Below are 56,691 nucleotides of genomic sequence, written 5' to 3'. Positions count from 1 at the left end.
CAGATCGTGACGCCGCGCTCCTTGAGCCAGTTGTTGTCGCTCGAGCCGGTCAGGAACCAGAGCAGTTCCTGGATGATGGAGCGCAGGTGCACCTTCTTGGTGGTGACCAGCGGGAAGCCCTCGTTGAGGTCGAAGCGCATCTGGTAGCCGAACACGCTCTTGGTGCCGGTGCCGGTGCGGTCGCCCTTTTGTACGCCGGTGCTGTCGACGTGGCGCATGAAGTCTTCGTATTGGGAGCGGATGGGGTGGGGGGTCATGTCGTCAATAGCCTGCGAACAATGCGTCGAGCGCGTCCTGAATATCGAGCTGCTGGTCGGAAAGATTGGCAACAGGTCGGCGCAGCTCCGTCGCGGGAACGGCGCCGATCGAGGCGGTGTCCATGACGACCTCCTTTCCGGCGACCCGAAGTTCCGCATTCAGCGTGCGCACCCTGGTCTTGAAGCGCGCGGTGGCGAAGAGCGGGATGACCACGCGCGTGTCCAGACCTTCGAGATAGTCGCTCTGGACGTCGAGCATGAAAGGAATGGCCGCGCGATCGGCCGCATCCGGATTCGAATAGACGTCGAAGCGCGCCATGTCAACCTTTCTTGCCGTCGCCAAGGCTGCGCGCAAAAGTGCGGTACTTGGCCAGCGGCAATCCTTCCTTCGCGATCCTGGTGTTGTAGGCGGCGATGCCGTCCTTGTTTTCTTCCGCCCATTTCGCCCAGTAGCGGCGCTTGACCTCTTCTGCGAGCAGCTCGTCCACTGTCTGGGACAGGTTCATGCCGAGCTCGCGCGCCACCTCCAGCACCTTGCTGTTCAGCGACAGGTTGGTCGCCTTCTTCGGGGCTTTGTCGAAGCGAAGCATGTGGCATTCTCCGGGCATGAACTATGCGCATAGTTTACGCGCATCCGAACCTCAGGCCAGTCGGATCACCCGCCCCGGATTCAGGATGTTCTGCGGGTCCAGCCCGCGCTTGATCGCGCGCATCATCTCGAGCGCCACCGGCGATTTGTGCTTCTCGAGCTTGTCGACCTTGAGCGAGCCGACGCCGTGCTCGGCCGAGAACGAGCCGTCGAACTTCTCGACCGCGTCGTAGACCAGGGTGTTGATCCGATCCTCGTGGTCGCGCAGAAAGGCCTTGCTGTCGCCGCCCTCGGGCGCCTGCACGTTGTAGTGCAGGTTGCCGTCGCCGAGGTGGCCGAAATTCACCAGTCGCACGCCCGGGATCTCGCGAGCGAGCAGCGCATCGGTCTCGGCCACGAAGGCCGGGATGCGCGACACCGCGATCGAGATGTCGTGCTTGATGTTGAGGCCTTCCTCGGCCTGCGCCAGCGGGATGCTTTCGCGGATGTGCCAGAGCTGGTGCGCCTGCGTGAGGCTCTCGGCGACCACCGCGTCGGTCACGCAGCCGACTTCGAAGGCGGTTTCGAGCAAGGATTCGAAGCGGCTGCGGGCATGGTCTTCCGATTCGCTGTCGGAGTTCTCGAGCAGCACGCACCAGGGAACGGACGCGTCGTCGATGAAAGGCACGCGCAGGGCCGGGAAGTGCTTGTCGACCAGGCTCAGCGCGAACTTGCCCATCACCTCGAAACCGGTCAGGCCGGCCCCCAGGCGCTGGTGCGCCAGGCCGAGCAGGGTGACCGCGTGGTCGAGCGACGGCACTGCCGCCCATGCCGTGAGCTGGGCCGCCGGCAGCGGGTAGAGCTTCATGGTGGCGGCCGTGATGACGCCGAGCGTGCCTTCGCTGCCGATCATCAGGTCGCGCAGGTCATAGCCCGTGTTGTCCTTGCGCAGGCCGCTGGTGCCTTCCCAGACCCCGCCCTGCGGCGTCACGACCTCGAGCCCGAGGCACAGGTCGCGCGTATTGCCGTAGCGCACCACCTGCGTGCCGCCGGCGTTGGTCGCCAGGTTGCCGCCGATGGTGCAGCTGCCTTCGGCCGCCAGGCTCAGCGGGAACAGGAAGCCGGCGTTGCGCGCCGCCTCCTGCAGGGTCTGCAGCACGCAGCCGGCCTCGACCGTCATCGTGAGATTGGCGGCGTCGATGCCCCGGATCGCGTTCAGCCGCTGCATGCTCAGCAGCACCTGGGTGCCGCTCTCGTCGGGCGTCGAGCCGACCGCCAGCCCGGTGTTGCCGCCTTGCGGCACGATCGAGGTGCCGGCTTCGGCGCAGGCCCGGACCACCTCGGCGACCTGGCGCGTGTCGCCCGGCCGCACGACCGCCAGCGCCTTGCCGCGCGAGCGCTTGCGCCAGTCCTGCTCCCAGGCGCCGAGGTCGCCTTCGGTGAGCACGTTCGCCGCGCCGACGATCGCGCGCAGCTTCTCCAACAGAACGCTCATGGCGTCGCCCTTTCGACTTCGAGTTTGCGGGCCTGGGCCGCGTTGCGCAGCCGCAGCCGCACATGCCAGGCACAGGCCGTGAAAAGCGCCAGGCACAGCACGACCTGGACCAGCGCCAGCACCTGGCCGACGCCGTTGGTGTCGCTCCAGGCGCGCACCACGCCTTCGGTGAAATAGAGCCAGACCATCAGGCTGACCCAGCGATAGGTGTACATGCGGTTCTTCAGCAGGCCGGCCAGCGGCACCACCAGCGGCAGCACCTTGAGCGCCAGCCACGAACCGCCCGGCCGCAAGGGGGCCAGCCACAGCTCCCAGGCGAGCCCGAGCACGATCAGCCCGACCAGGCTGCCGACGGCAAGCCATCGGGTGGCGGAAACGGAGGCGGGGGGCAAGGTGGAATTGATCACGAGAAAAAAGAGGTGTCGCAGTGCGCGAAGCCTCGGGGGTGAGCCCATGCGGCATGATACCGGGCATGAATCGCTGGCAGTTCTGGAGGGATCTTTCGCACTTTCCCTGGGGGAACACGGCGGCGGTGCTGGGCGAGCGTTTCCGCGAGGACCGGCTCGGCCTGACCGCGAGCAGCCTGACCTTCACCACCACCATCGCGATGGTGCCGTTCTTCACCGTGGCGGCGGCCCTGTTCACCGTCTTCCCGATGTTCAGCACGATGCAGGGGCGGGTCCAGCGCTGGCTGATCGACAGCCTGATCCCGGACAACATCGCGCGCCAGGTGCTGGGCTACCTGAACCAGTTCGCCAGCAAGGCCAGCGGGCTCGGCGTAGCTGGCCTGGTGGTGCTGCTGGTGACCGCGGTGGCGCTGATCCTCACCATGGACAAGACGCTCAACAACATCTGGCGGGTGCGCAAGCCCCGGCCGCTGGCGCAGCGGGTGCTGATCTACTGGGCCGCGATCACGCTCGGCCCGCTGGTGCTGGCACTGAGCCTCAGCACCACGGCGTCCTTCTTCTCGGCCTCGCGCGAGGTGGTGGGCGGCGCGATCGTCAAGCTGCTGTTCGACACCTTCGAATTCGTGCTGCTGGCCGGCGGCATGACGGCCCTCTACCGCTACGTGCCGAACACCCACGTGAAGTGGTCGCACGCCTGGGCGGGCGGCCTTTTCGTCGCCACGTCGATCGAGCTCGCCAAGCGCGTGCTGGGCTACTACATGAGCCTGGTCCCGACCTACTCGGTGCTCTATGGCGCCTTCGCGACCGTGCCGATCCTGCTGGTCTGGATCTACGTGGCCTGGGTGATCGTCCTGCTGGGCGCCGTGATCGCGGCCTACCTGCCCAGCCTGCTGGCCGGGGTGGCGCGGCGCGGCGGCGCGGCCGGCTGGCCGCTGCAGCTGGCGGTCGAGGTGCTCCAGGACCTGCATGCCGCCAGGTCGACACCGGCCAGCGGCCTGGGCGCGGCCGAGCTGGTGGGACGCATGAGAGTCGACGCGCTGCAGCTCGCACCGGTGCTCGAAACGCTGGTCGCGCTCGACTGGATCGCGCCGCTGGCCGAGGAGCGCGACAACGACGATCCCCGCTTCGTGCTGCTGGCCGGCCCCGCGACGCCGCTGGAGCCGCTGCTGCGGGAGCTGCTGATGCCGCACACACCGCCGTTGCGCAGCCTCTGGTGCCAAGGCCCTCTGGAGAGCCTGCGGCTGCAGGATTTGCTGGCGAATCGATAATGGCGCCGAACTCCTCTCCAGCCCTTCGTTCCTTCGACACTGCCTTGACCGATTTCTCAACCACCGCCGCCGACGATCGCCTCTGGGTCGTCTGCCTGTGCGCCGAATGGTGTGGCGCCTGTCGCGAGTACCGGCCCCTGTTCGAGTCGGTGGCGCGCGACCATCCGCAGTTCCGTTTCGCGTGGGTCGACATCGAAGACCACGCGGACATCGCGGACGACTTCGACGTCGAGACCTTTCCGACGCTCCTGATCGGCAGCGAGGCCGGTACCCGCTTCCTCGGTCCGCTGCTGCCCCATGCCGAAACGCTGGCGCGGCTGCTGGGCGCGCTCCAGCCGGCCCAGGCCCTGGCGCCCGAGGTGTCGACGCTGCTCGGCGCGCTCCAGCGCGAGCCTGGGGCGTTTTCGGTCGGCGGCCGATGAAGATTCTCCTCTTCGGCGCCACCGGCATGGTGGGGCAGGGCGTGCTGCGCGAATGCCTGCACGATGCCGACGTGACCGCGGTGCTCTGCGTCGGCCGCCGGCCGAGCGGCGAGACGCATCCGAAGCTGCGCGACCTGGTCGTGCCCGACCCGGGACAGCTCGCGGCGGTCGAGGCCGAGCTCGCCGGCTTCGACGCCTGCTTCTTCTGCCTCGGCGTCTCCTCGGTCGGCATGAGCGAGGAGGAATACAAGCGCGTGACCTTCGACCTCACGCTGGGGGTGGCGCGCACGCTGGTGCGGCTCAACCCGCAGATGACCTTCGTCTACGTGACGGGCGCCGGCACCGACAGCACCGAGCGCGGCCCCCGCATGTGGGCGCGCGTCAAGGGTGCGACCGAGAACGCGCTGATGCGGCTGCCCTTCAAGGCCGCCTACATGTTCCGCCCCGGCATGATCCAGCCGATGCATGGCGTGCGCTCGAAGACGGCGCTGTACCGGTGGGCCTACGTGGTCGCGAACCCGGTCTTCGGGCTGGTGCGCCGCTGGCGGCCCGACGCGGTCACGACCAGCGAGCAGGTCGGGCGCGCCATGCTGGTCGTCGCCAAGCGCGGCGCGCCGAATCCGCTGGTCGAGATGGCGGACATCAACGCGTTGCGTTGAGGCCGCTCATTCCAGGAAGTCGCGCAGCGCGAACAGCACCGCGTCGGGTGCCTCGCTCATGAGCGCGTGGCCGGCCTTGACGGTGACGACCTTGGCGCCCGGCGCCTTCTGCGCCAGCGAGCGGGCGGCCCGCGGCGGCGTCATCTGGTCGGCCTCGCCGAGCAGGAACAGCACCGGGCATCGCACCTTGGCCAACGCCTGTTCGCCGTTGGCGTAGTCGTTGCAGGCCTTGAAGCCGATGTGGAAGACGTTGGCGTCGGTGTTGCTCGCGAGCACGCGGCGCATCAGCGCCCGCGAACTGCCGGCGAGCCAGACCCCCGGACCGAGCGGCGGCGCCAGCATCGAATGCGAGAAGGTGCTGACCATCGCGATCGTGCGCTGCGGGTCGTCGAGCGCGCCATCGAGCAGCGCCGGCGACACGGTCATCGGGTAGGCCGTGCCGACCAGCGCCAGGTGCGTGACCCGCTCCGGCGCGCGTGAGGCGGTCTCCAGTGCGATCAGCGAGCCGAAGCTGTGGCCGACCAGCGCGGCCTTGGCGACACCCGCGGCATCGAGCAGCGCGACGATGAAGGCGGCGGCGTCTTCGACGCTGGCGGGCGGCGGGCCCGCGCTCCTGCAGTGTCCCGGCAGGTCGACCGCGAGCACGTTCCAGCCGTGGTTGGCGAACCAGCGGCTCTGCAGGATCCAGACGCTGTGGTCGTTGAGCACGCCATGGATGAAGACCACCGTCGGCTTGGCGGGGTCGAGCGGCTTGCCGCCGGTGTAGCAGTAGGTGGCGTGGCCGTTGACGATCAGCTCCATCACGCACCCGCCTTTTCCGCCGCCTTCAGGGCGCGCTTGAGGTCGTCGATCAGGTCGGCCGGGTCTTCCAGCCCGATCGACAGGCGAATCGTGCCCTGCGAGATCCCGGCGCCGGCCAGTGCCTCGTCGGTCATGCGGAAGTGCGTGGTGCTCGCCGGATGGATCACCAGGCTGCGGCAGTCGCCCACGTTCGCCAGGTGGCTGAAGAGCTTGAGCGCCTCGATGAACTTCTTGCCCTGCTCGCGGTTGCCCTTGAGGTCGAAGCTGAACACCGCGCCCGCGCCCTTGGCGCCGTGGCGCAGCAGCTTGTTGGCCAGCGCGTGGCTGGGATGCGATTCGAGCAGCGGATGGCCCACCCGCGCCACGAACGGATGCGCGGCCAGGAACTCGACCACCTTCTGCGTGTTGTCGATGTGGCGCGCCATGCGCAGCGGCAGGGTCTCGATCCCCTGCAGGATCAGCCAGGCGGTGTGCGGGCTCATCGAGGCGCCGAAGTCGCGCAGGCCTTCGCGGCGGGCCCGCAGCAGGAAGGCGCCGACCGTGCTCTCCTCGCTGAAGACCATGTTGTGGAAGCCGTCGTAGGCTTGCGTGAGCTCGGCGAACTTGCCCGATCGCTCCCAGTCGAAGCTGCCGCCGTCGACCACCACGCCGCCGATCACGGTGCCGTGACCGGACAGGAACTTGGTGGCCGAGTGGTAGACCAGGTCGGCGCCCCAGTCGAAGGGCTTGATCAGGTAGGGCGAGGTCAGGGTGGAGTCGACCAGCAGCGGCACGCGGGCGGCGTGCGCGATCTCGCTGACGGCCGGGATGTCGAGCACGTCGAGGCCCGGGTTGCCCACGGTCTCGCCGAACAGCAGCTTGGTCTCGGGCCGGATCGCGGCGCGCCAGCCGTCGAGGTCGCCGGGCTTGACGAAGGTGGTCTCGATGCCGAAGCGGCGCATCGTGTAGTGCAGCAGGTTCTGCGAGCCGCCGTACAGCGCGGTGCTGGCGACGATGTGCGAGCCGGCGCCCATGAGGGTCGCGATCGACAGGTGCAGCGCCGCCTGGCCGCTGGCGGTGGCGATCGCCCCGATGCCGCCTTCGAGAGCCGCCACGCGCTGCTCGAGCACCGCGTTGGTCGGGTTGCTGATGCGCGAGTAGACATGGCCCGCGCGCTCCAGATTGAACAGCGCCGCGGCATGGTCGCTGGATTCGAAGACGAAGGAGGTCGTGAGGTGGATCGGCACCGCCCGCGCGCCGGTGGCGGGGTCGGGTGCGGCGCCGGCATGCAATGCCAGCGTGTCGAAGCCGGGGTCTGAGTAGCCGGACATGAGCGCCTTTCGAGAATCGTTTCTGCAATGCCCGGTTACGCGCGCGTCGGCGCGTCGATCACGGGTCGGTGGACGGGCGGCCATTGTGGGCTATATTCAAATCGGCACGCCGCCGAGCAAGCGAGGAGCAAATTACATGAAAGTCAGCGATATCCTGCGCGTCAAGGGCAACACGCTCTTCACGGTCACGCCCGACGAACCCCTGGCCAGCGCGGTCAACGTCATGGCCGACAAGGACATCGGCTCCCTGGTGGTCATGGAGCACGGCGACCTGGTCGGCATGCTGACCTTCCGCGAAGTGATCGTCGCCATCGTCGCCAACGGCGGCCAGGTCGGCGGCACCCTGGTGCGCAAGGCGATGGACGACCATCCCGTCACTTGCACCCTCGAAACCGACCTCGACGAGATCCGCCGCATCATGCTGGAGCGCCACGCCCGCTACATGCCGGTGATGGACAAGCGCATGCTGATGGGCGTGATCAGCTTCTACGACGTCGCCAAGGCGGTGGTCGACAGCCAGAACTTCGAGAACAAGATGCTGAAGGCGTACATCCGCGACTGGCCGGCGGAGGACGAGTCGTCCTGAGCCCGCGGCTCACTCCTTGATGTTGGCCGCCTGCACGATCTTCTGGTTGCGGGCGTATTCCGATTTCACGAACCGACCCAGGTCCTCCGGCGAGCCGGTGCCGGGCAGCGCGCCCTGCTCCTGCAGCTTGGCGCGCACTTCGGGGTCCTTCAGCACCGCGTTGAGCTCCTGGTTCAGGCGGCTCACGATCGGCGCCGGCGTGTTGGCCGGCGCGAAGATGCCGGTCCAGCTCACCATGTCGAAGCCCTTCAGGCCCGGCATCTCGCCGAAGGCCGGCACTTGGGGCAGGGCCTCCAGCCGCTGGCTGCCGGTGACGCCGAGCGCCTTCAGCCGGTTGCCCGTCACGTGCGGGATCGCGCTGGTGCTGACCAGCATCGCCAGGTCGACCTGGTTGCCGATCACGTCGGTTGCGATCTGGGCGCCGCCGCGGTACGGCACGTGGGTGACGAAGATCCCGGTGCGCTCCTTCAGCAGTTCCATCGCCAGCTGGAGCACGGTGCCGACGCCCGAGGTGGCGTAGTTGAACTTGCCGGGCGAGGCCTTGGCGAGCTTCACGAAATCGGCGAAATCCTTCACCGGCAAACCGGGACGGGCGACCAGCACCATCGGCGCCGTGTTCAGCATGCCGACCGGCGCCAGGTCCTTCAGGGGATCGAACTTGAAGGCGGCCGGGTTGATCAGGCGGCCGATCGCGATCGCGCTGTCCGGCCCGGCCACCAGCGTGTAGCCGTCGGGCGCCGCGTTGACCGCCTTGGCCACGCCGATGGCGCCGCCGGCGCCGGTCACGTTCTCGATCACCACCGATTGCTTGAGCCGTTCGCCGAGCTTGGTCGCGACCAGGCGGGCCGTGAAATCGACGCTGCCGCCGGCCGAGTAGGGGACGATCAGCGTGATCGGCCTGGCACCGGGCCACGACGGCTGGGCCGAGGCCACGCCGGCCAGGGTGCCCAGCAGGGCGGCGGCGAGGAGCAGGGGTTTGGCGATGGGTTTTTTCATGGGGTCGGCAGGAAGGAGTCCGGGGAGAGGCTGGCACGGAGCTGGTCGAATTCGGCGCTCCAGTCGGCACGCCACCGGCGACGCTGCGCATCGTCGATCCAGGCGCCGTCCAGGCCGTTGTGCATGAAGCCGCGCAGCTCGTCGACCCCGAAGCCGAAGTCGCGCACCATCATCCGCCAGGCCCCGGTGGGCGTGACCTTGTGCAGGGTCGGATCGTCGGTGTTCGGGTGGATGCGCAGGCCCAGGCCCGGCATGCGGCGGATCGGATGGTCGAGCGCCCAGCGCTCCGGCGGCAGCGTGCGCAGGTAGTAGGAGTTGGTCGGCACGACCGTGAACAGCACGCCGCGCTCGGCGCATTCGCGTGCGAATTCCGGCCGGTCGACCACCGTGTAGCCATGGTCGATGCGGTCCACCTGCAGCAGGTCGAGCGCCGTGCGCACGTTGGTCCAGGGCATGCCGAACTCGCCGGCGTGCGCGGTGGTCTTGAGGCCGGCGCGCCGGGCGTCGCGGTAGGCCTCGGCGAACAGCTCGGGCGGCCGGTCGTTCTCGCGGTAGTCGATGCCGATGCCGATCACTTCGTCGCATCGGTTGGCGGTGACCCACTGCACCATCTCGACCGCCGCCTCGGGGCTGGCCTCGCGGTCGATCGCCGCGATCAGCCGGCCGACGATGCCGAACGACCGCTCGGCATCGTGGATCGCGCGGACGATCGCATCCTGGGCCTGGCGGTAGCCGATGCCGGAGGCATGCACGGTGCCGGTCGGGTTCCAGAAGAATTCGCTGTAGCGCACCTGGTGCGCCGCCGCGTCCTGCAGGTATTCGAAAGTGAGCCGGTGCAGGTCGTCGGCGCTGCGCACCAGCTGGGCATCGAGCGCCCGCAGCACCCGCAGCACGCCGACCGGCTTCTCGCCCCGGGTGTAGAAGCCCTCGATCTCGTCGTCGGCCAGCGGCGCACCGGCGCGGCGGTTGAGGTCCGCGAAGGTGTCATGGCGGACCGTCCCGAACAGGTGGCAGTGCAGTTCGACCTTCGGGATCGCCCGCAGGAAGGCATCGAGGGGGTCGGGGAGGGCCGTGTCAGTGCGCATGCCGCCCAGTCTAGGCAGGGCGCTGAAATAAGGAAAATTTTGAATTCCTATAATTTCATTCACTGAATCCATAACCGAGGTCCATGGCTTCCACCTTGCCATTGCGTGCGCTCACCTTGCGCCAGCTCCAGTGCTTCTCGGTGCTGGTGGAAGAGGGCCAGTTCGGCCGCGCCGCGCGCCGCCTATCGATCACCCAGCCGGCGCTGAGCAATGCGATCAAGCAGATGGAGAAGCTGCTCGGCGCCGAACTGCTGACCCGCTCGACCCATCGGCTGGCGCTGACGCCGGTCGGCGCCGAGGTGCTGGCGCGCACCGACTACCTGGTCAACACCTTCGAGGTCGCGCTGCGCGACATCGAGAGCACGGTGCGGCGCGGCCGCGCCTTCGTGCGCATCGGCGTGATCCCTTCGGCGAGCGCCCGGGTCGCGGCGGCGGTGGCGGCATTCGTCGGCGGCGACGCGCCGCACGGCGTCGAGTTCGCCTGGCGCGACGCGCCGTCGAATGCGCTGCTGGCCGAAGTGCGCAGCGGCCAGCTCGACCTCGCGGTGGCCGCCATCACCGAACCGCCGGGCGGGCTGGTCTGCATCGACCTGTTCCGCGATCCGCTGGTGCTGGTGGTGCGGCGCGATCACCCGCTGGCCGCTGCCGGCGGCGCCGACTGGGAGGCGATCGGCGGCGAGCGCCTGGTGCTGTTCGAGAGCGGCAGCATGCCGGCCCTCGGCGATCCGGCCCGGGCCCAGTTCGCGCAGGGCTCGGAGCCCTACCGGGTGGGCTATTCGGAGACGCTCTACGCCCTGGTGCGCGGCGGGCTTGCGCTCGGGTTGATGCCAAGGCTCTACACGTCCTCGCTGCGCGACGATGAACTGGTGGTGCTGCCGCTGAGCCGGCCTGACATCGAGCGCCGCATCGTGCTCGTCTACCTGCCTGGCCCGATGCGCAACGTTGCGTCGCAGGCGCTGATCGCGCACCTGCGGCAGGCCCTGGTAGCGACGACCGTGTCCTAGTGCAGTTCCTGCGCCGTGTGGATCATCTCCCGCACCCGCGGATAGATCTGCGTGTTCCATTTGCTGCCGCTGAAGACGCCGTAGTGGCCGACGCCGGCCTGCAGGTGATGGGTCTTGAGGTAGGGGCGGATGCTGGGGCACAGGTCCTGCGCCGCCACGGTCTGGCCGACCGCGCAGATGTCGTCGCGCTCGCCTTCGACTGTCATCAGTGCGGTCCGGCGGATGGCCGCGGGGTCCACCCTGCGCTCGCCGACGGTGAGCTCGCCGCGCGGCAGGTCGTAGGTCTGGAACACCCGCTCGACCGTCTCGAGATAGAACTCGGCCGGCAGGTCGTTGACCGCCAGGTATTCGTCGTAGAAGTTCCGGATCGTGGCGGCCTGCTCGAGTTCGCCTTCGACCAGGTGGTGATAGAGCTTCTTGAACTGTTCCTTGTGCCGGTCGGGATTCATGCTCATGAAGGCGCTGAGCTGCAGGAAGCCCGGGTACACGCGCCGCATCATCCCCGCGTGCGGCCAGGGCACCCGGCTGATCAGGTTGCGCTCGAACCAGCCGATCGGGCGATCGGTCGCCAGCTTGTTCACCATGGTCGGATTGATGCGGCAGTCGACCGGGCCGGCCATCAGGGTCAGGCTCAGCGGCGCGGCGGGATGGTCGTCCTCGGCCATCAGCGCGGTCGCCGCCAGCGCCGCGACGCAGGGCTGGCAGACCGCCATCATGTGGGCGCCGGGGCCGATGGCCTCGAGGAAGCTCACGATCTGCAGCGTGTAGTCGTCGAGGCCGAAGCCGCCGTTCCACAGCGGCACGTCGCGGGCGTTGTGCCAGTCGGTCAGGTAGACGTCGTGGTCGCGCAGCAGGGTGCGCACCGTTTCGCGCAGCAAGGTCGCGAAATGGCCCGACAGTGGTGCGGCCAGCAGCACCTTCGGCTGCACCGCCTTGGTGTCCTTGCGGAAGTGCAGCAGGGTGCCGAAGGGCGCGACCAGCGCGACCTCTTCGGTGACCGCGGTTTCCTCCCCTTCGGACAAAACGCTCTTGATGCCGTAGTCGGGCCGCGTGTGGGTCAGCCGCAGGTGGGCGTAGACGTCCATCGCCGCGGCGATGCGGCGGGCGGCGCTGCGGTCCGGCCGGGACTTCCACACGCTGCTGCCGAAGTACTGGGCTGCGAGCCGGGACGGCGAGAGCAGGTCGGTGTGAGTTTGGTAGGCCCGGTACAGCATGGGGGGGCTGCAGGCAAGTTGCGGGCCAAGGCGAGGCGGTGCACTGTTCTGGCACAGGGCTTGCACTGGTGCAGAGCCGATCCGGCAGCCCAGGAGTCTCCATGGCCAAACCCGTCCTCACCATCAGCAGCAAGAACTACGGCGCGTGGTCGTTGCGCGGCTGGTTGATGTGCCGGCTCGCGGGCCTGGATTTCAGCGAGAAGGTGATTCCGCCCGACGACCCGGCGATGAAGGCCGAGATGCTGCTGCTGTCGTCGTCGATGCTGGTGCCGTCGCTCGAGCATGCCGGCATCAAGGTCTGGGACACGCTGGCGATCGGCGAATACCTCAACGAGATCAAGCCCAAGGCCGGCCTGTTGCCGGCCGATGCCAAGGCCCGGGCCCATTGCCGGGCGATCTGCGGCGAGATGCATTCGGGCTTCAGCGCGATGCGCAGCTCGCTGCCGATGAACGTCAAGGCCAGGTTCCCGAACTTCAAGATCTGGTCGCGCGCGCAGGCCGACATCGACCGCGTGGTCGCGATCTGGCGCGAGTGCCTGAAGGCCTACGGCGGCCCGTACCTGTTCGGCAAGCAACCCTGCATCGCCGACGCGATGTATGCGCCCGTGGTGACGCGCTTCTTGACCTACGACGTGACCCTGGACACGGTTTGCGCCGGCTACTGCAAGCGGATCATCGAACTGCCGGCGATGCAGGAATGGATCAAGGCGGCGAAGCAGGAGCCGGAGGAAATCGACGAGCTGGATGCGGAGTTCTGAGGCCTAGTCGAATTCCAGGCCCGCGAAGAACAGGTACGCAGCGGCACACAGCAGCCACGGCAGGAGAACGGCCGCGACGCACTCGATGATGTCGCGCAGGGATCGAGGCTTCTTGGGCATGAGGATCGCTTTCGCCGGCGGTGGCCGGTCTGCGATCTTCAGAAGTGCATGCTGTCGCGTCTGCGAGCGCCTTCCGTTTCAGGCGAAGAAGTTTCCTTGATGACTGTGGCGAATTGCTGGTCGGCGCAGCTCAGGCGGCCGGCCGGCTGAACATGCGCAGATCGAGTGGCGACTCGTTGCCGAGCCACATCGCATGCGCCGTGTGGTCCTGGTAGTCGTCGCCGGTGAGGCCGTGCAAGAAGACGTCGAGTCCCTCGCGGTGGGCCTCCAGCCAGGCAATCACTTCATCGAACTCGGCGGCGTCGAAGGCGATCTGGCAGCTCCAGTGCGGATGCGGGCCGACGAGTTTTTCGTGCACGCGGCCGACCACCACCAGCAACTCGCGCCCCGCCTGCTCGGCGATCCGGCGCGCCTGGGCGACCGTCTCAGGGCCGAAGTAGAGGTGGGCGTGGTACTGGGGGTAGAGGTTTTCGGGGCGGCGGGGCATGGTGGGCCGGCGGGTGGTCTGCAGCTTATCCCAGTGTCTGGCTGAGTCAAGCACGTTCAGCGAAGCTTGCGTTTCGCCAGGCTCAACTGCATGCGGCCCAACTGGCCCGCAGTGGCCAGCAATCTCAGCCGGGCCGACCGCCAATCGGCCTGGCAGCGAACGCGTTCCTGCTCCGCTTCGGCCAGCAGGCGCTGGGTGCTGAGCAGTTCCAGGATGTCGGCCGCCCCGGCGGCATAGCGCCTTTCTGACGATTTCGCCGATGCCCGGGCGGCGTCGAACAGGTTTTCGGAAGCCTGGAGGTTGTCCAGCGACGACGAGGCGTCGGCATGCGCCTTCACGACTTCGGTGAGCACCTGCTGTTCGGTGTCCCGCCATTCGGCTTCGCTTTGCTCGACCTGGGCCTGCGCACGCCGCATCTTGTAAGTCCGTGCGAATCCCTCGAAAAGTGGAACCGTCAGCGTGATCCCGACGGTCGTGATGTTGCTCCGTACAGCCTGCAGGCCTTGGTTCGGATAGCCGTTCTGATAGAAGTTGGCGTTCAGTTCCACGGTCGGGAGCCCCTCCGCCCGCACGGCCTCGGTCTTGGCTTTCGCCGCGAGCCACTGCGCCCGTGCCGAAGCCAGGGCAGGATGCCGTGCCTGCGCTTCGGCCAGCCATTGCTCCAACTCTCTCAAGTCGTAGGAGGCCGTCCTTTCATTCGCCGGCCCCTGGAACTCGGTCGATGGCGGAAGTGTCATCGGAAGACCTGCTGGCAGCGCCATGGCGCGTGTCAATAGTGCCATCGCCTTGCGCAGGTCGCCCTCGGCCCGTTTGCTTTCCAGCTCGGCCCGGGACAGCGCCGACTGGGCTTGCAGCAGGTCGCTTTGTGCCGAGACTCCCCTGGCTTCGCGGCGCTGCGTGGCGAGCAGGCTGCTTTGAGCAAGTTGCCTCGCCGTGTTCTTCGCTTCCAGGGTCGCCTCCGCCGTGATTGCGTCGAAGTAGGCCCCGACAGTGGTCTCCAGCGTTCTTTGCAGGGTTGCATCGTGTCCGGCGATCGCTGCATCCAGCAGTTGAACGGCGGCTTCGCGGTTGGCCTCCCGGGCGCCGAAGTCGAACAGCCGCCAACCGGCACCGACATAGCTCGTGCGTCCGTCGCTGGTGCTTCCCGGCAGGGAGGCGTCGGGATAGGTGGTCTTGTTGCGCAAGCGGCTCAACGATGCCGTCAGGGTGGGCCAGTAGGCCGCGCGGGCCTCGCCAAGCGCGGCAGCCTGCATCTTGATGGCCGCCCAGGACGACTGGGCGCGCGGGTTGTGGCACAAGGCCCAGTCGACTGCATCGGCCAGGGCCAATGGCTGTGCAATCTGCGACGCATCGGAGGCCCTGCAGCCGACGGCCTCGGAATCGCCGGGGAGAATCGCGCCGATGTCCAGGACCGGAGGGCGGGTGTCCAGCGGATCGCTCGGCAGGCCCTGTGCGTGCCAAGCCAAAACGGGCACAGGCGCATTCAGTGCGCAGGCGATTGCGGCCGCTTGCAGCAGCCGAAAGCTAGCGCTCATTCAGGCTCTCCCGACTGTGCCGGATCAAAGGGGACAGAACGTACTCGATGACGCGCCGCGTACCGGTCTTGATTTCCACGCTGGTGGACATGCCCGCAGACAAGGCGACTTCGCGTCCGTCAATCTCCATCGACGATTCGTCGAGCAGGACCTTGACCGCGTAGAGCCAGCCCTGCTTCTCGTCCTGTATCGCATCGCGCGAGATATGGGTGACCCGTCCCGCCAGCGTTCCGTACTTGGTGTACTCGAAGGCATCGATCTTGACCGATGCGCGCTGTCCCTCCTGCACGAAGCCGACGTCCTTGTTCTCCAGGAAGGCTTCGATCTCGACCGCGCTTTGCAGTGGCACGATCTGCATCAGTGCCTGGGCCGCCGGAACCACGCCCCCCACCGTGTGCGTGCTCAGCTGCTGGACGGTCCCGTCGACTGGCGACACAAGCCGCAGCAGCTCGCTTCTCACGCCGGCCCGGCGGGCGTCCTGACTTGACGATGCCACGATGCGATTGGCCTCGCTCAAGGCGTCCTGGGCGATGCGGCGCGTTTCTGCCTTCAAGGCCCCCGACTGGTGGCGTGCTTCGTCGAGTTGGCCTTCCAGATCGACCCGTGCCTGCTCTTTCTCGGAAGCGGCGTGGGCCGACACGTCACCGGTCTTCGCCAGCGCGGCGTAGTCGTTGGCGCGCTGGGCCGCGAGCGGGAGTTCTTCCCGGTAGCGCCGTATCTGTCCTTCGAATTGCCGAACTTTGGCCGCATAGTCTTGCCACTGGTCCGACAGGTGGCGACTGGCATCGCGCCATAGCTGCACGGGAACGCCGTCGATGGGGTCCAGTCGAGGCGGCTGATGCGCTTCGGTGGCGGCGAGCAGGGCACGTGAGCGCGCCGCCTGCAGCAGGGCGACTTGCCTGTCTCCCTCGGCCTTGTCCCGTTCGCTGTCACTGGAGCGGGTGTCCAGTTCGATCAGCAGGTCGCCCGCTCTGACCGATTGGCCTTCGACGACGTGCAATGCCCGGACGCTCGCCACTTCCACCGCCGAGATCGTCTTGGTGCGGGCGCTGGGAATGATCTTGCCGTTGGCGTTCACGGTGACGTCGATCCGACCGAGGATGGACCACACCAGGGCCGTCATGACCAACGCCATCAGGATGCTTGCCACCCATCGCCCCGCCGGCGAAACGGGCTGTGCTTGCAGCGACAACGTCGCCGGCAGGAACTCAGCCTCGTGGGCGTCCAGTGCCGGTGAGGCCAACGATTCACGTTGCGCCCAGAAATGCGAGAAAACGCTTCGGTAGCGAAGCCAGAGTTCGGCCCAGGCGGCCCGCCGGTGCGAGTGCTTCATCACCGCGCTCCCTGAATCATCTCCAGGGCATCCTGCGCCGGAGGGGGTCGGCCCGCCGACCCGGTCTGCAATGCGTGGAGGTGCGCATAGATGCCATCCGGCCGCCCAAGCAACTGCGCATGGCTGCCTTCTTCCGCGATCTGTCCGCGATCCATGACGATGATCCGATGCGCCTCCCGGACGGCCGAGAGGCGATGCGCGATGATGAGCACGGTCCGGCCCCTGCAGATCAGGCGCATGTTGTCCTGGATGACGTTCTCCGATTCGTAGTCCAGGGCACTGGTGGCTTCGTCGAAGATCAGGATGCGCGGATTCGAGATCAAGGCGCGCGCAATCGCGATCCGTTGGCGCTGGCCGCCGGACAGCCCGACGCCGTGTTCGCCGACCATGGTGTCGTAGCCTTCCGGCATTTCGCAGATGAACTCGTGGGCGCCGGCGAGCTTGGCCGCCGCCATGATGGCCTCGATGTCCAGCGTCGGATCGCTCAAGGCGATGTTGTCGCGGATCGAGCGATTGAACAGGGTGTTTTCCTGCAGGACCACACCGATCTGCTGGCGCAACGAGGTGGTGTCGATGATCGCGATGTCCTGGCCGTCCACCAGCACCCGCCCGCGGTCGGGGACGTAGAGGCGCTGCACCAGCTTGGTCAGCGTGCTCTTGCCCGAGCCCGACCGGCCGACGATGCCGATCACCTCGCCGGGCGCGATCCGCAGCGAAACGCCCCGGATCACGTCCGGTGCGTCGGGTCGATAGCGGAAGCCGATCTGGTCGAATTCGATCGCGCCCACCAGTCGCGGCAGGCGCGTCTTCTGGCCGCTGACCTCGGTCCGCGCATTGAGAATGTCGCCCAGACGGCTCATCGAGATCCCGACCTGCTGGAAGTCGTTCCAGAGCTGCGCCAGGCGCAGGATCGGCGCGGTCACCTGCGTCGACAGCATGTTGAAGGCCACCAGTTCACCCACGGTCAACTGGTTGTCGATGACCAGCGACGCACCGAGCCACATGATCGCGACGGTCGACATCTTGCTGATGAGGGTGATGCCGCCGCCGGCGATGGTCGCGATATTGGTGACGGACTGGCCCGCGCGCACGTAGCCTGCCAACTGCTGGTCCCATTTGCGGATCCAGCGCGGCTCGACGGCCATCGCCTTGAGGGTGTCCATCCCGCTCAGCGTCTCGACCAGGAAGGACTGGTTCTCGGCGCCCCTGTTGAACTTGTCGTTGAGGCGCGCGCGGATGATCGGGGTGAACAACAGGGAGAGTACGACGTACAACGGGATCGAGGCAACCACGATCAGCGTCAGCCAGACGCTGTACCAGAGCATCACGCCCAGGAACACGAGGGAAAAGATGAGGTCCAGCACCACGGTGATGCCGTTGCCGGTCAGGAAGGAGCGGATGTTTTCCAGTTCCCGGATGCGGGCGACCGAGTCGCCCACGCGCCGCGCCTGGAAGTAGGGCAGAGGCAGGTTGAGAAGATGGCGGAACAGGCGGGCGCCGAGTTCGACGTCGATCTTGCTGCTGGTATGCGAGAAGACCCAGGTCCGGATGCCCGTGAGGGCGGCCTCGAAGAGGTTGGCGCAGACCAGCCCGACAGCGATGACGTTGAGCGTCTTCATGGCATGGTTCACCAGCACCTTGTCCATGACGACCTGGAAGAACAACGGCGTGACCAAAGCGATGAACTGGAGCACGAAGGAGATCAGCAGCACTTCCGTCAGCAGCCTGCGGTACTTGATCACGGCCGGAACGAACCAGGTGAAGTCGAACTTCGCCATGGCACCGGCATAGCTGGCCCTGCTTGTGAAGAAGACCATCTCGCCGTTCCAGCGCGAATGGAAATCGGCCAGTGGCAGCACGCTCGGCGCCTCTCCGGGACGCATCACCAGTAGGGTTGGGTCTTGGGCCGAATCGTCGAATTTTCCGATGATGAAGTAGCGTCCGTCCTGGTCCTGGGCCACCACCGGGAACGGAGTCTTGCCGAGCCGGTCCGGGTCCTGCCTGATGGCCCGCGCGTGCAAGCCGAGGCTGCGTGCCGCCAGCACGAGTGTCGGCGTGTCGAACGCCTCGTGGCCGAACTCGAGGCGAAGCTGTGCCTCGTCGGCCGGCAGGCCATGGAGCCTGGCCATGACCAGCAGCGACACCAAGCCGGTGTCCTGCTTTCGTTCTTCTTCCTGCATTTCCTGTCCCTGTATTCCCACCCAAGTTCGTGGCTGGCGCTTCGATCGACCCCAGCAATGAAAACTCCGCCAGGGCTACGACGCCCGGCGGAGTTGTTGCGCCCGGATGGTTGCGCTACTTCCAGTTGGCGGCGATGACCGGATTCAGCGCCGTCTGGTAGTTCGCGGCCAGAGTGGTCTGGCCGGAGGCCGGGGGCGCGTAGGCGGCCATGGCCTGCACCAGCTTGTCGACATCGCTGCTCAGCAAGGTCTTGCCGTCGGAAGTCTTGATCTGCTCGATGTGGTTCGTGCTGCCGACGTACCAATCCTGGACCGTTGCCTTGTCGGCGCCGCCGATGATGCTGATCTCCAGGTTGTTCCCGATATGGCGGAACCACAGCTGGCTGGTGCTGATCCCGGTGCCGAAGGAAAGGACGTCGGTGTTGCCGGCGGCCGCATCGGCGTCCACGATGATGTCCTGGCCCATGCCGCGGTAGCCCAGGTAGGTGTCGTTGCCGGCCTGGCCTTTGAGCGTGTCATTGCCTGCGCCACCGTCGAAGGTGTTGTTGCCCGCGTTGCCCGTGAGCGTGTTGGCCAGAGTGTTGCCCGTGCCATTGATTGCGGCACTGCCTGTGAGCGTCAGGTTCTCGACGTTGGCGCCCAGCGTATAGGTGATGGACGACTGGACGGTGTCCGTCCCTGCGCCAGCTGCTTCGGTCACTACGTCACCCACGTTGTCCACGATGTAGGTGTCGTTGCCCGCGCCGCCTACCAAGATGTCGGCTCCCGCGCCGCCGTTGAGCGTGTCGTTGCCGTCACCGCCGGTCAGGGTATTGATGCCGGCGTTGCCTGTGAGCACGTTGTTCAGCGCGTTGCCCGTGCCATTGATCGCCGCGCTGCCTGTGAGGGTCAGGTTCTCAAGGTTCGCGCCCAGTGCCCATGTGATGGACGACTGGACGGCGTCAGTGCCCTCGTTGGCGGCTTCGGTGACGACGTCGCCGGCGTTGTCGACCACGTAGATGTCATTGCCCGCGCCGCCTGCCATCGTGTCGGCGCCTGCGCCGCCGTTGAGGGTATTGTTGGCCGCGTTGCCGGTCAACTGGTTGGCCAGCGTGTTGCCCGTGCCGTTGATGGCGGCGCTGCCCGTGAGAGTCAGGTTCTCAAGGTTTGCGCCCAGCGTCCAGGTGACGGACGACTGGACGGCGTCGGTGCCCTCGTTGGCAGCTTCGGTGACGACGTCGCCGGCGTTGTCGACCACGTAGATGTCATTGCCCGCGCCGCCTGCCATCGTGTCGGCGCCTGCGCCGCCGTTGAGGGTATTGTTGCCCGCGTTGCCGGTCAACTGGTTGGCCAGTGTGTTGCCCGTGCCGTTGATGGCGGCGCTGCCCGTGAGGGTCAGGTTCTCGACGTTGGCGGCGAGCGTGTACGTCACCGACGTCTGGATCGTGTCGGTCCCGGCTTCGGCGGCTTCGGTGACGACGTCGCCGGCGTTGTCGACCACGTAGATGTCATTTCCCGCGCCGCCTGCCATCGTGTCGGCGCCTGCGCCGCCGTTGAGGGTGTTGTTGCCTGCGTTGCCGGTCAGCTGGTTGGCCAGCGTGTTGCCCGTGCCGCTGATAGCGGCGCTGCCCGTGAGAGTCAGGTTTTCAAGGTTGGCGCTCAGTGCCCATGTGATGGACGACTGGACGGTATCCGTTCCTTCGCCAGCTGCTTCGGTCACTACGTCACCCACGTTGTCCACGATGTAGGTGTCGTCGCCCGCGCCGCCGACCAAGGTGTCGGCTCCTGCGCCGCCGTTGAGCGTGTCGTTGCCGTCACCGCCAGTCAGGGTATTGATGCCGGCGTTGCCTGTGAGCACGTTGTTCAGCGCGTTGCCCGTGCCATTGATCGCCGCGCTGCCTGTGAGGGTCAGGTTCTCGACGTTGGCGGCGAGCGTATAGGTGATGGACGACTGGACGGTATCCGTTCCTGCGCTGGCTGCTTCGGTCACTACGTCACCTACGTTGTCCACGATGTAGATGTCATTGCCCGCGCCGCCTGCCATCGTGTCGGCGCCCGCGCCGCCGTTGAGGGTATTGTTGCCCGCGTTGCCGGTCAATTGGTTGGCCAGCGTGTTGCCCGTGCCGTTGATGGCGGCGCTGCCCGTGAGAGTCAGRTTCTCAAGGTTGGCGCCCAGCGTCCAGGTGATGGACGACTGGACGGCGTCAGTGCCCGCGTTGGCGGCTTCGGTGACGACGTCGCCGGCGTTGTCGACCACGTAGATGTCATCGCCCGCGCCGCCCGCCATTGTGTCGGCGCCTGTTCCGCCGTCGAGTCGATCCTGGCCTTCGCCGGCCTCCAGCACGTCGTTGCCCGCACCGCCGCTCAGGATGTTGTTGCCCCGGTTGCCCGTGATCGTGTTGTCGAGCGCGTTGCCCGTGCCGTTGATGTCCTCGTTCCAGAACTTCAGGGGCTCCAGGGTGTAGATCGCGTAGGCGCTCGGCACCTTGGCTGCCGCCCGGAAGGTGTCGATGCCGACGAAGCGCGTCATGTCGCTCACCTTCTGCCGGCCGGAATCAGCGATGTAGAAGCCCATGAGCTTGCCGTCGGCTTCGCCGTAGACCACGCCGGTGACGGTCACGGCGTGATTGACCGCGCCATTGCCCTTGTACGCCGCGTCGTCCCACAGGACGCCTGCGTTCACCGCGATGATCACGCCGCGGCCGCTGCGCACCAGGTTGGCGATGCCCTGTTCGTTGTAGCCTGAAATCAGATCGTTGCGCACCCCGTAGCTGTCGAGGATCTTCTGCTGGTCGGCGGCATTGGAGCCACCGCGCTGGTAGGCCGGCTTGGCCGGATCGGTCACAGCCCAGTTGTTGTTGATCGCCACCTGCACCACCTGGGCCTCGGTGGTGGGTCGCTGGGCCTGGGTCAGCAGGTTGGCGATCGAGGTCAGCGCGCAGGTGCCGAGGTAGTCGGGCACCGCGTCGCCCTGCATGTAGTCGAGTTCGTTGCGCTTGGGGTAGCCGTACACCAGTGTCGCGGTGTCGTCGAGCCGGCCCTTTTCCGGCTTGGAGAAGTCGAGCAGGTTGAGGTTTTCCACGTTGGCGCCCAGGGTGTAGCTGACCGAGCTCTGCACGGTGTCGTTGCCTTCGCCGGTGTTCTCCACGACCTGGTCGCCCACGTCGTCCACGTAGTAGGTGTCGTTGCCCGCACCGCCCAGCATCGTGTCCTTGCCCTCGACGCCGTCCAGGATGTTGTCGCGGCTGTTGCCGATGATCTTGTTGTCGAGGGCGTTGCCGGTGCCGTGGATGTCCAATCCCTCGAGCAGGCGCAGTTCCTCGATCCCGCTGTTGAGGAGGTAGCTGGTGCTGCTGATGACCACGTCGTAGCCTTCGTTGGCCCGCTCGAGGATGGTGTCGTTCACGCTGTTGACGATGTAGGTGTCGTTGCCTTTTCCGCCCTCCATGAAGTCGGCGCCCTGGCCGCCATCGAGGTAGTCGTTGCCCGCACCGCCCATCAGGACGTCGTTGCCGGCGCCCCCGTAGAGCCAGTTGTTGTCGGATACGCCTGCCGCCGGTGCCGCCTCGTTGGTCGCCGTGGAGCCGAGGATCAGGTCGTCGCCGTCGCCGCCGTAGATGATGTCGTTGCCGCCCTGCCCGAACAGCCGATCGTTGCCGTCGCCACCGTAGAGCAAGTCGTTGCCCGCGCCGCCCTGCAGTTCGTCGGCTCCGGCTTCGCCATACAGCTTGTCGTCGCCCAGGCCGCCCATCATCAGGTCGTTGCCCGCGCCGCCGAACATGGTGTCGTTGTCGGTCTCGCCCGCCAGCAGCGTTTGCTTGGCCTCGTTCTGTGCCGTGAATCCCAGCATGATGTCGTTGCCGTCGCCGCCCCACATCTGGTCGTTGCCGGTCTGGCCGAACATGCGGTCGTCGCCGCCTTCGCCGAGCAGCTTGTCGTTGCCGTCGCCGCCCTGAAGCTCGTCGTTGCCGGCACCGCCGAAGAGCGTGTCGGTGCCTTCGTTGCCGACCAGCAGGTCGGCGTCGTCGCCACCATCGAGGTAGTCGTTGCCCAGGCCGCCGTAGAGGTTGTCGAGACCCTTGCCGCCGAAGAGTGTGTCGTCGTCCGATTCGCCCGCAGCCAGCGTCTGCTTCACTTCGTTGGTGCCATTGAAGCCGACCAGCACGTCATTGCCGTCGCCACCCCACAGCACGTCGTTGCCGACCTGGCCGAACAGCTTGTCGTTGCCGACGTCGCCGATCAGTTGGTCGTTGCCCGCACCGCCCTGGAGTTCGTCGTTGCCGGTGCCGCCGTTGAGCGTGTCGTCCCCGCCGCGGCCGAACAGCAGATCGTTGTCGGCGCCGCCATCCAGGTGGTCGTTGCCGTCGCCGCCGTCCAGTTCGTCGGCGCCGGTGCCGCCGAACAGGGTGTCGTTGCCGGCGCCGCCATCGAGATAGTCGTTGTTCGCGCCGCCGTCGAGGTAGTCGGCACCCAGGCCACCTACGAGCGTGTCATTGCCGGCTTCGCCGAACATCACATCGTCGTCGGATTCGCCGGCGGCCAGGGTTTGCTTGGTCTCGTTGGTGCCGGTGAAGCCGTACATCACGTCATTGCCGTCGCCGCCCCAGAGCACATCGTTGCCGACCTGGCCGAAGAGCCTGTCGTCACCGACGCCGCCGATGAGCGCGTCGGCGCCATCGCCGCCCTGCAACTCGTCGTTGCCCGCACCGCCGAACAGGGTGTCATTTCCCTTCTGGCCCAGCAGCTGGTCGTTGCCGGCACCGCCGTCCACCGCGTCGTTGCCGGCGCCGGCATAGACCGTGTCGTTGCCGTTGCCGCCGTACATGACGTCGTTGTCGGTGTCCTGGGCGCCGAGGGTCTGGGCCGCTTCGTCCGATGAGTCGCCGCCGACCAGGATGTCGTCGCCTTCGCCGCCGTAGATCGTGTCGTTGCCCAGTCCGCCCAGGAGCACGTCCGCGCCGATGCCGCCGTCGAGCAGGTCGGTGCCGGCACCGCCTTCGAGCCGGTCGTTGCCTTCTTCGCCATAGATGTTGTCGTTGCCGGCATAGCCCATCAGGGTGTCGTTGCCGAGGCCGCCCCAGAGCTTGTCGTTGCGGGTGCTGCCGCCCATCACGTCGTCACCGTTGCCGGCGACGAAGTTCTCGATCAAGTTGACGTTGAAGTACTGGGTGTAGGCGGCCCAGTAGCCGACGTCGAAGCTGTCGTTGCCGTCAGTGCCGGTGAGGGTCTTCTGGTCGCTGCTGATCTTGACCTGGGAGGGGGTCCAGTCGATCCACTGGGTCGCGCTGACGGTGTAGCGGTTGTCCGTGTCGCGCAGGACCCTGTAGTTGCTGAAGGGCACCAGAGGGGGTACCGCAGCCATCGCGGTGGGCAAGGCCTGTACCGCGCGCGCGGCGATCGCCGCAGGCAGAGCATCACTTTTGCGAGCGGGAGCCGCCAGCGCGGCGTCGGCGGCACGGGCATTGCCCGCGATGTAGAAGCCGTAGTCAGCCGCCTTGATCTGGGTGATGCCCTTTTGCGCCAGGGTCTGGAACTCGGCGGTTTCCATGACGCCGTTCTCGTTGAGGTCGGACCAGGTGTTGAGGCCAGCCAACTCGTCGCCGCTGAGGAGGCCGTCCTTGTTGACGTCGAGGGCGGTGAGGGAGGCGACCGTCATGGCCTTCTTGGCCGCGTCGAGGAGAACGGGGGTGCGGGTGGCGATGCTGGCGGCGAGGTCGTTGGCGGGGGTCTTGGCCTCGTAGAAGGCGCCGATGGGGGCGTTTCCGTAAGGATTGGAAGGCGCTACATAGCCATTGGGGAACAGGTCGGTGGTGCCCGAAAGGAATTGCTGTGAATTCCATCGGGTCATGTCCTGATAGGTGCTCTGGTCCACCAGTCCTTTGCCGTTTAGGAGGTTCAACTCCCGCTCGAAACTAAACAGATTCGATAGGCTGGGCACAACGCTTGTATTGCTGCCATTGAGTTTGTTGGACAGTTGCTGGCCGAGTTTCAAGACTTCATCAAATCCTTCTTCATAGAATTGTTGTCCGTAATATCCTCCGTAGATACCTGCAACCGCCCCGATTACCAACGCAAACGGCGCGGAGACAACAGTGGTCGCCGCTCCTCCAACGAGAACGGCAGTCGCTTCTCCGGCCGACATTCCGGCCGCAACACCGCCGATCATTTTGATTGACTTGGCCAAATCGTCGCCGATCAATCCCTTGAGAAAACCAAGAGATGAATCTGCATGGCCTTTTGCGTCGAGGATTGCCTTCAACTCAATAGCGGCAGGCTCCCCCGCCTCTGCAATGGCCTTCAGCGCTTGAGGTGATCCTTCGATATAGACGACACCCGATTTTGTATACCACAAAAGCATGCTCATGAGTTGATCCTTCTAACTAGTCGAGAAAATATGAAACTGCCAAAAATAAAGGCCATCAAAATACCGAAAAACAAATTCATAACGAGTCCAGCTACCATTCCGTTCAACATGAAACGGTACGGAGTACTTTCGCCGTGACTTACATAGGCGCCAAACATGAACATCGCAAAAAGAATTCCTGCATTCCTGGTGTTTTCATAAAATTTTTCGTCGGAGAATTTTCTTATCAGCCTTTTCTTTTCCTGAGGCGGCAAATCGTCTAATTGAAGGTACCGACAACACGCTGCAGCAACTCCGGCTAGCCCGCACATGACTTGTCCAGGCATGACTTCTCTTGCACCTAGCCATCCTCCGGAGATTTTTTCAATCGTTTCCACGGCTATCTGTTGCATGCCTGCGATCGCCAGTAGTGCAGTCATTCCCAGAAGAAAATAGCGCCCGACTTTCTTGATTCGCATAAAACGAGTTCTTTCGCTGATCAAAAATGTGCTCTCTTCGCCGCGTTGTACACTGAGCTAAAGATCTGAGATCTCCTTGACGAAAGTTCTATCCCTCTACAGCTCGAAGTGTGTGATTGTGAGAATCAGGATTAATAAAAATTAGATATTTCCGCGAATGGCGCAGCTGGGCAGGGGATCTGTTTGTAATTTTCATTTCTTGAGGCAATTTCAGCTTCTCAACAGGGGGCCTGCGCGACCCGATTGCCAGCCAAACGCTGAAAACCTGAGCAACCACCCGCACGGGCGGCTGCGAGCAACAGCCACCAATCCTCCTATATGCCCAAGCGCGTGGCCGTGAGAAGCAAGCTGAATCTGAGCTGGAAAAATCCACAACTGGCTTGGCGTGGTGCCCTGGATACACGCCAGCTTCATTCAGGTCGCTCTCGCCGTCTTGCGCATTGCCATTTGCCCGCGAGGCAAAAGCTACATCGTCGATCCTGGGTCAATGCCGTTTTCCATTGACGACCGCCGCGTTGACGTTCTTTGAACCACCGGCAACGACGGCGACTTTTTCTTCGACTTGACGACCAATTGCCTCAATTGGTCTTGCCGCGCCGCGATCGCCAGCGTCTTGGCCGCCTCTTCTCCGAACTCGCGCACGGAGTAGACTGCCAAAGGTGCTGACCATCCGGTGCTCGGGTGACGGCCGTCCAGCGCCCAGAGTCAGCCGGGTGTCGCCGTCTGAAGGCAACTCCGGCAATGCCGCTCTTGTTGTTGCGTCGGACTACTTCCCTCGCGGCCACGGGCGGAGGGCAGTCAGCCGGCAACGGCCTTGGCGGTGCCCTGCGCAGATCCGCCTCGTCGGGATGGGGGCGCGCCAGCCCCGGCATCCGCCGAAGCTGCGCTTGGCGCTCGGCGATGGCCAGCAACTTGGCTTCGGGGCCGAAGCGACGGAGGCTGAAGTATTTGTTGGCTACTTCACCGGGCCCGAGATAGGTTTTCGCGATCCAGGCGATCGGGTTGCCATCGGTATCGACCTGACATGCCACGCCCGGAATGCCGGTCTTGTTGTTGCGCCTCAGGACATTGGCTCTTCTGCGCCGCGAAACGGGAGGGTGCTTCTTGACCATCTGGTCCCGCCATGCCTGGGCCCGCAACAGCGCAGCCATCTCCCCCTGGTGCATCTTGAAGCCGAACTGCCTGAACAGCGTGACGCCGCTGCGCTTCAATTGAACTTTCCACCCTCTCGGTCCGCGACTGATCCCGTACATCGAACGCATGAAGCCTGTCACCCTTTGAATTTTTGTGCGCACGATCTTCAGATTCAGGCGGCATTGCTGTCTGTGAGCGCACGCTACTTTTCTGGAGCGAAAGTTCCCGGGCGTGAGGAAAGGAGAAACTTCGGCGAGCGCGAGGCGACCATTCGAGGTGGGCCGGGTGCCTCAGAGGTTTCGAGACTTCAAATGAGGTCGAACGCCAGGACCAGGCCGCAAAACGCCCACGGCCAGAGGTCGCGCCCGCGCATTCGAGCGCATCCAGAAGGGCGCGACGCAGGTTCAAGCCATCAACCCCCTTTCCCGAAATTCTTGTGCTTGCGAACTTCAGAAGGAGGCCCTTGGATAGTCTGTGGGTCGATGCCGCCCGGCGCCGGAGAAACTTCCCGGTCGTTGCAATTCGTTGCTGCGCCTGCGCCGGAAACATGGAATACTGTGATTTCATACAGTATCCGGAGGCGCCATGGGCGACAGCTTCATCCCCGTCCACGCCCTCAAGGGCCGCGGCGCCGCGACGCGCCTGCCGCATCGTTTCGAGCGCGACGTGCGCGACGCCTTCGACGACGGCTGGGGCACGCTGGAAGAGGGCGAGGCCGAAGCCGAGGGCCTCCAGCCGGTGCAGACCGAGGTCCGCTTCGAGGACGTGAAATCGGTCTTGAGCGAGAACGACTCGCCTGACATTCCGTTCGACCGCTCGCTCAACCCCTACCGGGGCTGCGAGCACGGCTGCATCTATTGCTTCGCCCGGCCCACCCACAGCTACCTCAACCTCTCGCCCGGCCTGGACTTCGAGACCAAGCTGATCGCGAAGCGCAACGTCGCCGAGGTGCTGCGCGCCGAACTGGGCCGCAAGGCCTACCGGCCGAGCCAGATCGCGATCGGCACCGCGACCGATTGCTACCAGCCGATCGAACGCGAGCTGCGGCTCACGCGTTCGGTGATCGAAGTGCTGAAGGAGTCCCGCCATCCCTTCGGCCTCGTCACCAAGTCCAGCGCAGTCGAGCGCGACCTCGACCTGATCGCACCGATGGCCGCCGACCGGCTGGCCGCTGTCTACGTCACGATCACCACGCTCGACGCCGAACTGGCACGCAAGCTCGAGCCGCGGGCCGCCGCGCCGCACCGCCGGCTGCGCACCCTGCGCACCTTGGCCGACGCCGGCGTGCCGGTCGGCGTCAGCGTGGCGCCGCAGATTCCCTTCGTCACCGAAGACATGGAGCAGGTGCTCGAAGCCGCCTGGGAGGCCGGCGCGCGCTGCGCCTTCTACACCGTGGTCCGGCTGCCCTGGGAGGTCGCGCCGCTGTTCAAGCAGTGGCTCGAACTGCACTACCCGCCGCGGGCCGATCGCATCATGGCGCGCATCCGCGAGATGCGCGGCGGCAAGGACTACGACGCCGACTTCGCGACCCGCATGAAGGGCAGCGGCCTGTGGGCCGACCTGATCCGCCAGCGCTTCGAGAAGGCGACGAACCGCATCGGCTTCAACCGGCAGCGCATCGGGCTCGACCTCAGCGCGTTCCGACCACCTGGCGCAGCGGGGCAGGGCAGTCTGTTCTAGCACTGGCGCCCCCGCCGCCGGCCCCGCGCGCTTCGACGCCGCACCAGTCGCCGCCCAGCGCCTTCACCAGGAACACCGAGCCCAGCATGCGCTGCCCGGAAAGTTGGGCCGCCTGGCGCTCGATGTTCAACAGCGCCTGCTGGGCCGTGATGACGTCGAGGAAGGTGGTGGCGCCGCCCTCGTAGCGGCTGGCCGACATATCGAGCACCCGGCGCGCGCTGGCCACCGCCGTCTGCGACTGCGCCGCGGCGCGTTCGAGCGACGCCAGGCCGGTGATGCCGTCCTCGGCCTCCTGCATCGCGGTCAGCACCACCCGGCGGTAGCTGGCGACGGTGGCGTCGTAGCCGGCCTTCGTGAAGTCGACGTTGGCGCGGATGCGGCCGCCGTCGAAGATCGTCTGGGTCGCCGAGACGCCGATCGACCACAGCACGCTCTGGGCATCGAACAGGGTCGACAGGCTGCGGCTGTCGACGCCGCCCGTGGGCAGCAGGTTCACGCTCGGGTAGAAGGCCGCGGTGGCGACGCCGATCTGCGCGTTGGCGGCGGCCATCGCGCGCTCGGCGGCGGCGACGTCGGGCCGGCGCTCCAGCGCGTCCGACGGAACGCCGAGCGGGATCGCCGGCGGCCGCAGCGGCTGGATGTCCGGTGCCAGCGCGAAGTTCGGCGCCGGTGTGCCGGTCAGGGTCGCGATCGCATGCTCGAACTGCGACCGCAGCCGCTTCAGCAGGTCGACCTGGGTCAGCGTGTTGTCCAGCAGCGCCTGCTGCTGCGCCACGTCGAGGCCCGACACCGCGCCGCCTTCGTGGCGGTCGGTCACGAACTGGAGGGCCCGGCGCTGGACCTCGATCGAGCGAGCGACCACGTCGAGCTCCAGGTCGGTGGCGCGCAAGCTGAAGTAGGCCGAAGCCAGGTCGGCGGTCAGCAGCAGCCGGGTGTTCTCGAGGTCGGCGGCCGATTGCGCGGCCGAGGCGGTGGCGCCCTCGACCGTGCGCTGCACGCGGCCCGCGAGGTCGAGTTCGTAGCTGGCGACCAGGGTCAGCGCGAAGTCGTTCTGGACCGTCGAATAGTTGTTGGTGGCGTAGTTGGTGAGCGGCCGGTTGGCCGAGATCTTGAGCCGCGAGGCGCGCGACCCCAGGCCCAGCTGCGGCGAACGGCCCGATTCGGCGCCCGCCAGCGTGGCCCGCGCCTGCGCCAGCCGGGCGCTTGCCAGGTCGAGCGTCGGGCTGTTGGCAAGCGCCTTCTCCTGCAGCGCATCGAGCGTCGGGTCGTCGAAGCGCCGCCACCACGGGCCCTTGGCCTCGGCATCGCCGGGCGACGCCTGGCGCCAGGGCTGCTCGAGCTGCCAGCTGACCGGCACCTCGACCTCCGGCTTGCGGTAGTCGGGCCCGGCGACGCAGCCGGCGAGCAATACGGCGGCGGCGGCCACCGATGACAACCGGCGAAGACTCACGCCGGCTCCTTCGCGACCGTGACCAGGTCGCCTTCGGCCAGCGAGTCCGAGGGGTTCAGCACCAACCTGTCGCTGCCCGAGATGCCATCGATCACTTCCACCGTGTCACCGTAGTTGCGCCCGATGCTGACACCGCGCAGCCGCACCTTGCCCTCGGCGTCGACCACCGCGACCCGCGTGCCTTCGGCGCGGAACAGCAGCGCATTGGCGGGAATGCTGAGCGCGCGGCTGGGCGTCAGCGGCAGCGAGACCTGCACGTAGGCGCCTGGCAGCAGGATGCCTTCCTTGTTCGGCAGCGCGACCTCGACCTGCATCATGCGGGTGGTCGAATCGATCGCGCCCGAGGTCCGCGCCACCTCGCCCTTGAAGCTCTGGCCGCGCAGTTCGGACTGGGTGACGACCACCGGCTGGCCTTCCTTCACGAGCTGGGCGTAGGCCTGCGGCACATTGATGTAGACCCGCAGCGGATCGGTCTGGGCGAGCTGGAACAGCGCCCGGCCGCCGTTGCCCGCGCCGGCATCGATCAGGTCGCCGACGTCGACGTTGCGCCGCGTGATCACGCCCGCGAAGGGCGCCAGCACGCGCTTGAATCCCTCGGTCTGGCGCAGCCGCTGCACGTTGGCGTCGGCCGCCGCCAGGTTGGCGCTGGCTTGGGCCAGGGCGCCGCGGCGTTCGTCGAGGTCCTGCTGCGAGACCACGTCCTTCTTGCGCAGCCCCTCCCAGCGGGCCACCGTGCTTTTCGCGAGCTCGAGCGCAGCGGCCGCCTGCTGGCGGGCCGCGATCGCCTGCGACAGCTGCTGGTCGATCTCGGGCGTCTCGATCTCGGCCAGCAGCTCGCCCTTCTCGACCCGGCTGCCGATGTCCCGGGTCCAGCGCTTGAGATAGCCGCTGGCGCGGGCCGAGATCGGCGACTGCGTGAAGCCCTGCAGCGTGCCGGGCAGCGCCAGCGTCTGGCCGCTGCCCGCGGTCTGGGGCAGGGCGGTCTTCACGTACTGGGTGGCGCGCTCGGCGGTGCCGGCCTCCAGGGCGCGGGCGTTGGCGACGCGCAGATAGACGGTGCGCGCGGCGCCGATCGCCAGCAGCGCCAGCACGAGCAGCACGGCGATGCGGGTGCTGCGCACGATCTGGCGCCGGCGGAGCAGGTTGTCGTGGCCCCCGTCCTCGTCGGCGGCGATCGGGTGGATGCCCAAGGCCGCATGGCGTTGGTCGGTCATTGATTCAGGTCTCCTGGGGCGCGGCCCCGAGCGAATGAGGTGCGGCGGCCGCGTCGCGAGCGGCCTGGCGGTGGGCCCGGCGGCTGTGGATCTCGGCATAGACGGCGGGCACGAAGAACAAGGTCGAGACGGTCGCGAACAGCAGCCCGCCGATCACGGCGCGGCCCAGCGGGGCATTCTGCTCGGCGCCTTCGCCGAGGCCGAGTGCCATCGGGATCATGCCGATGATCATCGCCAGCGCGGTCATCAGCACCGGCCGGATCCGGGTGGCGCCCGCTTCCAGCGCCGCCGACAGCGGCGGGATGCCGGCGGCCAGGCGCTCGCGCGCGAAAGCCACCAGCAGGATGCTGTTGGCGGTGGCCACGCCCATGGTCATGATGGCCCCGGTCAGCGCCGGCACGCTGAGCGTGGTGCCGGTGATGAACAGCATCCAGGCGATGCCGGCCAGCGCCGCGGGCAGGGCGGTGATGATGATCGCGGCGTCGAGCCAGGACTGGAAGGTGACCACGATCAGCAGGTAGACCAGCACGATCGCCATCGCCAGCCCGACCCCGAGCCCGATGAACGACGACTGCATGGTCTGGACCTGGCCGCGCACCGCCACCTGGCTGCCGCGCGCGAGCCGCGGCCGTATCTCGTCGACCAGCGCCTGCACCTTGGTCGCCACGCTCGCGAGGTCGGTGCCCTGCACGCTGACATAGACATCGACCACCGGCTGGATGTTGTAGCGCGACACCACGGCCGGCTGCCGCCCCTGCTGCGCCTCCACCAGGTTGCCCAGCAGTTGCGGCGGTGCGCTGCCGGCCGCGCCGCCGCCGCCGATGGGCAGATTGAGCAGCGAGTCGAGCGAGTCGACCGCGTACTGCGGCGTCTGCACCGCGATGTTGTAGACCACGCCGTTCTGCGGGTTGAGCCAGAACGCCGGCTGGGTCTGCGAACTGCCCGACAGCGCGATCAGCACGTTCTGGCCGACGTTCTGCGCGGTCAGGCCGAACTGCTGCAGGCGGCTGCGGTCCATCTGCAGGTTGAGGCCGGGGCCGTCGAGCCGCTGGTGGACGTGGGCGTCGACCGCGCCCGGGATCTTGCGGATCGCCTTCACCAGCTCGGCCGCGCGGGCCGCATTGCCGGCGACGTCGTTGCCGCTGAACTGGACGTCGATCGCGGCCGGCAGGCCGAAATTGAGGATCTGGGTGACGATGTCGGCCGGCTGGAAAAAGAACTCGGTGCCCGGGAAGCGCTTGGGCAGCTCGGCGCGCAGCAGCGAGACGAACTCCTCGGTCGGCCGGTGGCCGTCGCGCAGCGACAGCAGGATCTCGCCGTCCAGCGTGCCGATGGTGCCGGCGTTGCTGTACGACAGGTTGATGCCGCTGTTGGGCACGCCCAGGTTGTCGAGGATGGTCTCGAGCTGGTCCTTCGGCACCAGCTCGCGGATCGCCGCCTCGACCTCGTCGGCCAGGCGCGCGGTCTCCTCGATGCGGGTGCCGGTCGGTGCGCGCATGTGCAGCCGGATCTGGCCGGCATCCACGCCCGGGAAGAAATCGCGGCCCAGCACCGGGTACAGCAGGCAGGACAGCAGGCAGAAGCCCAGGAACAGCACGATGAAGCGGCCGCGCCGCGCCAGCAGCGCCGACAGCACCAGCGTGTAGGCGCGCCGCACCCGTTCGAAGCGGCGGTCGAAGCTGCGGTAGACGCGCTGCAGCAGGCTGGCCTTGCCTTCGGTGGCGCCGTGGGTCTGCTTGCCCATCAGCAGCATCACCAGGGTGGGCACCAGCGTGCGCGACAGCAGGTAGGAGGCCAGCATCGCGAACACCACCGCCATCGCCAGCGGCACGAACAGGAACTTGGCCACGCCCGAGAGGAAGAACATCGGCACGAAGACGATGCAGATGCACAGCGTGGAGACGAACGCGGCCGGGCCGATCTCGCCGGCACCGACCAGGATCGCCTGGTTCAGCTCGGTGCCCATGTGCAGGTGGCGCTCGATGTTCTCGATCGTCACGATCGCCTGGTCGACCAGGATGCCGACCGAGAGCGCGAGACCGCCCAAGGTCATCAGGTTGAGCGTCTGGCCGAGCGCGTAGAGCGCCAGGATCGAGGCCAGGATCGACAGCGGGATCGTCAGCGCGATGATCAGCGTGCTGCGCCAGTTGCCGAGGAACAGCAGCACCATCGCGGCGGTCAGCGCGGCGGCGATCACGGCCTCGGCGACCACGCCCTGCACCGCGGCCTTGACGAAGACCGACTGGTCGAACAGCGGTGTGACCTTGATGTCCGCCGGCATGCCCTGGGCCGCCACCGGCAGCAGGGCGCGCAGGTTGGCGACGATGTCCAGGGTCGAGGCGCCGCCGTTCTTGAGCACCGACAGCAGCACGCCGCGCACGCCGTCCTGGCGCACCACGTTGGTCTGCGGCGAGAAGCCGTCGCGCACGTTGGCGACGTCGCGCAGGTAGGTGGTGGCGCCGGCCGCGGTGCGCACCGGCAGGTCGTTGAGTCCGGCCAGGACCTCCGGCGAGCCGTTCAGGCGCACGCTGTATTCGGTGGCGCCGAACTTGGCCGTGCCAGAGGGCAGGATCAGGTTCTGCGCATTGACCGCGTTGACCACGTCGGCCGGCGACAGGCCGCGCGCCTGCAGCGCCTGGGTGTCGAGGTCGACCGAGATCAGCCGGTTCTTGCCGCCGTAGGGGAAGGGCACGGCCACGCCCGGGATCGTGATGAGCTGGGGCCGCAGCTGGTTGACGGCGGCATCGAACAGGGCGTTTTCCGGCCGGGTCGGGCTCGACAGGGCGAGCTGGATCACCGGGATGCTGGAGGCCGAGTACTTGATCACCAGCGGCGGCGTGATGCCCGGCGGCAGCTGCCGCACCTGGGTCTGCATCGAGGCCACGACCTGCGCGATGGCGGTCTCGATGTTGGCGGTCGGCTGGAAGAAGACCTTGATCACGGTCACGCCGGCCAGCGACTGCGACTCGATGTGCTCGATGTCGCTCACCGTCGTCGTCAGGCTGCGCTCGGTCTGGCCGGCGATGCGCTGGCCCATCTCCTGCGCCGGCAGCCCGCCGTAGTTCCAGATGATGCTGATCACCGGAATGTTGATCTCCGGGAAGATGTCGGTCGCCATCCGCAGCAGCACGAAGGGCGTGGCCAGCACGATCAGCATCGCCATCACGATGAAGGTGTACGGACGACGCAGGGCGAGCTGTACCATGGACACGACTTGTTACTTCTGGAAGAAGGCCGCCATCATAAGTAGAGATGGACACACAATTGAGTGAATGCCTAAGCTTTACGTTCCCAAACAGACCTCGACCGTCGTGATGGGCGTCTCCGGTTGCGGCAAGTCCAGCCTCGGCGCGGCGCTCGCGCTGGAAGCCGGGCTGCCGCTGATCGAAGGCGACGACTTCCACTCGGCCGAGAACGTCAGCAAGATGCGCGCCGGGATCGCGCTCACGGATGCCGACCGCGCCGGCTGGCTCGCGACCCTCGGCGCCGAGCTGGCGCGCCGGCCCGAAGGCGCGGTACTGACCTGCTCGGCCCTGAAGCGCGACTACCGCGAGCGGCTGCGCGCGGCCGCGCCCGGACTGCGCTTCGTCTTCCTGGCCTTGACGCCGGCGGAGGCCGAGCGCCGGGTGGCGGCGCGGGCCGGCGCCCACATGTTCCCGGCCAGCCTGGTCGCCAACCAGTTCGCCACGCTGGAGTCCCCGGTCGGCGAGCCGGGCGTGCTGGCGGTCGACGCCACCGCGCCGCTGCCGGAACTGGTGGCGCAGGTGCGGGCGTGGTGGGCCGGGCCCTGAATCAGGCGCGCAGGCCCAGCGCGTCGAAGACCCGGATCGCGGCGTAGGCGTCGTTGGCCGCGTAGCGCAGCTGGGCGTCGGTCAGCTGCCGGTTGGCCCAGTTCGAGGTCGTGGCCTTGCGCGACTTGACGAAGCGGCGCTCGAATACCAGCGCCACGGCGGTCTTGACGCCGACCGAGCGCCGGTAGCCGCGGCGGCGGAATTCGCTGTCGAGGTCGAGCACGCCTTGCGGCTCGACGCCGAAGCGCTGGCGGATCAGGCTCAGGTCGCTCGACAACCCGAAGCCGGCCTTGGTCAGGCCTGGGTCACCGAGCAGCGTCGCCAGCGTGTCGTGGAACTCGCTGCGGTGCAGCTGGAACAGCCAGGCCTGCTCGCGGGTGGCGAACTGGATCACGTGCGGCCCGCCCGAGACCTCGTTCTTGGCGAAGGTCGGCTTCGACTCGGTGTCGAAGCCCACCACCCGGCTGGCGCGCAGGGCCGCGGCGGCGCTCGCCGCGTCTTCGGCGCTGGCCACCACGCGGATGTCCTTCAGCCCCAGGCCCTCGAAGGGTTCGAGCAGGGCGATGTCCTCGCGTTCGGGCAGCGGTGGCGGCGACATGTGCTCAGCCCCGCAGCACGTTGCCGTGGTGCGCCAGATGGTCGGCCACGAAGCTCTGGACGAAATAGTAGCCGTGGTCGTAGCCGGCGTGCCGGCGCAAGGTGAGCGGCTGGCCGGCCTGCGCGCAGGCGGCCTCGAAGTGCTGCGGATGCAGCTGGTCGGCGAGGAATTTGTCGGCCAGCCCCTGGTCGATCAGGATCCCTCGCTGATAGGGCGCCTTCGCCTGCGCCTGCATCAATGCGCTGGCGTCGTGCGCCAGCCACTGCGCGCGATCTGTGCCGAGATAGCCGCCGAAGGCCTTCTCGCCCCACGGACAGCGGGTTGGTGCGCAGATCGGCGCCAGCGCCGACAGCGACCGGAAGCGGCCCGGATGGCGCAGGGCCAGGGTCAGGGCGCCGTGGCCGCCCATCGAATGGCCGAAGACCCCGATGCGTTCGCCGTCGATCGGCAGCTGCCGTGCCACCAGCGGCAGCAGTTCGTCGACGATCCAGCTTTCCATGCGCCAGTGCCGGGACCACGGCGCCTCGGTGGCGTCGAGATAGAAGCCGGCGCCGACGCCGAAATCCCAACTGGCGGTCGCGCCTTCGATTTCCTCGACCGCCGGTCCGCGCGGGCTGGTGTCCGGCGCGATCAAGGCCAGGCCGAGTTCGGCCGCCAGCCGCTGGGCGCCGGCCTTGACCATGAAGGTCTCCTCGTTGCAGGTCAGCCCGGCGAGGTACATCACGGCCGGCACCGGCCCGTTGGCGGCCTGCGGCGGCAGGAAGACCGAGAAGCGCATCGGCAGCCCGATCGTGCGCGCGTCGTGTTCGAGAAAGCGGAGCGTGCCGCCAAAGCAGCGGTGTTCGGAAAGGGTCTTGGGGCTGTCGGTCATGGATTCGATGCGGAAAGGAGTTCGAGCACCGCGTCGGCGAAGACGCGCGGCACTTCCTGCGGCATGTTGTGGCCGACGCCGGGCACGATGCGGTGCGATCGCGGGCCGGTGAAGCGGTGCGCGTGCGCGGATGCGTCGCTCACCGGCCGCACGCCGTCGTCGGCGCCGTCGAAGGTGATGGCGGGAACGGCGATCGGTGGCTGGGCGGCCAGCCGCGCCTCGATGTCGGCATAGGCCGGATCGCCGGGCGCGAGGCCGAAGCGATGGCGGTACGACTGGATCACCACCTCGACGAAGTCGGGATGGTCGAAGGCGGCCGCGCTGCGCTCGAAGGTGGCTTCGTCGAAGGACCAGGTCGGCGACCAGAGCCGCCACAGCAGGCGCGTGATGCCGCGCCGGTCGGCTGCCAGCCCGGCCCGGCCGCGTTCGCTGTGGAAGTAGTACTGGTACCAGAGCCGGTGCTCGTTCTCGGCCACTTCGGGGCGCATCGCCTTCGCGATGTCCTGGATGTTGTAGCTGTTGAACGAGACCAGGCCGGCGCAGCGTTCGGGCCAGAGCGCTGCCACCACGCAGGCGGCGCGCCCGCCCCAGTCGTAGCCGGCCAGCAGCGCGCGCGGGATCGACAACGCGTCGAGCAGCGCCAGCAGGTCGGCGCCGAGCGCGGCCTGCTCGCCCGAGCGGGGCGTCGAATCGCTCAGGAAGCGCGTGCCGCCGTAGCCGCGCAGGTACGGCACGACGACCCGGCAGCCGGCCTCGGCCAGCATCGGCGCGACCTCGGCGTAGCTGTGGATGTCGTAGGGGAAGCCATGCATCAGCAGCACGGGCGGCCCGTCGGCGGGGCCGGTCTCGAAGTAGGCGACCTCGAGCACGCCGGCCCGGACCGTGCGCAGCGGCTGCATCCGCGTCATGGCGATGCTCAGTACAGCACGACGCCGCGAATGGACTCGCCGCGCTTCATCAGGTCGAAGCCCTTGTTGATGTCCTCCAACGGCATGGTGTGGGTGATCAGGTCGTCGATGTTGATCTTGTTTTCCATGTACCAGTCGACGATCTTGGGCACGTCGGTGCGGCCGCGTGCGCCGCCGAAGGCCGAGCCCTCCCACTTGCGGCCGGTGACCAGCTGGAACGGCCGGGTGCTGATCTCGGCGCCGGCTTCGGCCACGCCGATGATGATGCTGCGGCCCCAGCCCTTGTGGGTGCACTCGAGCGCCTGGCGCATCACCTGCGTGTTGCCGATGCACTCGAAGCTGTAGTCGGCGCCGCCGTCGGTCAGCTGCACGATCGCATCGACCACGTTCGGCGTGTCCTTGGGGTTGATGAAGTGCGTCATGCCGAACTTGCGCGCCATCGCTTCGCGCGCCGGGTTCAGGTCGACGCCGATGATCTTGTCGGCGCCCACCATCTTCGCGCCCTGGATCACGTTCAGGCCGATGCCGCCGAGGCCGAAGACCACCACGTTGGCGCCGGCCTCGACCTTTGCCGTGAAGATCACGGCGCCGATGCCGGTGGTCACGCCGCAGCCGATGTAGCAGACCTTGTCGAAGGGCGCGTCCTCGCGGATCTTGGCCAGCGAGATCTCGGGCGCCACCGTGTAGTTGCTGAAGGTCGACGTGCCCATATAGTGGAAGATCGGCTTGCCGTCCAGGCTGAAGCGGCTGGTGGCGTCGGGCATCAGGCCCTTGCCCTGGGTGCCGCGGATCAGCTGGCACAGGTTGGTCTTGCGGCTCAGGCAGAACTTGCACTGGCGGCATTCGGGCGTGTAGAGCGGAATGACGTGGTCGCCCTTCTTGAGGCTCGTGACGCCGGGGCCGACGTCGACCACGATGCCTGCGCCCTCGTGGCCCAGGATGGCGGGGAAGATGCCCTCGGGATCGGCGCCCGAGAGGGTGTAGTAGTCGGTGTGGCAGATGCCGGTGGCCTTGATCTCGACCAGCACTTCGCCGAATTTCGGCCCCTCGAGGTCGACGGTTTCGATGGTCAGGGGGGCGGCGGCTTTCCAGGCGACGGCGGCTTTGGTTTTCATGGCGTGCAGAAAGTAAAAAGGCGCCGGGGAATCCCGGCGCGTCGCTCACTTTATGCCATAGAACCGGGCCGCGTTCGTGCCCCATACACCGGCCCGCTCCGGGGCCGGCAGGTCGGCCAGCCATTCGTCGCAGGCGACCTGCCAGCGGCGGTAGTCGCCCGCGAGGTTCAACACCGGCCAGTCGCTGCCCCACATCAACCGGGCCGGACCGAAATGGCGCAGCAGGTGCGCGACATAGGGCCGCAGGGCGTCGACCCGCCAGCCGGGGCCGGCTTCCGTGGCCAGCCCGGACAGCTTGCAGCGGACCCGCGTCTCGGCCGCCAGCCGCGCCATGTCGCCGGCCCAGGGCTCGAAGCCGCCGGCCGCGATGGCGGGCTTGGCGCCATGGTCCACCACCATCGCGAGCCCCGGGTGACGCAGCGCGAGACGGCGCGCGGCATCGATCTGCTGCGGCCTGATGAGCAGGTCCAGGACCAGTCCCTGTTCGATCATCGCTGACCAGGCCGGAAGCAGGGCGTCGCCGAGCACCCATTCGGGATCCGGCAGGTCCTGCAGCATCGGCCGCAGTCCCCTGAGCAGCGGCTGCTGCGCCAGCCGGCGGATGCGCGCGGGTGCGTCGGCGGCGTCCAGCGCGGTCCAGCCGACCACGGCGCGCACGCGGCTCGCCGGCTCGGCGGCGAGCGCGAGCAGCCGCCAGGTCTCGGCCTCGCTCGGCGCCGCCTGGACCAGCACCGTGCCGTCGATGCCGGCGCGGTCCAGCAGCGGCGCCAGGTCGGCCGGCGTGAAGTCCCGGTGGATGGCGTGCAGGGCGGGCGTATCGGCCAGCCAGCCGTAGTCGCCGTGTGCCGGCGACCAGTAGTGCTGGTGGGCGTCGATGCGCAGCGGCTTCATGGTCCGGGCACCAGCGCCGGACCGCGGCCGGCCGGCCGCCGCGTTTGCCCGATCCGGCGGGCGGGCCGAAAATGCAATGCCGCACCTGATAAAAAGAGAGCCATGAAAAAGATTCTTGTCCTGAATGGCCCGAACCTCAACCTCCTCGGTACGCGCGAGCCCGCGCAGTACGGCCACGAAACGCTGGCCGACGTCGAGCGCATGTGCCTGGAGACCGGCGCCACGCTCGGTATCGAGATCGAATGCCGGCAGTCCAATCACGAAGGCCAGCTGATCGACTGGATCCACGAGGCCGGACGCGAAGTCGCCGCCGGCCGGATGCTCGGCGTGGTGATGAACCCCGGCGCCTACACCCACACCTCGGTCGCACTGCACGACGCCATCAAGGGCGCCAGCGTGCCGCTGGTCGAGCTGCACATCTCCAACGTGCATGCGCGCGAGGAGTTCCGCCACCATTCGTACATCTCGCCGGCAGCGCGCGGCATCATCGTCGGCTTCGGCGTCAAGGGCTATCCGCTGGCGATCGAGGCGCTGGTGCGCGTGAGCGGCGCCAAATGAAGATCGTCTCGGTCGAACCTTTCATCCTGCACGTGCCGGTCACCGGCAGCCAGATCGCCGACAGCACGCACACCCTGACGCACTGGGGCGTGATCGGCGCGCGGATCGAGACCGAGGACGGGCTGGTCGGCCATGGCTTCACCGGCACCCACGCCGACTTGGCGGGCGACCAGCTGATCACGCGCTGCATCGCGACCTGCCATGCGCCGCTCCTGCTCGGCGAGGACGCGGGCGACGTCCGTCGCCTCTGGCAGAAACTGGCGCGCAACCCCGCGCTTCAATGGATCGGCCGGGCCGGCATCACGACGCTGTCGCTGGCGGCGATCGATGTCGCGCTGTGGGACCTGAAAGCCAAGTCGGCCGGCGTGCCGCTGTGGAAACTCCTCGGCGGCCAGGTGCGGCCGCGGGTCCGGGCCTACAACACCGACATCGGCTGGCTCAGCATCGGCGACGCGCAACTGGTGGACGGCGCCCGGCGCGCGGTCGATGACGGTTTCACCGGCATCAAGATCAAGGTCGGCTCCAGCGTGGACCGCGACCTGCGTCGCATCGAGGCCGTGCGCGAAGCCATCGGGCCGTCCGTCACGCTGGCGATCGACGGCAACGGCAAGTGGGATCTCGCCACCTGCCTGCGCTTTTGCCGCGGCGCGGAGCCCTTCGACCTGCTCTGGTTCGAGGAGCCCCTGTGGTACGACGATGTCAAGGGCCACGCGGCGCTGGCCCGCGCCACCCGCATCCCGGTCGCGCTCGGCGAGCAGCTCTACACCGCCGATGCCTTCTCCGAGTTCTTCGCCCAGCAGGCGATCCACTGGGTCCAGCCCGACGTCACGCGCATGGGCGGCATCACCGAGGTGCTCCAGGTGTGCGAGACCGCCCATTCCTTCCGCCTGCCGGTGGCGCCGCACGCGGGCGACATGAGCCAGGTCCACGTGCACCTGAGCTACGCGCATCCGGCCTGCGAGGTGCTCGAGTACATCCCGTGGATCAAGGACTGCTTCACAGAGCCGGCCGAGGTCGTCGATGGCCACTTCCGCCTGCCGCAGCAGCCCGGCGCGGGCACCACGCCGACCGCGGCCGCCTGGCAGTCGTTCCGGAAGCCGGTGGCATGACGGTCGAGCGAGCCGGCCTGTTCGAAGGCGAAGACCGCGCCTGGCGCTGTCGCTGGTGCGCCGCAACGCCGCTCTACCAGCGCTACCACGACGGCGAATGGGGCTTCCCGGTCACGGACGACCGGCGCCTGTTCGAGAAGCTGTGCCTCGAGGGCTTCCAGGCCGGCCTGAGCTGGCTCACGATCCTCAACAAGCGCGATGCCTTCCGCCGCGGCTTCGCCGATTTCGATGCCGAGCAGATGGCGCGCTTCGGCCCGAAGGACGTCGAGCGGCTGTTGGCCGACGCCGGCATCGTGCGCCATCGCGGCAAGATCGAGTCGGCGATCAACAACGCCCACCGCGTGATCGAACTGCGCCGCGAGTTCGGTTCGCTGGCGGCCTACGCCTGGCGCTTCGAGCCCGATCCGGCCTCTCGGCCGAATCGGATCACGCACGCGGCCCTGCAGAGCTTCACGACCTCGGCCGAGTCGATCGCGATGTCGAAGGACCTGAAGAAGCGCGGCTGGAGCTTCGTCGGCCCGACCACGGTCTATGCCTTCATGCAGGCCATGGGGCTGGTCAACGACCACATCGAGGGCTGCCACGCCCGCGACTTGGCGCTGAAGGCCCGCGCCAAGCTCAAAGTCCCACGCCAGTCAGTCCGCTAGGCCGCTTGCGGCCCGGTCACCTTCCGGTGGCTGATCCGCCCCTGGCTGTCGACGCTCTCGAGGTGGACGTCGAAGCCCCACAGCCGCGCCACGTGCTTGAGCACCTCGGAGGCGTTGTCGTGCAGCGGGCGGTTGTTGTGCTGGGTATGGCGCAGCGTCAGCGCGCGGTCGCCGCGCAGGTTCACGCTCCAGACCTGGATGTTGGGCTCGCGGTGGTTCAGGTCGTACTGGCGCGACAGGGATTCGCGCAGCTGCCGGTAGCCGCTGTCGTCATGGATGGCGGAAACCTCGAGCTCGGGCTCGCTTTCCTGGTCGCGGACCGTGAAAAAGCGGAAATCACGCATCAATTTCGGCGACAGGAATTGGCCGATGAAGCTCTCGTCCTTGAAATTGCGCATGGCGTAATCGAGCGAGGTCAGCCAATTGGAGCCCGCCAGGTCGGGGAACCAGCGCTGGTCTTCCTCGGTCGGCTTTTCGCAGATGCGCCGCAGGTCGGTGAACATCGCGAAACCCAGCGCATAGGGATTGATCCCGCTGTAGGCGCGATGCCCGACCGGCGGCTGGAACACCACGTTGGTGTGCGACTGCAGCCACTCCATCATGAAGCCGTCGGCCAGCAGGCCTTCGTCGTAGAGCGTGTTGAGCAGGGTGTAGTGCCAGAAGGTGGCCCAGCCCTCGTTCATGACCTGGGTCTGCCGCTGCGGATAGAAGTACTGCCCGATTTTGCGCACGATGCGCACCACTTCGCGTTGCCAGGGGTCCAACAATGGTGCGTTTTTCTCGATGAAGTAGAGCAGGTTTTCCTGGGGCTCGGCCGGGAAGCGCCTGGAGGCCTCTTCGTCTTCCGACGTTCGGCCGGCCTTGCGGGGCAGGGTGCGCCACAGGTCGTTGACCTGCTGCTGCAGATGGTGCTCGCGTTCCTCGCGCCGGGCCTGCTCCTGGCTCAGCGACAGGCGCTGCGGCCGGCGGTAGCGGTCGACGCCGTGGTTCATGAGTGCGTGGCAGGAATCGAGCAGGTCCTCGACCGCCCCGACGCCGTGGCGCTCCTCGCACTCGCTGATGTACTTTCGGGCATAGACCAGGTAGTCGATGATGGACGACGCATCGGTCCACATCTTGAACAGGTAGTTGCCCTTGAAGAAGCTGTTGTGGCCGTAGGCCGCATGGGCGATCACCAGGGCCTGCATGGCCATGGTGTTTTCTTCCATGAGGTAGGCGATGCAGGGATCGGAGTTGATCACGATCTCGTAGGCCAGGCCCATGTGGCCGCGGCGGTAGTTCTTCTCGGTGGCGATGAACTGCTTGCCATAGGACCAGTGACGGTAGATGACCGGCATGCCGACCGAGGCATAGGCGTCCATCATCTGCTCGGCCGTGATGATCTCGAGCTGGTTGGCGTAGGTGTCGAGCTTGTAGCCCTTGGCCACCCGGGCGATCTCGCTGTGGTACTGCTCGATCAGCTCGAAGGTCCAGTCCGACGGACTGGGCAATGGCGTCCGTGTCTTCGTGGTCTCGTTCACGCCGGCCCCCTCTCTTTCTTGAACAGGTCGCGGAACACCGGGTAGATGTCCTGCGCGTCGCTGACCTTGCGCATGGCGAAATTCTTGTGGGATTCGGCCAGTTGCGAGTACTCCTCCCACATGTTCTGCTCGGCTTCGGCGACCTGCACATAGGCGTAGTAGCGCACCAGCGGCAGCAGGTGGTCGGCCAGCAACTCGCGGCAGCGGCCCGAGTCCTGGTGCCAGTTGTCGCCGTCGCTGGCCTGGGCGCCGTAGATGTTCCATTCGCCGCTCGGGTAGCGGGCCCGCACGATGTCGAGCATCAGGGTCAGGGCGCTCGAGACCACGGTGCCGCCGGTCTCGGTGGCATGGAAGAATTCTTCTTCGGTGACCTCGGAGGCCTGGGTGTGGTGGCGGATGAAGACCAGGTCGATCTTCTCGTAGTGCCGGGTCAGGAACATGTAGAGCAGCATGAAGAAGCGCTTCGACATGTCCTTGCGGGCCTCGTCCATCGAGCCCGAGACGTCCATCAGGCAGAACATCACGGCCTTGGCGGAGGGCACCGGCACCTTGACCCGGTTGCGGTAGCGCAGGTCGATCGGGTCGAGGAATGGCACGTGCTTGGCCTTGCTGCGCAGCTCCTCGAGCTTGGCCTCGGTCTCGCGGATCTCGCGCTGCACCAGGGCATCGGCCACGCGCGGGCTGCGCTGCAGGTGCAGCAGGTGGGCTTCGAGCTCGCGGATCTCGCGCCGCGAGTCGCCGCCCAGCGCGATGCGCCGGGCCAGCGCGCCGCGCATCGAGCGCACCACGTGCAGGTTGCTCGGGTTGCCGTCGCTCACGAAGCCGGCCCGGTGGCTCTTCCACTCGGGCACCTCGGCCAGCTGGGTGCGGATCAGGTGGGGCAGGGCGAGGTCCTCGAAGAAGACCCGCATGAACTCTTCCTTGGTCAGGCTGAAGACGAAATCGTCCTCGCCGCCTTCGCCGTCGCCGGCCTGCGAGCCCTTGCCCGCGCCGCCGCCGCCCTGCGGCCGCTCGATGCGATCGCCCTTGACGTACTCCTTGTTGCCCGGATGCACGTACTCGCGGTCGCCGCCCTGGCCGTGGCCGAACACGGGCTCGGAGACATCGCGCTTGGGCAGCGTGATGTCCTCGCCCTGTTCGAGGTCGCGGATGCCGCGGCCGCTGACGGCGCGGCGCACGGCCTCGCCGATCTGCTCACGGTAGCGTCGCAGGAAACGTTCGCGGTTGCCGATGGACTTGTTCTTGCCCGACAACCGGCGGTCGATGATCTGCTGCAGCATGGCCACGGACAGAACTCCTTCAGTTCATCATGAACTCTTGCGAACCCGCAAATACCACTCGCACAGCAGGCGGACCTGCTTGGCCGTATAGCCCTTCTGGACCATGCGGTTGACGAAATCCTCGTGCTTCTTCATTTCGTCGGCGCTGCTCTTGGCGTTGAAGCTGATGACCGGCAGCAGTTCCTCGGTGTTCGAGAACATCTTCTTCTCGATCACGGTGCGCAGCTTCTCGTAGCTGGTCCACAGCGGATTCTTGCCCGCGTTGCCGGCCCGCGCGCGCAGCACGAAGTTGACGATCTCGTTGCGGAAGTCCTTGGGGTTGCTGATGCCCGCGGGCTTCTCGATCTTCTCGAGCTCGGCGTTGAGCGAGCCGCGATCGAAGACCTCGCCGGTGTCCTGGTCGCGGTACTCCTGGTCCTGGATCCAGTAGTCGGCGTAGGTCACGTAGCGGTCGAAGATGTTCTGGCCGTACTCCGAGTAGCTTTCCAGGTACGCGGTCTGGATCTCCTTGCCGATGAATTCCGCATAGCGCGGCGCCATCAGCTCCTTGATGTACGAGAGGTACTTCTGCTCGGTCTCGGGCGCGAACTGCTCGCGCTCGATCTGCTGCTCGAGCACGTACATCAGGTGCACCGGGTTGGCCGCCACCTCGCTGCTGTCGAAGTTGAAGACCTTCGAGATGATCTTGAAGGCGAAGCGGGTCGAGGTGCCGCTCATGCCTTCGTCGACACCCGCGTAGTCGCGGTACTCCTGCATGGACTTGGCCTTGGGGTCGGTGTCCTTGAGGTTGTCGCCGTCGTAGATCTGCATCTTGCTGAAGATGCTGGAGTTCTCGGGTTCCTTGAGCCGCGTGAGCACCGAGAACTGGGCCATCATGCGCAAGGTGCCGGGGGCGCAGGGCGCCGCCGAGAGCGACGAGTTGCGCACCAGCTTCTCGTAGATCTTGATCTCCTCGGAGACCCGCAGGCAGTAGGGCACCTTGACGATGTAGATCCGGTCGAGGAAGGCCTCGTTGTTCTTGTTGTTGCGGAAGGCCTTCCACTCGCTTTCATTGCTGTGCGCCAGCACGATGCCGTCGAACGGGATGGCGCCGAAGCCTTCGGTGCCCTTGAAGTTGCCTTCCTGGGTGGCGGTCAGCAGCGGATGCAGCACCTTGATCGGCGCCTTGAACATTTCCACGAACTCCAGCAGGCCCTGGTTGGCCAGGCACAGGCCGCCCGAGTAGGCATAGGCGTCCGGGTCGTCCTGGGCGTAGTCCTCGAGCTTGCGGATGTCGATCTTGCCGACCAGCGAGGAGATGTCCTGGTTGTTCTCGTCGCCCGGCTCGGTCTTGGCGACCGCGATCTGGCGCAGCACCGAGGGGTAGCGCTTGACGACCTGGAACTGGCGGATGTCGCCGCCGAACTCTTCCAGCCGCTTGACCGCCCAGGGCGACAGGATCCGCTGCAGGTAGCGGCGCGGGATGCCGTATTCCTTTTCGAGGATTTCGCCGTCCTCGGCCGCGTCGAACAGGCCCAGCGGGGTCTCGTTCACGGGCGAGCCCTTGATCGAATAGAAGGGCACGTGCTCCATGAGCTGCTTCAGGCGCTCGGCGATCGAACTCTTGCCGCCGCCGACCGGGCCCAGCAGATACAGAATCTGCTTCTTTTCTTCCAGTCCCTGGGCGCCGTGGCGGAAGTAGGAGACCACCTGCTCGATGGCGTCTTCCATGCCATAGAACTCGCGGAAGGCCGGGTAGATCTTGATGACCTTGTTGGCGAAGATGCGCGAGAGCCGGGGGTCGTTGCGCGTGTCCACCAGTTCGGGCTCGCCGATCGCCTTGAGCATCCGCTCGGCGGCCGTGGCGTAGGCCAGAGGCTCCCGTTTGCAGATCTCCAGGTATTCCTGAAGGGACAAGACCTCTTCGCGCGTGCGCTCATATCGCGCTGCGAAGTTGCTGATGACATCCACCATAGACACCTCCATCGAGTCAGCCGGGCGCTGCCCGGGAAATCCGTGCCGCACACGTCGCATCGTTCTTCGCAGGAATGGTGCCAGGTGATGTGTGCACGCTGTGGAAAAAACCCTCGGGCATGAACTTGATCAAAGCATAGAACAAACGACGCTTCGAGCAAATTGCTTTTGAAATAAGAATTTGATCGTTGCAAAAAAGTTCCAGCGGAAAGCGGCAGCAATTGGCGAAACCGCCTCCGGCTGCAGCAGCCACCGGACACATGCTACGAGCATGCGGCGATTCGTGCACGGCACGGCTGTGGGTCGCCTTCGCCAGGGCTTGTAGGTTGGGTGCAGGTGCCGGGATCATCTGTTTCCGATCCAACGCCGGTCGCGCCGCCGGCGCCTACAGGAATACGCGGACAACAAAAAAGCGGCCCGAAGGCCGCCTGTATATTGCCGGCGCCGGCGCGCCGGCGCGCCGGGCGGCGCCGCCGGCGCAATGCGCTCAGCTGAAGAATTCCTTGGCTTTGTCGAACCAGCCCTTGTCGGTCGGGCTGTGCTTGTCGCCGCCCTTCTTGAGCGACTCGTCGAGCTCCTTCATGAGCTTGCGCTGGTGCTCGGTCAGCTTGACCGGGGTCTCGACCCGCACGTGGCAGTACAGGTCGCCCGGGTAGCTCGAGCGCACGCCCTTGATGCCCTTGCCGCGCAGCCGGAACTGCTTGCCGCTCTGGGTGCCGTCGGGAATGTCGATCGCCGCCGCGCCCTTGAGCGTCGGCACGTTGATCTCGCCGCCGAGCGCCGCCGTGGTGATGCTGACCGGCACCACGCAATGCAGGTCGTCGCCGTCGCGCTCGAACAGTTCGTGCTTCTTGAGCCTGATCTCTATATAGAGGTCGCCGGGCGGGCCGCCGTTGGTGCCGGGCTCGCCGTTGCCGGTGCTGCGGATGCGCATGCCGTCGTCGATGCCGGCCGGGATCTTGACTTCGAGCGTCTTGTTGTTCTTGATCTTGCCCTGGCCGTGGCAGGTGGCGCAGGGCTCGGGAATGATCTTGCCCGAGCCGTGGCAGGTCGGGCAGGTCTGCTGGACGCTGAAGAAGCCTTGGCGCATCTGGACCGCACCCTGGCCGTGGCAGGTGGTGCAGGTGATCGGCTTGGTGCCGGGCTTGGCGCCGGAGCCCTTGCAGGTGTCGCAGTCGTCCCAGCTCGGGATCCGGATCTGGGCGTCCTTGCCCTCGGCCGCTTCCTCGAGCGTGACTTCCATCGCGTAGCTGAGGTCGCTGCCGCGGAACACCTGTCGCCCGCCGCCCTGGCGACCGCCGCGGGCGCCGCCGAAGACGTCGCCGAAGATGTCTCCGAAGGCCTCGGCGAAGCCGCCGAAGCCCTCCGCGCCCGGACCGCCGCGCATGTTCGGGTCGACGCCGGCGTGCCCGTATTGGTCGTAGGCGGCCCGCTTCTGGCTGTCCGACAGCATTTCGTAGGCTTCCTTGACCTCCTTGAACTTGGCCTCGGATTCCTTGCCGGCGTCGCCGTGGTTGCGGTCGGGGTGGTGCTTCATCGCAAGCTTGCGATAAGCCTTCTTGATTTCCTCCTCGCTTGCGTTCTTGGGCACGCCGAGGGTTTCGTAGTAGTCGCGTTTGGTGGCCATGGTCGGGTCGGTGGCGAAATCGGGAGTCAGAAAGCGAGAAAATCGAAAAAGGCCGGACCGCCTTGCCAGGGGGTCCAGCCTCGTTCAGGGTGTGAAGATCAGCCCTTCTTGACTTCCTTGACCTCGGCGTCGACCACGTTGTCGTCCGCCGGGGCGCTTGCAGCTTCCGGGCCAGCGCCGCCTGCCGCGGCACCGGCCGCGCCGGCGGCAGCCTGCGCGTCGGCGTACATCTTCTCGCCGAGCTTCTGGCTGGCGGTCATCAGCGTGTTGGTCTTGTCGTCGATCGCGGCCTTGTCGTCGCCCTTCAGGGCTTCTTCCACGTCCTTGATCGCGGCTTCGATCTTTTCCTTCTCGCCGGCGTCCAGGCTGGCGCCGTGCTCGCCGAGCGACTTCTTGACGCTGTGCACCATGGCTTCGCCCTGGTTGCGGGCCTGGGCCAGCTCGACCTTCTTCTTGTCGTCGGCCGCGTTCAGCTCGGCGTCCTTGACCATCTTCTGGATCTCGTCCTCGGACAGGCCCGAATTCGCCTTGATGGTGATCTTGTTTTCCTTGCCGGTGCCCTTGTCCTTGGCGCCGACGTGCAGGATGCCGTTGGCGTCGATGTCGAAGCTGACCTCGATCTGGGGCGTGCCGCGCGAGGCCGGCGGGATGCCCTCGAGGTTGAATTCGCCGAGCAGCTTGTTGCCCGAGGCGATCTCGCGCTCGCCCTGGAACACCTTGATCGTCACCGCCGGCTGGTTGTCCTCGGCGGTCGAGAAGGTCTGCGCGAACTTGGTCGGGATCGTGGTGTTCTTGGTGATCATCTTGGTCATCACGCCGCCCATCGTCTCGATGCCGAGCGACAGCGGGGTGACGTCCAGCAGCAGCACGTCCTTGCGGTCGCCCGACAGCACCTGGCCCTGGATGGCGGCGCCGACGGCCACGGCTTCATCGGGGTTGACGTCCTTGCGCGGCTCCTTGCCGAAGAACTCCTTGACCTTTTCCTGCACCTTGGGCATGCGGGTCATGCCGCCGACCAGGATCACGTCGCTGATGTCGGTCACGCTGACGCCGGCATCCTTGATGGCGGTGCGGCAGGGGGCGATGGTGCGCTCGATCAGCTCGTCGACCAGGCTTTCGAGCTTGGCGCGGGTGAGCTTGATGTTCAGGTGCTTCGGGCCCGAGGCATCGGCGGTGACGTAGGGCAGGTTGATGTCGGTGGCGGCGCCGTTCGACAGCTCGATCTTGGCCTTTTCGGCGGCTTCCTTGAGGCGCTGCAGGGCCAGCACGTCCTTGCTCAGGTCGACGCCCTGGTCCTTCTTGAACTCGGAAATGATGTAGTCGATGATGCGCTGGTCGAAGTCCTCGCCGCCCAGGAAGGTGTCGCCGTTGGTCGACAGCACTTCGAACTGCTTTTCGCCGTCGACGTCGGCGATCTCGATGATCGAGATGTCGAAGGTGCCGCCGCCGAGGTCATAGACGGCGATCTTGCGGTCGCGCTTGTCCTGCTTGTCGAGGCCGAAGGCCAGCGCCGCCGCCGTCGGTTCGTTGATGATGCGCTTGACGTCGAGGCCGGCGATTCGGCCGGCGTCCTTGGTGGCCTGGCGCTGGCTGTCGTTGAAGTAGGCGGGCACCGTGATCACGGCCTCGGTGACCGGCTCGCCGAGGTAGTCTTCGGCGGTCTTCTTCATCTTGCGCAGGATCTCGGCGCTGATCTGCTGCGGCGCGAGCTTCTTGCCGCGCACTTCGACCCAGGCGTCGCCGTTGTCGGCCTTGGTGATGCTGTAGGGCATCAGGTCGATGTCCTTCTGGACTTCCTTTTCCTCGAACTTGCGGCCGATCAGGCGCTTGACGGCGTAGATCGTGTTCTTGGGGTTGGTGACCGCCTGGCGCTTGGCGGAGGCACCGACCAGTACTTCGCCGTCTTCCTGGTAGGCCACGATCGAAGGCGTCGTGCGGGCGCCTTCCGAGTTCTCGATCACTCGCGTGGTGTTGCCTTCCATGATCGACACGCACGAGTTGGTGGTGCCGAGGTCGATACCGATGATTTTGGCCATGTTTTTTCTCCTGGACTTTCGAAAATTAAGTTGTTGTGAACTTGTGGATAACCCGTGCCGATTCAAGGGATGGAGCGGGGATTTCCTGTGGGTTTCTTGTGGTTTCTCAACCCGGGCTGCTGACCGTCACCAGGGCCGGGCGCAGCACGCGGTCGGCGATCGTGTAGCCCTTCTGGAGGACGCTGGCGATGGTGTTGGGCTCCTGGCCCGGCACCGGCACGACCGAGATGGCCTGGTGCTGGTGGGGGTCGAACTTGCTGCCGGCCGGGGGCGCGATCTCGATCACCTTGTTGCGCTCGAGGGCGCTCTTCAGCTGGCGCAAGGTGGCTTCGGTGCCTTCGCGCAGGTGCTCGACCGAGGCGTCGGGGATCGCCAGCCCGGCTTCGAGGCTGTCGAGTACCGGCAGCAGGCTCTCGGCAAAGCCTTCGATAGCGAACTTGCGGCCCTTGGTGATCTCGTCGTCGGCGCGGCGGCGGGCGTTCTGGACGTCGGCCTGGGCGCGCAGGAACTGGTCGGCGAGGTCGGCATTCTTGGCCTGCAGCGCGGCGATCTCGGCCTGGGCCGCCGCCAGCGCGTCGGCCTCGTTCGCCGCCTGGGCGGCCTCGCGCTCTTCGGGGCTGGGCTCGCCTTGCAGGGTGTCGGGATGAATGGGGGTGTTTTGCGGGTCAGACATGCTCAAAAAGCCGGCTGCCATGCCGGAATTCAGTGAAAAACGAACAATAGCCAGCCATTTGGGGCTGTGCTGGCGGTTTTCAAGACGAAAAAATGCGCCCGGAGGCGCATTCTGGGAACGGCGAGGAGCCGGGGATCAAGCCGGCGCCGGGCCGCCCCAAGGCGGCTTGCGGCCCCCTCGGGGGCAGCGACACACGCAGTGAGGAGCGTGGGGGCCAATATCAAGCCGGCGCCGGGCCGCCCCAAGGCGGCTTGCGGCCCCCTCGGGGGGCAGCGACACACGCAGTGAGGAGCGTGGGGGTCAGTCAGTGCGCGTCGAGCAGTTCGACGTCGAACTTGAGGGTCGCATTGGGAGGGATCACGCCGCCGGCGCCGCGGGCGCCGTAGCCCAGCGCGGCCGGGATGATCAGGGTGCGTTTGCCGCCGATCTTCATGCCGGCGACGCCTTCGTCCCAGCCCTTGATGACCTGGCCGGCGCCGAGCGAGAAGGCGAAGGGGTCGTTGCGGTCGCGGCTGGAGTCAAACTTGGCGCCCTGGACGCCGTCGTTGTAGAGCCAGCCCGTGTAGTGCACATGCACGTGGTGGCCGGCCTTGGCTTCGGCGCCTTCGCCGACCGTGGTGTCTTCGTACTGCAGGCCGGAGGAAGTGGTGGGCATGGTGCGCTCCTTCAGGATTTGGAAAAGGTTGGAAAACCGCGCAGTTTAACGACCTGGCAAGCGGCTACGGCGTCGGTGGCGGCGCCGTCTTCTTGACCTGGGTCTGCTGCCACTTGCCCGCGAAGGCCTGCAGGTCCGACAGCCGCTTGAGCAGGTCCTGGCCGCTCAGGGTCAGGCTGTAGCCTTCGCTGCCATGGTTCACGAGGCCGGCTTCGCGGAGTTCCTTGATGCGGGTGTTCAGGGTGTTCGGCGTGATGCTGCCGACGCTGTCCTGCAGCAGGCGGAAGGTCTGGGCGTGGCCGTCCCGGAGGGCCCAGAGGACGCGCAGCGCATAGCGGGCTTCCAGCAGCGCCAGCAATTGGCTGACGGCTGCGTTTTCCTTGCTGCTCATCGATTTCATCTCCTCGGGCGCCGTGGTTCTTGTGTGGGTCTGGGAGCACCCGGAATCGGGCGAGGACTATATCCCAGATGGCGCTCTGCTACAAGTTTTATAGCTGTATCCACAAGCGGGATGCGGCCCGCGGGATCGCGGCTTCAGTCGGCCCGGTATTCGGCCATGGCTTCGCCGAGCCGCACCGGCCGCCCCGGCGTCCACGCGGGCGTGAAGGCCAGCGGCGGTGCCGGAAACAGCATCACCACCGTGGAGCCGAGCAGGAAGCGCCCCATTTCCTCGCCTTGGCGCAGCACGATCTGCTGGTCGTCGTAGCGCCATTCGCGCACCTCGCCGCCGCGCGGCGGATTGACCACGCCGTGCCAGACGGTGGCCATGCTGCCGACGATGGTGGCGCCGACCAGCACCAGGACGAAGGGGCCGCGCGCGGTCTCGAACACGCACACCACGCGCTCGTTGCGCGCAAACAGGCCGGGCACGCCGCGCGCGGTGGTCGGGTTGACCGAGAACAGGTCGCCCGGCACGTAGATCATGCGCAGCAGCCGGCCGTCGCAGGGCATGTGGATGCGGTGGTAGTCCTTCGGGCTCAGATAGAGCGTGGCGAAGCTGCCGTGCGCGAATCGGGCCGCCAGGGCGGCGTCGCCGCCGACCAGCGCGGTGGTGGAGTAGCGGTGGCCCTTGGCCTGGAAGATCTGGTCGCCCTCGATGGCGCCGAACTGGCTGATCGCGCCATCCACCGGCGAGACGAGGTCGGCGGCGGCGATGGGCCGCGCGCCGGGCTTGAGGGCGCGGGTGAAGAAGTCGTTGAAGCTGCGGTAGCTCGCGATGTCGCTGGCCAGCGCCTCGCCCATGTCGACCCCGTACTTGGCGACGAAGCGGCGGATGATCCAGGTCGTGACCGACCCGCGTTCCTTGCCCGCCACCCAGCCGGCGAAGGAGGTCAGCGCCTGCTTGGGAAACAGGTATTGAGGCAGGACGGGCAGGCGATCGGACAAGGCGAAATCCCAGGAAAACGGTAGGCGATTCTAGCGAGCGCCCCGGGCGCATTTCGCAGGACGAAACCTACCCGGCGACCTATTCGGCCTTGATGTTCGCGGCCTTGATCACTTGGGCCCATTTGTCGACTTCGGACTTCTGGAAGGCCGCGATCTGGGCGGTCGTCAAGTCGGCCGGCTCCATGCCGAAGCCCCTGAGCTTCTCCTGCATCTCGGGCTGGGCCAGGATCTTGCGGATCTCGTCGTGCAGGCGAGCGACGATCGGCGCCGGCGTGCCGGCCGGCACGAAGATGGCCTGCCAGGACACCACCTCGAAGTCGGCCAGCCCCGGGATGCCCGATTCGGCCACGGTCGGCACGTTCGGCATCGACGCCAGGCGCTTGGCCGAGGTCACGGCCAGGGCGCGCAGCTTGCCGCTTTGTATATGCGGGCCGGCGACCACGGTGGTGTCGAACATCATGTCGACCTGGCCGCCGATCACGTCCTGGATCGCCGGGCCGCTGCCTTTGTAGGGCACGTGCGTGAACTTGACGCCCGACTTGAAGGCCATCAGCTCCAGCGCCAGGTGCTGCGAGGTGCCGGTGCCGGCCGAGGCCGAGGACAGCCCGCCCGGCCTGGCGCGGCTGGCGTCGAGCAGGTCCTTCAGCGTCTTGTACGGGCTCGCCTGGTTGACCACCAGCACCACCGGATTGGTGCCGATCAGCGTCACCGGCGCAAAGGACTTCTGCGGGTCGTAGCCGATCTTGGGGTAGAGGCTGACGTTGATGGCGTGCGAGCTGATGGTGCCGCCCAGCAGCGTGAAGCCATCCGGCGCCGCCCGCGCCGCGACCTCCGAGCCGATGCTGCCGCCGGCGCCGCCCTTGTTGTCGATGATCACGCTGGTGCCCAGCGCCGGCCCGAGCTTCTGCGCGATCAGGCGGGCCAGCAGGTCGGTGGTGCCGCCGGCCGGGAACGGCACCAGGTAGGTGATCGGCTTGCCGGTCGGCCAGGACGGCTGGGCCAGCGCGGGCAGGGCCGGCAGGCCGGCGGCGAGCGAGGCGAGGGCGGTGTGGATCAGGGTGCGGCGTTGCATGGGGTCTCCTTCGGCTTCCTGGGTCTCAGGGCTTGATGTTGAGCTTGGCGATCAGGCTCTTGTAATAGGCGTTGTCCCGCGCCAGGGTCTGCTGGAAGGCCGCGCCGTCGGTGTAGACGTAGCCCAGGTTCTGCTTCTCCATGGCCTCGCGCATCATCGGCTCGGCGGCGGTTTTGGCGGTGATCTCGCGCAGCTTGGCCATCACTTCGGGCGGGGTGTTCTTGGGGGCGCCGAGGCCGCGCCAGGTGCCGATCGAGAGGTCGATGCCGCGCTCCTTGGCGGTCGGCACCTTCTCGAAACCCTTCACGCGCTGGTCAGCCATGACCATCAGCATCTTGAGCTTGCCCGACTGCACGTGGGTCGTGACTTCGGCCGGGCTCACGGCCACGGCCTCGATGTGGCCGCCGAGCAGCGCCAGCACCGCGGGCGCGGCACCCTGGAACGGGATGTGGTTGAACTTCGCGCCGGTCTTGTCTTCGAGCGCCGCGGCCGCCAGGTGCCAGATCGAGCCATTGCCGGAATTGCCCACCCGCACGCCCTCGGGGTCCTTCCTGGCGGCGGCGAGGAATTCCTCGACCGTGCTCCACGGCGCGTCGGCCTTGACCGTGATGGCCGCCGGGTCGGCGTTGAGCTGGGCGATCGGCTGGAAATCGTCGTAGTTGAACTTGGCCAGCCCCAGGTGCGGCAAGGTCAGCAGCTCGACCGTGAGCACCGCGAGCTTGTAGCCGTCCGGCTTGGCGTTGATCACCTCGGTCCATCCGATCGCGCCGCCGGCGCCGGGGCGGTTGATGATCACCATGCTCTGCGACATGTGCTTGCGGCTGGCGTCGGCGAAGGTGCGCGCCAGGCCATCGGTGCCGCCGCCGGGCTGGTAGGGCACCAGCAGCTCGACGGTGTGGTTGGGGAAGTCGCTTTGCGCCGCGGCGCCGGCGGCCAGGCCCAGGGACAGGGCGGCCGCGGCCGTGAATGCGGCCAGGCCGCGCAGGGTTCCGGTGTTCAAGTGCGTGTCTCCGTTGTTGTTGATCTGTGCGCCCGGACGGCGGAGGCGGCCTCAGGGCATGTACTGGCCGCCGTTCACCTCGAGGATCTGTCCGGTCACATAGCCCGACAGCTGCTCGGAAGCGAGGTACAGGAAGGCGCCGACGCAGTCGTCCGGCTCGCCGATGCGGGCCAGCGGAATCGCCGCCTTGAAGGATTCCAGCAGCTGCGGCGTCGAGAAGCGGTCGTGGAAGGGCGTCTGGATCACGCCCGGCGACACGGCGTTGACGCGGATCCGGTCGGGCGCCAGTTCCTTCGCCAGGCCGCGGGTCGCGGTGCTGACGAAGCCCTTGGCGCCGGCATAGAGATAGGCGCCCGGGCCGCCGCCGTTGCGCGCCGCGATCGACGACACGTTGACGATGCTGCCGCCGCGCCCCTGGGCGCGCATCAGCGGCACCACCTCGCGGCAGAAGGCGAGCACCGAGCGGGCGTTGATGTGCAGCACCTCGTCGAACACGGCGTCGTCGAAGTCGGCGATCGGCAGCCGCTTGACCAAGCTGCCGGCGTTGTTGACCAGCACGTCGATCGCGCCGAGCCGGTCGTGGGCCTCGCCGACCACCCGGCGGATCGCGGCGCTGTCGCGAACGTCGGCCTGCAGCGCGAAGGCCTCGCCGCCGGCGGCCTGGATGGTGGCGACGACCTGTTCTGCCGCCCACCAGCGCGTTGTGCAGCTTCCACTGCTCCGCCCAGGTCTTCCTGCGGCCGCTGGCCACATCGAGCATCAGCTTGAACAGCTCCCAGCCCACCTCCTCGATGCTGGCCTCGCCGTCGGCGATGCGCCCGGCGTTGACGTCCATCAGGTCGTGCCAGCGGCGCGCCAGGTCGCTGCGCGTGGCGACCTTGATCACCGGCACCTCGGCCAGSCCGTAGGGGGTGCCGCGGCCGGTGGTGAAGACGTGCAGGTTCATGCCCGCGGCCAGCTGCAAGGTGCCGCAGATGAAGTCGCTCGCCGGCGTGGCGGCGTACAGCAGCCCCTTCTGGCGKGCCTTCTCGCCCGGCGCGACSACACCMGAGATCGGCGCGCTGCCGCTCTTGACGATCGAGCCCATCGCCTTCTCCACGATGTTCGACAGCCCACCCTTCTTGTTGCCSGGCGTGGTGTTGGCGCTGCGGTCGACCCGCCCGCGCTGGAGGTAGGCGTCGTACCAGGCCATCTCGCGGATCATCGCCTCGGCCACCTCGGGCGTGGTCGCGCGCGAGGTCAGCTGGTCGATGCCGTCGCGCACCTCGGTSACCTCSGAGAACATCACGGTGGCGCCGGCGCGCACCAGCAAGTCGGTGCAGAAGCCCACCGCCGGGTTGGCCGTGACGCCCGAGAAGGCGTCGCTGCCGCCGCACTGCACGCCGACCACCAGCTCGCTGGCCGGCACGGTCTCGCGCCGGCGGTCGTTCAGGCGCTCCAGGTGCTCCTCGGCCTGGCGCAGGATCGAGTCCACCATCGACATGAAGCCCACGTGGGCCTCGTCCTGCAGGCAGACCACGTCGAGCTTGGCGTCGGCGCTGTCGCCGACATCGGCCACGTTGCGCTCGTCGATCAGGGGAATGGTGCCCGGGGGCATCAGGCGCTCGGGCTGCAGCTTCTCGCAGCCCAGGCTGACGACCATCACCTCGCCGCCGAAGTTCGGRTTGAGGCTGATGTTGCGCAGGGTGCGGATCGGGATGACGGCGTCGGGCGCGTCGATCGCCACGCCGCAGCCATAGCTGTGTTCGAGCGCCACCACGTCGTCGACGTTGGGAAACCGGGGCAGCAGCTCGGCCTTGATGCGCTGGACCGCGAACTCGGTGACGCCGGCCACGCACTGCACGGTCTGGGTGATGGCCAGGATGTTGCGGGTGCCGACCGAGCCGTCGGGGTTGCGAAAGCCCTCGAAGGTGTAGCCCTCGAGCGGGGGCATGGCGGGCGGCTTGACGGTGGCGATGGGCAGGCCGTCGAGCTCGCGCGCGGCGGGCATCCTCAAAAGCCGCTCGTGCACCCAGCTGCCGGCCGGGATGGGCTTGAGGGCGTAGCCGATCGGCACGTCGTAGCGGCGCACCACGCCGCCCTCGGGGATGTCGACCAGCGCCACCTTGTGGGCCTGCGGCACCTTCTCGCGCAGCGTGAGGCCCGAGGCGAACACGGTGCCGGCCGCCAGGCCGCCGTCGTTGGCCACGATCGCGACGTTGTCGCGCGCGTGCATGAGGATGGTGAGCGGCGGCCTG

At 67.0% G+C, this 56,691-nt stretch carries 49 protein-coding genes and 1 pseudogene (1 of these 50 only partly in view); 11 read left to right on the top strand and 39 right to left on the bottom strand.

The genetic code is table 11. The features are described 5' to 3' along the window. The 5 genes in view from AC1DF3_RS07925 to AC1DF3_RS07905 are tightly spaced (at most 51 nt apart) and all read right to left on the bottom strand, a layout consistent with a single transcriptional unit that may run on beyond the window. On the bottom strand, positions 1-257 hold the start of the coding sequence (locus AC1DF3_RS07925) for a thymidylate synthase (RefSeq protein ID WP_286526250.1). It extends 577 nt beyond the left edge of the window; only the first 257 of its 834 coding nucleotides appear in the window; its start codon is at positions 255-257; its stop codon lies beyond the left edge, outside the window. Between the two features lie 4 nt (positions 258-261). After that, on the bottom strand, positions 262-576 hold the full coding sequence (locus AC1DF3_RS07920; RefSeq protein WP_478139300.1) for a CcdB family protein: 315 nt from the start codon (positions 574-576) through the stop codon (positions 262-264). Between the two features lies 1 nt (position 577). After that, positions 578-847 (bottom strand): type II toxin-antitoxin system CcdA family antitoxin, encoded by a 270-nt coding sequence (locus AC1DF3_RS07915; protein WP_478139299.1) that lies wholly within the window; start codon positions 845-847, stop codon positions 578-580. Positions 848-898: 51 nt separating this feature from the next. Further along, positions 899-2,320, bottom strand: a complete 1,422-nt coding sequence (locus AC1DF3_RS07910; RefSeq protein WP_478139298.1) for an FAD-binding oxidoreductase — start codon at positions 2,318-2,320, stop codon at positions 899-901. Then, positions 2,317-2,727 carry a DUF2069 domain-containing protein gene (locus AC1DF3_RS07905; protein ID WP_478139297.1) on the bottom strand — a complete coding sequence of 137 codons (411 nt, stop codon included), beginning with the start codon at positions 2,725-2,727 and terminating at the stop codon, positions 2,317-2,319. Before AC1DF3_RS07905 ends, AC1DF3_RS07910 begins: the two co-directional genes overlap by 4 nt. 53 nt (positions 2,728-2,780) lie before the next feature. Between AC1DF3_RS07905 and AC1DF3_RS07900 the strand changes: the two genes are divergently transcribed. The 3 genes from AC1DF3_RS07900 to AC1DF3_RS07890 are packed head-to-tail and all read left to right on the top strand — an operon-like array spanning position 2,781 to position 5,076. After that, positions 2,781-3,995 carry a YihY family inner membrane protein gene (locus AC1DF3_RS07900; RefSeq protein ID WP_286535715.1) on the top strand — a complete coding sequence of 405 codons (1,215 nt, stop codon included), beginning with the start codon at positions 2,781-2,783 and terminating at the stop codon, positions 3,993-3,995. A gap of 44 nt (positions 3,996-4,039) precedes the next feature. Further along, positions 4,040-4,417 (top strand): thioredoxin family protein, encoded by a 378-nt coding sequence (locus AC1DF3_RS07895; protein ID WP_478139296.1) that lies wholly within the window; start codon positions 4,040-4,042, stop codon positions 4,415-4,417. After that, positions 4,414-5,076 (top strand): NAD-dependent epimerase/dehydratase family protein, encoded by a 663-nt coding sequence (locus AC1DF3_RS07890; protein WP_478139295.1) that lies wholly within the window; start codon positions 4,414-4,416, stop codon positions 5,074-5,076. The genes AC1DF3_RS07895 and AC1DF3_RS07890 overlap by 4 nt, the downstream gene beginning before the upstream one ends. A gap of 6 nt (positions 5,077-5,082) precedes the next feature. On the opposite strand, the gene AC1DF3_RS07885 is transcribed toward AC1DF3_RS07890, so the two are convergent. Both AC1DF3_RS07885 and AC1DF3_RS07880 read right to left on the bottom strand, forming a co-directional pair. After that, positions 5,083-5,877 carry an alpha/beta fold hydrolase gene (locus AC1DF3_RS07885; protein ID WP_478139294.1) on the bottom strand — a complete coding sequence of 265 codons (795 nt, stop codon included), beginning with the start codon at positions 5,875-5,877 and terminating at the stop codon, positions 5,083-5,085. Then, a complete protein-coding gene (locus AC1DF3_RS07880) occupies positions 5,877-7,187 on the bottom strand; it encodes an O-acetylhomoserine aminocarboxypropyltransferase (RefSeq protein ID WP_286526233.1) in 1,311 nt (436 codons plus the stop codon). Before AC1DF3_RS07880 ends, AC1DF3_RS07885 begins: the two co-directional genes overlap by 1 nt. A gap of 136 nt (positions 7,188-7,323) precedes the next feature. On the opposite strand from AC1DF3_RS07880, the gene AC1DF3_RS07875 reads away from it, so the two are divergent. After that, complete coding sequence (locus tag AC1DF3_RS07875; protein WP_286535662.1) at positions 7,324-7,773, top strand: CBS domain-containing protein; 450 nt, start codon at positions 7,324-7,326, stop codon at positions 7,771-7,773. Between the two features lie 9 nt (positions 7,774-7,782). Here the strand turns inward: AC1DF3_RS07875 and AC1DF3_RS07870 are convergent, their stop codons facing one another. Together AC1DF3_RS07870 and AC1DF3_RS07865 are read right to left on the bottom strand one after the other, a co-directional pair. Further along, the gene (locus tag AC1DF3_RS07870) at positions 7,783-8,769 is read right to left on the bottom strand and encodes a Bug family tripartite tricarboxylate transporter substrate binding protein (protein WP_478139293.1); all 987 of its coding nucleotides are present in this window, start codon (positions 8,767-8,769) and stop codon (positions 7,783-7,785) included. Then, complete coding sequence (locus AC1DF3_RS07865; protein WP_478139292.1) at positions 8,766-9,854, bottom strand: adenosine deaminase family protein; 1,089 nt, start codon at positions 9,852-9,854, stop codon at positions 8,766-8,768. Before AC1DF3_RS07865 ends, AC1DF3_RS07870 begins: the two co-directional genes overlap by 4 nt. Positions 9,855-9,937: 83 nt before the next feature. Here AC1DF3_RS07865 and AC1DF3_RS07860 point away from each other — a divergent pair, with 83 nt between their 5' ends. Further along, positions 9,938-10,858, top strand: coding sequence for a LysR family transcriptional regulator (locus AC1DF3_RS07860; protein WP_478139291.1), 921 nt, complete (start codon positions 9,938-9,940; stop codon positions 10,856-10,858). On the opposite strand, the gene AC1DF3_RS07855 is transcribed toward AC1DF3_RS07860, so the two are convergent. Beyond that, positions 10,855-12,072 carry a polyhydroxyalkanoate depolymerase gene (locus AC1DF3_RS07855; protein ID WP_478139290.1) on the bottom strand — a complete coding sequence of 406 codons (1,218 nt, stop codon included), beginning with the start codon at positions 12,070-12,072 and terminating at the stop codon, positions 10,855-10,857. The genes AC1DF3_RS07860 and AC1DF3_RS07855 overlap by 4 nt on opposite strands. 101 nt (positions 12,073-12,173) lie before the next feature. On the opposite strand from AC1DF3_RS07855, the gene AC1DF3_RS07850 reads away from it, so the two are divergent. After that, on the top strand, positions 12,174-12,830 hold the full coding sequence (locus tag AC1DF3_RS07850) for a glutathione S-transferase (RefSeq protein ID WP_286526218.1): 657 nt from the start codon (positions 12,174-12,176) through the stop codon (positions 12,828-12,830). A 250-nt stretch (positions 12,831-13,080) separates the two neighbouring features. Here the strand turns inward: AC1DF3_RS07850 and AC1DF3_RS07845 are convergent, their stop codons facing one another. The 7 genes from AC1DF3_RS07845 to AC1DF3_RS07815 all read right to left on the bottom strand — a co-directional run bounded on the left by AC1DF3_RS07845 (position 13,081) and on the right by AC1DF3_RS07815 (position 26,497). Further along, positions 13,081-13,437 (bottom strand): DOPA 4,5-dioxygenase family protein, encoded by a 357-nt coding sequence (locus AC1DF3_RS07845; RefSeq protein WP_478139289.1) that lies wholly within the window; start codon positions 13,435-13,437, stop codon positions 13,081-13,083. Positions 13,438-13,493: 56 nt separating this feature from the next. Beyond that, the gene (locus AC1DF3_RS07840) at positions 13,494-14,972 is read right to left on the bottom strand and encodes a TolC family protein (protein ID WP_478139288.1); all 1,479 of its coding nucleotides are present in this window, start codon (positions 14,970-14,972) and stop codon (positions 13,494-13,496) included. Beyond that, entirely contained in the window at positions 14,962-16,305 is a 1,344-nt protein-coding gene (locus AC1DF3_RS07835; RefSeq protein WP_478139287.1) for an HlyD family type I secretion periplasmic adaptor subunit, read from the bottom strand. The genes AC1DF3_RS07840 and AC1DF3_RS07835 overlap by 11 nt, the downstream gene beginning before the upstream one ends. Next, positions 16,305-18,485 carry a type I secretion system permease/ATPase gene (locus AC1DF3_RS07830; RefSeq protein WP_478139286.1) on the bottom strand — a complete coding sequence of 727 codons (2,181 nt, stop codon included), beginning with the start codon at positions 18,483-18,485 and terminating at the stop codon, positions 16,305-16,307. The genes AC1DF3_RS07835 and AC1DF3_RS07830 overlap by 1 nt, the downstream gene beginning before the upstream one ends. Positions 18,486-18,600: 115 nt before the next feature. Beyond that, positions 18,601-24,828: a calcium-binding protein gene (locus AC1DF3_RS07825; RefSeq protein WP_478139285.1), complete on the bottom strand. Its 6,228-nt coding sequence runs from the start codon at positions 24,826-24,828 to the stop codon at positions 18,601-18,603. Continuing rightward, entirely contained in the window at positions 24,825-25,286 is a 462-nt protein-coding gene (locus tag AC1DF3_RS07820) for a hypothetical protein (protein WP_478139284.1), read from the bottom strand. The genes AC1DF3_RS07825 and AC1DF3_RS07820 overlap by 4 nt, the downstream gene beginning before the upstream one ends. Before the next feature lie 578 nt (positions 25,287-25,864). Then, the gene (locus AC1DF3_RS07815; protein ID WP_478139283.1) at positions 25,865-26,497 is read right to left on the bottom strand and encodes an AP2 domain-containing protein; all 633 of its coding nucleotides are present in this window, start codon (positions 26,495-26,497) and stop codon (positions 25,865-25,867) included. Positions 26,498-27,005: 508 nt separating this feature from the next. Here AC1DF3_RS07815 and AC1DF3_RS07810 point away from each other — a divergent pair. Further along, positions 27,006-28,100 (top strand): PA0069 family radical SAM protein, encoded by a 1,095-nt coding sequence (locus AC1DF3_RS07810; protein WP_478139282.1) that lies wholly within the window; start codon positions 27,006-27,008, stop codon positions 28,098-28,100. On the opposite strand, the gene AC1DF3_RS07805 is transcribed toward AC1DF3_RS07810, so the two are convergent. From AC1DF3_RS07805 to AC1DF3_RS07795, 3 genes are read right to left on the bottom strand one after another with little or no spacing between them, the layout of a single operon-like run. Further along, entirely contained in the window at positions 28,051-29,550 is a 1,500-nt protein-coding gene (locus tag AC1DF3_RS07805; protein ID WP_478139281.1) for an efflux transporter outer membrane subunit, read from the bottom strand. The two genes, AC1DF3_RS07810 and AC1DF3_RS07805, sit on opposite strands and share 50 nt — an antisense overlap. Then, positions 29,547-30,764 (bottom strand): efflux RND transporter periplasmic adaptor subunit, encoded by a 1,218-nt coding sequence (locus AC1DF3_RS07800; protein ID WP_478139280.1) that lies wholly within the window; start codon positions 30,762-30,764, stop codon positions 29,547-29,549. Before AC1DF3_RS07800 ends, AC1DF3_RS07805 begins: the two co-directional genes overlap by 4 nt. 4 nt (positions 30,765-30,768) lie before the next feature. Further along, positions 30,769-33,975, bottom strand: coding sequence for an efflux RND transporter permease subunit (locus tag AC1DF3_RS07795; protein WP_478139279.1), 3,207 nt, complete (start codon positions 33,973-33,975; stop codon positions 30,769-30,771). A gap of 61 nt (positions 33,976-34,036) precedes the next feature. Between AC1DF3_RS07795 and AC1DF3_RS07790 the strand changes: the two genes are divergently transcribed. Continuing rightward, positions 34,037-34,555, top strand: a complete 519-nt coding sequence (locus AC1DF3_RS07790; protein ID WP_286535676.1) for a gluconokinase — start codon at positions 34,037-34,039, stop codon at positions 34,553-34,555. Between the two features lies 1 nt (position 34,556). Here the strand turns inward: AC1DF3_RS07790 and AC1DF3_RS07785 are convergent, their stop codons facing one another. Genes AC1DF3_RS07785 through AC1DF3_RS07765 form a run of 5 tightly spaced genes read right to left on the bottom strand, consistent with a single transcriptional unit; the run spans position 34,557 to position 38,929 of the window. Beyond that, the gene (locus tag AC1DF3_RS07785; protein WP_286535678.1) at positions 34,557-35,153 is read right to left on the bottom strand and encodes a 3'-5' exonuclease; all 597 of its coding nucleotides are present in this window, start codon (positions 35,151-35,153) and stop codon (positions 34,557-34,559) included. A gap of 4 nt (positions 35,154-35,157) precedes the next feature. Next, entirely contained in the window at positions 35,158-36,024 is an 867-nt protein-coding gene (fghA, locus tag AC1DF3_RS07780) for an S-formylglutathione hydrolase (protein WP_478139278.1), read from the bottom strand. Further along, positions 36,021-36,932 carry an alpha/beta fold hydrolase gene (locus tag AC1DF3_RS07775; RefSeq protein ID WP_286535680.1) on the bottom strand — a complete coding sequence of 304 codons (912 nt, stop codon included), beginning with the start codon at positions 36,930-36,932 and terminating at the stop codon, positions 36,021-36,023. The genes fghA and AC1DF3_RS07775 overlap by 4 nt, the downstream gene beginning before the upstream one ends. An 8-nt stretch (positions 36,933-36,940) precedes the next feature. Then, positions 36,941-38,047 (bottom strand): S-(hydroxymethyl)glutathione dehydrogenase/class III alcohol dehydrogenase, encoded by a 1,107-nt coding sequence (locus AC1DF3_RS07770; protein WP_301809131.1) that lies wholly within the window; start codon positions 38,045-38,047, stop codon positions 36,941-36,943. Positions 38,048-38,092: 45 nt separating this feature from the next. After that, positions 38,093-38,929 (bottom strand): amidohydrolase family protein, encoded by an 837-nt coding sequence (locus tag AC1DF3_RS07765; protein ID WP_478139408.1) that lies wholly within the window; start codon positions 38,927-38,929, stop codon positions 38,093-38,095. 111 nt (positions 38,930-39,040) lie between these two features. Here AC1DF3_RS07765 and aroQ point away from each other — a divergent pair, with 111 nt between their 5' ends. The 3 genes from aroQ to AC1DF3_RS07750 are packed head-to-tail and all read left to right on the top strand — an operon-like array spanning position 39,041 to position 41,252. Next, the gene (gene aroQ, locus AC1DF3_RS07760) at positions 39,041-39,496 is read left to right on the top strand and encodes a type II 3-dehydroquinate dehydratase (protein WP_301809130.1); all 456 of its coding nucleotides are present in this window, start codon (positions 39,041-39,043) and stop codon (positions 39,494-39,496) included. Continuing rightward, positions 39,493-40,605 carry a mandelate racemase/muconate lactonizing enzyme family protein gene (locus AC1DF3_RS07755; RefSeq protein WP_478139277.1) on the top strand — a complete coding sequence of 371 codons (1,113 nt, stop codon included), beginning with the start codon at positions 39,493-39,495 and terminating at the stop codon, positions 40,603-40,605. Before aroQ ends, AC1DF3_RS07755 begins: the two co-directional genes overlap by 4 nt. Then, the gene (locus tag AC1DF3_RS07750; RefSeq protein WP_478139276.1) at positions 40,602-41,252 is read left to right on the top strand and encodes a DNA-3-methyladenine glycosylase I; all 651 of its coding nucleotides are present in this window, start codon (positions 40,602-40,604) and stop codon (positions 41,250-41,252) included. The genes AC1DF3_RS07755 and AC1DF3_RS07750 overlap by 4 nt, the downstream gene beginning before the upstream one ends. On the opposite strand, the gene AC1DF3_RS07745 is transcribed toward AC1DF3_RS07750, so the two are convergent. The 14 genes and pseudogenes from AC1DF3_RS07745 to garD all read right to left on the bottom strand — a co-directional run. Next, positions 41,249-42,772 carry a SpoVR family protein gene (locus AC1DF3_RS07745; RefSeq protein ID WP_286535686.1) on the bottom strand — a complete coding sequence of 508 codons (1,524 nt, stop codon included), beginning with the start codon at positions 42,770-42,772 and terminating at the stop codon, positions 41,249-41,251. The genes AC1DF3_RS07750 and AC1DF3_RS07745 overlap by 4 nt on opposite strands. Then, the gene (locus AC1DF3_RS07740; protein WP_478139407.1) at positions 42,769-44,052 is read right to left on the bottom strand and encodes a YeaH/YhbH family protein; all 1,284 of its coding nucleotides are present in this window, start codon (positions 44,050-44,052) and stop codon (positions 42,769-42,771) included. The genes AC1DF3_RS07745 and AC1DF3_RS07740 overlap by 4 nt, the downstream gene beginning before the upstream one ends. Positions 44,053-44,079: 27 nt before the next feature. Further along, positions 44,080-46,002: a PrkA family serine protein kinase gene (locus tag AC1DF3_RS07735; protein WP_286526450.1), complete on the bottom strand. Its 1,923-nt coding sequence runs from the start codon at positions 46,000-46,002 to the stop codon at positions 44,080-44,082. Between the two features lie 19 nt (positions 46,003-46,021). Further along, positions 46,022-46,258, bottom strand: coding sequence for a hypothetical protein (locus AC1DF3_RS07730; RefSeq protein WP_478139275.1), 237 nt, complete (start codon positions 46,256-46,258; stop codon positions 46,022-46,024). 234 nt (positions 46,259-46,492) lie between these two features. Further along, complete coding sequence (gene dnaJ / locus AC1DF3_RS07725; protein WP_478139274.1) at positions 46,493-47,632, bottom strand: molecular chaperone DnaJ; 1,140 nt, start codon at positions 47,630-47,632, stop codon at positions 46,493-46,495. 98 nt (positions 47,633-47,730) lie between these two features. Further along, positions 47,731-49,668 (bottom strand): molecular chaperone DnaK, encoded by a 1,938-nt coding sequence (gene dnaK, locus AC1DF3_RS07720; RefSeq protein ID WP_286526186.1) that lies wholly within the window; start codon positions 49,666-49,668, stop codon positions 47,731-47,733. A gap of 106 nt (positions 49,669-49,774) precedes the next feature. Continuing rightward, positions 49,775-50,341, bottom strand: coding sequence for a nucleotide exchange factor GrpE (grpE, locus tag AC1DF3_RS07715; RefSeq protein WP_286535691.1), 567 nt, complete (start codon positions 50,339-50,341; stop codon positions 49,775-49,777). A gap of 304 nt (positions 50,342-50,645) precedes the next feature. Continuing rightward, positions 50,646-50,996, bottom strand: a complete 351-nt coding sequence (locus AC1DF3_RS07710) for an FKBP-type peptidyl-prolyl cis-trans isomerase (RefSeq protein WP_286508104.1) — start codon at positions 50,994-50,996, stop codon at positions 50,646-50,648. Between the two features lie 64 nt (positions 50,997-51,060). Further along, positions 51,061-51,387: a winged helix-turn-helix transcriptional regulator gene (locus tag AC1DF3_RS07705; protein ID WP_286508103.1), complete on the bottom strand. Its 327-nt coding sequence runs from the start codon at positions 51,385-51,387 to the stop codon at positions 51,061-51,063. A 143-nt stretch (positions 51,388-51,530) separates the two neighbouring features. Beyond that, on the bottom strand, positions 51,531-52,382 hold the full coding sequence (gene asd / locus AC1DF3_RS07700; protein WP_478139273.1) for an archaetidylserine decarboxylase: 852 nt from the start codon (positions 52,380-52,382) through the stop codon (positions 51,531-51,533). 79 nt (positions 52,383-52,461) lie between these two features. Continuing rightward, positions 52,462-53,454: a Bug family tripartite tricarboxylate transporter substrate binding protein gene (locus AC1DF3_RS07695; protein ID WP_286535693.1), complete on the bottom strand. Its 993-nt coding sequence runs from the start codon at positions 53,452-53,454 to the stop codon at positions 52,462-52,464. Positions 53,455-53,479: 25 nt separating this feature from the next. Beyond that, on the bottom strand, positions 53,480-54,454 hold the full coding sequence (locus AC1DF3_RS07690; RefSeq protein ID WP_286535694.1) for a tripartite tricarboxylate transporter substrate binding protein: 975 nt from the start codon (positions 54,452-54,454) through the stop codon (positions 53,480-53,482). A 51-nt stretch (positions 54,455-54,505) separates the two neighbouring features. Continuing rightward, positions 54,506-55,207: an SDR family NAD(P)-dependent oxidoreductase gene (locus AC1DF3_RS07685; RefSeq protein ID WP_478139272.1), complete on the bottom strand. Its 702-nt coding sequence runs from the start codon at positions 55,205-55,207 to the stop codon at positions 54,506-54,508. Continuing rightward, positions 55,146-56,691 (bottom strand): annotated as a pseudogene (gene garD / locus AC1DF3_RS07680) (galactarate dehydratase); the annotation flags it as partial. The gene AC1DF3_RS07685 and the pseudogene garD, both read right to left, overlap by 62 nt.

The sequence above is a fragment of the Variovorax sp. 10N432 genome (genome assembly GCF_056394465.1).
The sequence above is the reverse complement of the archived record's forward strand: the minus strand, read 5'-3'. Positions and strand labels throughout refer to the sequence as shown.

Coding starts and splice junctions, on each gene's coding strand:
- dnaJ (WP_478139274.1), bottom strand. CDS start 47,632: ATGGCCACCAAACGCGACTACTACGAAACCCTCGGCGTGCCCAAGAAC.
- AC1DF3_RS07775 (WP_286535680.1), bottom strand. CDS start 36,932: ATGACGCGGATGCAGCCGCTGCGCACGGTCCGGGCCGGCGTGCTCGAG.
- grpE (WP_286535691.1), bottom strand. CDS start 50,341: ATGTCTGACCCGCAAAACACCCCCATTCATCCCGACACCCTGCAAGGC.
- AC1DF3_RS07755 (WP_478139277.1), top strand. CDS start 39,493: ATGAAGATCGTCTCGGTCGAACCTTTCATCCTGCACGTGCCGGTCACC.
- AC1DF3_RS07885 (WP_478139294.1), bottom strand. CDS start 5,877: ATGGAGCTGATCGTCAACGGCCACGCCACCTACTGCTACACCGGCGGC.
- AC1DF3_RS07750 (WP_478139276.1), top strand. CDS start 40,602: ATGACGGTCGAGCGAGCCGGCCTGTTCGAAGGCGAAGACCGCGCCTGG.
- AC1DF3_RS07910 (WP_478139298.1), bottom strand. CDS start 2,320: ATGAGCGTTCTGTTGGAGAAGCTGCGCGCGATCGTCGGCGCGGCGAAC.
- AC1DF3_RS07790 (WP_286535676.1), top strand. CDS start 34,037: ATGCCTAAGCTTTACGTTCCCAAACAGACCTCGACCGTCGTGATGGGC.
- AC1DF3_RS07710 (WP_286508104.1), bottom strand. CDS start 50,996: ATGCCCACCACTTCCTCCGGCCTGCAGTACGAAGACACCACGGTCGGC.
- AC1DF3_RS07835 (WP_478139287.1), bottom strand. CDS start 16,305: ATGAAGCACTCGCACCGGCGGGCCGCCTGGGCCGAACTCTGGCTTCGC.
- AC1DF3_RS07920 (WP_478139300.1), bottom strand. CDS start 576: ATGGCGCGCTTCGACGTCTATTCGAATCCGGATGCGGCCGATCGCGCG.
- AC1DF3_RS07860 (WP_478139291.1), top strand. CDS start 9,938: ATGGCTTCCACCTTGCCATTGCGTGCGCTCACCTTGCGCCAGCTCCAG.
- AC1DF3_RS07785 (WP_286535678.1), bottom strand. CDS start 35,153: ATGTCGCCGCCACCGCTGCCCGAACGCGAGGACATCGCCCTGCTCGAA.
- AC1DF3_RS07705 (WP_286508103.1), bottom strand. CDS start 51,387: ATGAGCAGCAAGGAAAACGCAGCCGTCAGCCAATTGCTGGCGCTGCTG.
- AC1DF3_RS07685 (WP_478139272.1), bottom strand. CDS start 55,207: ATGTGGCCAGCGGCCGCAGGAAGACCTGGGCGGAGCAGTGGAAGCTGC.
- AC1DF3_RS07770 (WP_301809131.1), bottom strand. CDS start 38,047: ATGAAAACCAAAGCCGCCGTCGCCTGGAAAGCCGCCGCCCCCCTGACC.
- AC1DF3_RS07915 (WP_478139299.1), bottom strand. CDS start 847: ATGCTTCGCTTCGACAAAGCCCCGAAGAAGGCGACCAACCTGTCGCTG.
- aroQ (WP_301809130.1), top strand. CDS start 39,041: ATGAAAAAGATTCTTGTCCTGAATGGCCCGAACCTCAACCTCCTCGGT.
- AC1DF3_RS07845 (WP_478139289.1), bottom strand. CDS start 13,437: ATGCCCCGCCGCCCCGAAAACCTCTACCCCCAGTACCACGCCCACCTC.
- AC1DF3_RS07840 (WP_478139288.1), bottom strand. CDS start 14,972: ATGAGCGCTAGCTTTCGGCTGCTGCAAGCGGCCGCAATCGCCTGCGCA.
- AC1DF3_RS07890 (WP_478139295.1), top strand. CDS start 4,414: ATGAAGATTCTCCTCTTCGGCGCCACCGGCATGGTGGGGCAGGGCGTG.
- AC1DF3_RS07875 (WP_286535662.1), top strand. CDS start 7,324: ATGAAAGTCAGCGATATCCTGCGCGTCAAGGGCAACACGCTCTTCACG.
- AC1DF3_RS07880 (WP_286526233.1), bottom strand. CDS start 7,187: ATGTCCGGCTACTCAGACCCCGGCTTCGACACGCTGGCATTGCATGCC.
- AC1DF3_RS07865 (WP_478139292.1), bottom strand. CDS start 9,854: ATGCGCACTGACACGGCCCTCCCCGACCCCCTCGATGCCTTCCTGCGG.
- AC1DF3_RS07800 (WP_478139280.1), bottom strand. CDS start 30,764: ATGACCGACCAACGCCATGCGGCCTTGGGCATCCACCCGATCGCCGCC.
- fghA (WP_478139278.1), bottom strand. CDS start 36,024: ATGACCGACAGCCCCAAGACCCTTTCCGAACACCGCTGCTTTGGCGGC.
- AC1DF3_RS07870 (WP_478139293.1), bottom strand. CDS start 8,769: ATGAAAAAACCCATCGCCAAACCCCTGCTCCTCGCCGCCGCCCTGCTG.
- AC1DF3_RS07740 (WP_478139407.1), bottom strand. CDS start 44,052: ATGCTGCAGCAGATCATCGACCGCCGGTTGTCGGGCAAGAACAAGTCC.
- AC1DF3_RS07810 (WP_478139282.1), top strand. CDS start 27,006: ATGGGCGACAGCTTCATCCCCGTCCACGCCCTCAAGGGCCGCGGCGCC.
- AC1DF3_RS07855 (WP_478139290.1), bottom strand. CDS start 12,072: ATGCTGTACCGGGCCTACCAAACTCACACCGACCTGCTCTCGCCGTCC.
- AC1DF3_RS07850 (WP_286526218.1), top strand. CDS start 12,174: ATGGCCAAACCCGTCCTCACCATCAGCAGCAAGAACTACGGCGCGTGG.
- AC1DF3_RS07820 (WP_478139284.1), bottom strand. CDS start 25,286: ATGCGAATCAAGAAAGTCGGGCGCTATTTTCTTCTGGGAATGACTGCA.
- AC1DF3_RS07830 (WP_478139286.1), bottom strand. CDS start 18,485: ATGCAGGAAGAAGAACGAAAGCAGGACACCGGCTTGGTGTCGCTGCTG.
- AC1DF3_RS07900 (WP_286535715.1), top strand. CDS start 2,781: ATGATACCGGGCATGAATCGCTGGCAGTTCTGGAGGGATCTTTCGCAC.
- AC1DF3_RS07695 (WP_286535693.1), bottom strand. CDS start 53,454: ATGCAACGCCGCACCCTGATCCACACCGCCCTCGCCTCGCTCGCCGCC.
- dnaK (WP_286526186.1), bottom strand. CDS start 49,668: ATGGCCAAAATCATCGGTATCGACCTCGGCACCACCAACTCGTGCGTG.